Origin of the sequence: Umezawaea endophytica, assembly GCF_025061645.1 — a bacterium.
Classification (GTDB): domain Bacteria; phylum Actinomycetota; class Actinomycetes; order Mycobacteriales; family Pseudonocardiaceae; genus Umezawaea; species Umezawaea endophytica.
The window spans coordinates 1-56,347 of record NZ_JANYMP010000012.1; the positions used below are offsets into that span (position 1 = coordinate 1).

Annotated in this window: 58 protein-coding genes (1 of these 58 cut by a window edge); 37 read left to right on the forward strand and 21 right to left on the reverse strand. The window is 69.9% G+C overall.

Features of this window, described 5'->3' with window-relative positions; genetic code table 11:
• Window positions 1–83: 83 nt before the first annotated feature.
• Window positions 84–803, reverse strand: coding sequence for a DUF305 domain-containing protein (locus NZH93_RS24165; RefSeq protein ID WP_259625467.1), 720 nt, complete (start codon window positions 801–803; stop codon window positions 84–86).
• Window positions 804–811: 8 nt separating this feature from the next.
• A complete protein-coding gene (locus NZH93_RS24170) occupies window positions 812–1,651 on the reverse strand; it encodes a DUF3105 domain-containing protein (RefSeq protein WP_259625468.1) in 840 nt (279 codons plus the stop codon).
• 210 nt (window positions 1,652–1,861) lie between these two features.
• Between NZH93_RS24170 and argS the strand changes: the two genes are divergently transcribed.
• From argS to NZH93_RS24290, 24 genes are all read left to right on the forward strand, one after another.
• The gene (gene argS / locus NZH93_RS24175; protein ID WP_259625469.1) at window positions 1,862–3,511 is read left to right on the forward strand and encodes an arginine--tRNA ligase; all 1,650 of its coding nucleotides are present in this window, start codon (window positions 1,862–1,864) and stop codon (window positions 3,509–3,511) included.
• Entirely contained in the window at window positions 3,511–4,950 is a 1,440-nt protein-coding gene (lysA, locus tag NZH93_RS24180; RefSeq protein ID WP_259625470.1) for a diaminopimelate decarboxylase, read from the forward strand. The genes argS and lysA overlap by 1 nt, the downstream gene beginning before the upstream one ends.
• The gene (locus NZH93_RS24185) at window positions 4,937–6,265 is read left to right on the forward strand and encodes a homoserine dehydrogenase (protein ID WP_259625471.1); all 1,329 of its coding nucleotides are present in this window, start codon (window positions 4,937–4,939) and stop codon (window positions 6,263–6,265) included. The genes lysA and NZH93_RS24185 overlap by 14 nt, the downstream gene beginning before the upstream one ends.
• Complete coding sequence (gene thrC / locus NZH93_RS24190; protein WP_259625472.1) at window positions 6,262–7,338, forward strand: threonine synthase; 1,077 nt, start codon at window positions 6,262–6,264, stop codon at window positions 7,336–7,338. Before NZH93_RS24185 ends, thrC begins: the two co-directional genes overlap by 4 nt.
• Complete coding sequence (gene thrB, locus NZH93_RS24195; protein ID WP_259625473.1) at window positions 7,335–8,213, forward strand: homoserine kinase; 879 nt, start codon at window positions 7,335–7,337, stop codon at window positions 8,211–8,213. Before thrC ends, thrB begins: the two co-directional genes overlap by 4 nt.
• Before the next feature lie 342 nt (window positions 8,214–8,555).
• Window positions 8,556–10,661: a transcription termination factor Rho gene (rho, locus tag NZH93_RS24200; protein ID WP_259625474.1), complete on the forward strand. Its 2,106-nt coding sequence runs from the start codon at window positions 8,556–8,558 to the stop codon at window positions 10,659–10,661.
• A gap of 1,023 nt (window positions 10,662–11,684) precedes the next feature.
• Window positions 11,685–11,897: a 50S ribosomal protein L31 gene (rpmE, locus tag NZH93_RS24205; protein WP_106195088.1), complete on the forward strand. Its 213-nt coding sequence runs from the start codon at window positions 11,685–11,687 to the stop codon at window positions 11,895–11,897.
• A gap of 99 nt (window positions 11,898–11,996) precedes the next feature.
• Window positions 11,997–13,061 carry a peptide chain release factor 1 gene (gene prfA / locus NZH93_RS24210; protein ID WP_259625475.1) on the forward strand — a complete coding sequence of 355 codons (1,065 nt, stop codon included), beginning with the start codon at window positions 11,997–11,999 and terminating at the stop codon, window positions 13,059–13,061.
• A gap of 18 nt (window positions 13,062–13,079) precedes the next feature.
• Entirely contained in the window at window positions 13,080–14,285 is a 1,206-nt protein-coding gene (locus tag NZH93_RS24215) for an acyl-CoA thioesterase/bile acid-CoA:amino acid N-acyltransferase family protein (protein ID WP_259625476.1), read from the forward strand.
• Between the two features lie 9 nt (window positions 14,286–14,294).
• Entirely contained in the window at window positions 14,295–15,680 is a 1,386-nt protein-coding gene (gene lpdA / locus NZH93_RS24220; protein ID WP_259625477.1) for a dihydrolipoyl dehydrogenase, read from the forward strand.
• Window positions 15,681–15,737: 57 nt separating this feature from the next.
• The gene (gene prmC / locus NZH93_RS24225; RefSeq protein WP_259625478.1) at window positions 15,738–16,601 is read left to right on the forward strand and encodes a peptide chain release factor N(5)-glutamine methyltransferase; all 864 of its coding nucleotides are present in this window, start codon (window positions 15,738–15,740) and stop codon (window positions 16,599–16,601) included.
• Window positions 16,602–16,733: 132 nt separating this feature from the next.
• Complete coding sequence (locus NZH93_RS24230) at window positions 16,734–17,339, forward strand: hypothetical protein (RefSeq protein WP_259625479.1); 606 nt, start codon at window positions 16,734–16,736, stop codon at window positions 17,337–17,339.
• 173 nt (window positions 17,340–17,512) lie between these two features.
• A complete protein-coding gene (locus NZH93_RS24235; protein WP_259625726.1) occupies window positions 17,513–18,163 on the forward strand; it encodes an L-threonylcarbamoyladenylate synthase in 651 nt (216 codons plus the stop codon).
• A gap of 116 nt (window positions 18,164–18,279) precedes the next feature.
• On the forward strand, window positions 18,280–19,407 hold the full coding sequence (locus tag NZH93_RS24240) for a glycosyltransferase family 4 protein (RefSeq protein WP_372506772.1): 1,128 nt from the start codon (window positions 18,280–18,282) through the stop codon (window positions 19,405–19,407).
• Entirely contained in the window at window positions 19,404–19,973 is a 570-nt protein-coding gene (locus tag NZH93_RS24245; protein WP_259625480.1) for a Uma2 family endonuclease, read from the forward strand. Before NZH93_RS24240 ends, NZH93_RS24245 begins: the two co-directional genes overlap by 4 nt.
• Before the next feature lie 104 nt (window positions 19,974–20,077).
• Window positions 20,078–20,530, forward strand: coding sequence for a Cg1360 family ATP-synthase-associated protein (locus NZH93_RS24250; protein WP_259625481.1), 453 nt, complete (start codon window positions 20,078–20,080; stop codon window positions 20,528–20,530).
• Between the two features lie 190 nt (window positions 20,531–20,720).
• The gene (atpB, locus tag NZH93_RS24255) at window positions 20,721–21,503 is read left to right on the forward strand and encodes a F0F1 ATP synthase subunit A (RefSeq protein ID WP_259625482.1); all 783 of its coding nucleotides are present in this window, start codon (window positions 20,721–20,723) and stop codon (window positions 21,501–21,503) included.
• Between the two features lie 61 nt (window positions 21,504–21,564).
• Window positions 21,565–21,828, forward strand: coding sequence for an ATP synthase subunit C-like protein (locus NZH93_RS24260; RefSeq protein WP_259625483.1), 264 nt, complete (start codon window positions 21,565–21,567; stop codon window positions 21,826–21,828).
• Between the two features lie 31 nt (window positions 21,829–21,859).
• On the forward strand, window positions 21,860–22,405 hold the full coding sequence (locus NZH93_RS24265) for a F0F1 ATP synthase subunit B (protein ID WP_372506773.1): 546 nt from the start codon (window positions 21,860–21,862) through the stop codon (window positions 22,403–22,405).
• Window positions 22,406–22,415: 10 nt separating this feature from the next.
• Complete coding sequence (locus NZH93_RS24270; protein ID WP_259625484.1) at window positions 22,416–23,243, forward strand: F0F1 ATP synthase subunit delta; 828 nt, start codon at window positions 22,416–22,418, stop codon at window positions 23,241–23,243.
• 65 nt (window positions 23,244–23,308) lie between these two features.
• Window positions 23,309–24,955 (forward strand): F0F1 ATP synthase subunit alpha, encoded by a 1,647-nt coding sequence (atpA, locus tag NZH93_RS24275; protein WP_259625485.1) that lies wholly within the window; start codon window positions 23,309–23,311, stop codon window positions 24,953–24,955.
• 8 nt (window positions 24,956–24,963) lie between these two features.
• On the forward strand, window positions 24,964–25,872 hold the full coding sequence (locus NZH93_RS24280; protein ID WP_259625486.1) for a F0F1 ATP synthase subunit gamma: 909 nt from the start codon (window positions 24,964–24,966) through the stop codon (window positions 25,870–25,872).
• Entirely contained in the window at window positions 25,865–27,301 is a 1,437-nt protein-coding gene (atpD, locus tag NZH93_RS24285) for a F0F1 ATP synthase subunit beta (protein WP_259625487.1), read from the forward strand. The genes NZH93_RS24280 and atpD overlap by 8 nt, the downstream gene beginning before the upstream one ends.
• Window positions 27,302–27,486: 185 nt before the next feature.
• Complete coding sequence (locus NZH93_RS24290; RefSeq protein ID WP_259625488.1) at window positions 27,487–29,136, forward strand: choice-of-anchor P family protein; 1,650 nt, start codon at window positions 27,487–27,489, stop codon at window positions 29,134–29,136.
• Window positions 29,137–29,158: 22 nt separating this feature from the next.
• On the opposite strand, the gene NZH93_RS24295 is transcribed toward NZH93_RS24290, so the two are convergent.
• On the reverse strand, window positions 29,159–29,935 hold the full coding sequence (locus tag NZH93_RS24295) for an IclR family transcriptional regulator (RefSeq protein ID WP_259625489.1): 777 nt from the start codon (window positions 29,933–29,935) through the stop codon (window positions 29,159–29,161).
• Between the two features lie 64 nt (window positions 29,936–29,999).
• Between NZH93_RS24295 and NZH93_RS24300 the strand changes: the two genes are divergently transcribed.
• Window positions 30,000–31,166, forward strand: coding sequence for a 4-hydroxybenzoate 3-monooxygenase (locus NZH93_RS24300; RefSeq protein WP_259625490.1), 1,167 nt, complete (start codon window positions 30,000–30,002; stop codon window positions 31,164–31,166).
• A 14-nt stretch (window positions 31,167–31,180) separates the two neighbouring features.
• Window positions 31,181–32,356 (forward strand): MFS transporter, encoded by a 1,176-nt coding sequence (locus NZH93_RS24305; RefSeq protein WP_259625491.1) that lies wholly within the window; start codon window positions 31,181–31,183, stop codon window positions 32,354–32,356.
• Here NZH93_RS24305 and NZH93_RS24310 read toward each other — a convergent pair.
• Both NZH93_RS24310 and NZH93_RS24315 read right to left on the reverse strand, forming a co-directional pair.
• A complete protein-coding gene (locus tag NZH93_RS24310; RefSeq protein WP_259625492.1) occupies window positions 32,353–33,657 on the reverse strand; it encodes a hypothetical protein in 1,305 nt (434 codons plus the stop codon). The genes NZH93_RS24305 and NZH93_RS24310 overlap by 4 nt on opposite strands.
• Entirely contained in the window at window positions 33,654–34,151 is a 498-nt protein-coding gene (locus tag NZH93_RS24315) for a SigE family RNA polymerase sigma factor (RefSeq protein WP_259625493.1), read from the reverse strand. The genes NZH93_RS24310 and NZH93_RS24315 overlap by 4 nt, the downstream gene beginning before the upstream one ends.
• A 181-nt stretch (window positions 34,152–34,332) precedes the next feature.
• On the opposite strand from NZH93_RS24315, the gene NZH93_RS24320 reads away from it, so the two are divergent.
• The 4 genes from NZH93_RS24320 (at window position 34,333) to NZH93_RS24335 (ending at window position 36,220) form a co-directional block, all read left to right on the forward strand.
• Entirely contained in the window at window positions 34,333–34,698 is a 366-nt protein-coding gene (locus NZH93_RS24320) for a F0F1 ATP synthase subunit epsilon (RefSeq protein ID WP_259625494.1), read from the forward strand.
• 28 nt (window positions 34,699–34,726) lie between these two features.
• A complete protein-coding gene (locus NZH93_RS24325; RefSeq protein WP_259625495.1) occupies window positions 34,727–35,161 on the forward strand; it encodes a DUF2550 domain-containing protein in 435 nt (144 codons plus the stop codon).
• 89 nt (window positions 35,162–35,250) lie between these two features.
• Window positions 35,251–35,694, forward strand: coding sequence for a helix-turn-helix domain-containing protein (locus NZH93_RS24330; RefSeq protein ID WP_259625496.1), 444 nt, complete (start codon window positions 35,251–35,253; stop codon window positions 35,692–35,694).
• Between the two features lie 55 nt (window positions 35,695–35,749).
• Window positions 35,750–36,220 (forward strand): PIN domain-containing protein, encoded by a 471-nt coding sequence (locus NZH93_RS24335; RefSeq protein ID WP_259625497.1) that lies wholly within the window; start codon window positions 35,750–35,752, stop codon window positions 36,218–36,220.
• A gap of 3 nt (window positions 36,221–36,223) precedes the next feature.
• On the opposite strand, the gene NZH93_RS24340 is transcribed toward NZH93_RS24335, so the two are convergent.
• A complete protein-coding gene (locus tag NZH93_RS24340) occupies window positions 36,224–36,796 on the reverse strand; it encodes a cob(I)yrinic acid a,c-diamide adenosyltransferase (RefSeq protein ID WP_259625498.1) in 573 nt (190 codons plus the stop codon).
• A 54-nt stretch (window positions 36,797–36,850) separates the two neighbouring features.
• Here NZH93_RS24340 and NZH93_RS24345 point away from each other — a divergent pair, with 54 nt between their 5' ends.
• Window positions 36,851–37,159, forward strand: a complete 309-nt coding sequence (locus NZH93_RS24345) for a hypothetical protein (RefSeq protein ID WP_259625499.1) — start codon at window positions 36,851–36,853, stop codon at window positions 37,157–37,159.
• Here NZH93_RS24345 and NZH93_RS24350 read toward each other — a convergent pair.
• A complete protein-coding gene (locus NZH93_RS24350; protein ID WP_259625500.1) occupies window positions 37,059–37,412 on the reverse strand; it encodes an HC3 family zinc finger protein in 354 nt (117 codons plus the stop codon). The two genes, NZH93_RS24345 and NZH93_RS24350, sit on opposite strands and share 101 nt — an antisense overlap.
• Window positions 37,355–37,564, reverse strand: coding sequence for a hypothetical protein (locus NZH93_RS50790; protein WP_259625501.1), 210 nt, complete (start codon window positions 37,562–37,564; stop codon window positions 37,355–37,357). Before NZH93_RS50790 ends, NZH93_RS24350 begins: the two co-directional genes overlap by 58 nt.
• A 205-nt stretch (window positions 37,565–37,769) precedes the next feature.
• Between NZH93_RS50790 and NZH93_RS24360 the strand changes: the two genes are divergently transcribed.
• The 4 genes from NZH93_RS24360 to NZH93_RS24375 all read left to right on the forward strand — a co-directional run bounded on the left by NZH93_RS24360 (window position 37,770) and on the right by NZH93_RS24375 (window position 42,429).
• Entirely contained in the window at window positions 37,770–38,645 is an 876-nt protein-coding gene (locus NZH93_RS24360) for a helix-turn-helix domain-containing protein (RefSeq protein WP_259625502.1), read from the forward strand.
• A gap of 11 nt (window positions 38,646–38,656) precedes the next feature.
• On the forward strand, window positions 38,657–38,851 hold the full coding sequence (locus NZH93_RS24365; RefSeq protein WP_259625503.1) for a DUF397 domain-containing protein: 195 nt from the start codon (window positions 38,657–38,659) through the stop codon (window positions 38,849–38,851).
• Window positions 38,852–38,981: 130 nt separating this feature from the next.
• Window positions 38,982–40,250: a UDP-N-acetylglucosamine 1-carboxyvinyltransferase gene (gene murA, locus NZH93_RS24370; RefSeq protein ID WP_259625504.1), complete on the forward strand. Its 1,269-nt coding sequence runs from the start codon at window positions 38,982–38,984 to the stop codon at window positions 40,248–40,250.
• Between the two features lie 178 nt (window positions 40,251–40,428).
• Window positions 40,429–42,429 (forward strand): ethylmalonyl-CoA mutase, encoded by a 2,001-nt coding sequence (locus NZH93_RS24375; RefSeq protein WP_259625505.1) that lies wholly within the window; start codon window positions 40,429–40,431, stop codon window positions 42,427–42,429.
• On the opposite strand, the gene NZH93_RS24380 is transcribed toward NZH93_RS24375, so the two are convergent.
• Entirely contained in the window at window positions 42,415–42,939 is a 525-nt protein-coding gene (locus NZH93_RS24380; RefSeq protein WP_259625506.1) for a cysteine hydrolase family protein, read from the reverse strand. The two genes, NZH93_RS24375 and NZH93_RS24380, sit on opposite strands and share 15 nt — an antisense overlap.
• A 72-nt stretch (window positions 42,940–43,011) precedes the next feature.
• Between NZH93_RS24380 and NZH93_RS24385 the strand changes: the two genes are divergently transcribed.
• The gene (locus tag NZH93_RS24385; protein ID WP_259625507.1) at window positions 43,012–43,956 is read left to right on the forward strand and encodes a GlxA family transcriptional regulator; all 945 of its coding nucleotides are present in this window, start codon (window positions 43,012–43,014) and stop codon (window positions 43,954–43,956) included.
• Between the two features lie 41 nt (window positions 43,957–43,997).
• Complete coding sequence (locus NZH93_RS24390; RefSeq protein ID WP_259625508.1) at window positions 43,998–44,771, forward strand: enoyl-CoA hydratase-related protein; 774 nt, start codon at window positions 43,998–44,000, stop codon at window positions 44,769–44,771.
• A 334-nt stretch (window positions 44,772–45,105) separates the two neighbouring features.
• Here NZH93_RS24390 and NZH93_RS24395 read toward each other — a convergent pair whose 3' ends face one another.
• The 12 genes in view from NZH93_RS24395 to NZH93_RS24450 are tightly spaced (at most 25 nt apart) and all read right to left on the reverse strand, a layout consistent with a single transcriptional unit that may run on beyond the window.
• Window positions 45,106–46,488, reverse strand: a complete 1,383-nt coding sequence (locus tag NZH93_RS24395) for a nitrosuccinate lyase (RefSeq protein ID WP_259625509.1) — start codon at window positions 46,486–46,488, stop codon at window positions 45,106–45,108.
• Window positions 46,485–48,347 (reverse strand): FAD/NAD(P)-binding protein, encoded by a 1,863-nt coding sequence (locus tag NZH93_RS24400; protein ID WP_259625510.1) that lies wholly within the window; start codon window positions 48,345–48,347, stop codon window positions 46,485–46,487. Before NZH93_RS24400 ends, NZH93_RS24395 begins: the two co-directional genes overlap by 4 nt.
• Window positions 48,344–49,267, reverse strand: a complete 924-nt coding sequence (gene avaA7, locus NZH93_RS24405; RefSeq protein ID WP_259625511.1) for a 3-diazoavenalumate denitrifying reductase — start codon at window positions 49,265–49,267, stop codon at window positions 48,344–48,346. The genes NZH93_RS24400 and avaA7 overlap by 4 nt, the downstream gene beginning before the upstream one ends.
• 3 nt (window positions 49,268–49,270) lie before the next feature.
• Complete coding sequence (locus NZH93_RS24410) at window positions 49,271–49,792, reverse strand: hypothetical protein (protein ID WP_259625512.1); 522 nt, start codon at window positions 49,790–49,792, stop codon at window positions 49,271–49,273.
• A complete protein-coding gene (gene avaA6, locus NZH93_RS24415; RefSeq protein WP_259625513.1) occupies window positions 49,789–51,453 on the reverse strand; it encodes a 3-aminoavenalumate diazotase in 1,665 nt (554 codons plus the stop codon). Before avaA6 ends, NZH93_RS24410 begins: the two co-directional genes overlap by 4 nt.
• On the reverse strand, window positions 51,450–51,995 hold the full coding sequence (locus NZH93_RS24420) for a beta-ketoacyl synthase N-terminal-like domain-containing protein (RefSeq protein WP_259625514.1): 546 nt from the start codon (window positions 51,993–51,995) through the stop codon (window positions 51,450–51,452). The genes avaA6 and NZH93_RS24420 overlap by 4 nt, the downstream gene beginning before the upstream one ends.
• Window positions 51,992–53,134: a beta-ketoacyl-[acyl-carrier-protein] synthase family protein gene (locus NZH93_RS24425; RefSeq protein WP_259625515.1), complete on the reverse strand. Its 1,143-nt coding sequence runs from the start codon at window positions 53,132–53,134 to the stop codon at window positions 51,992–51,994. Before NZH93_RS24425 ends, NZH93_RS24420 begins: the two co-directional genes overlap by 4 nt.
• Window positions 53,127–53,393 (reverse strand): hypothetical protein, encoded by a 267-nt coding sequence (locus tag NZH93_RS24430; protein ID WP_259625516.1) that lies wholly within the window; start codon window positions 53,391–53,393, stop codon window positions 53,127–53,129. Before NZH93_RS24430 ends, NZH93_RS24425 begins: the two co-directional genes overlap by 8 nt.
• The gene (locus tag NZH93_RS24435; RefSeq protein ID WP_259625517.1) at window positions 53,390–53,659 is read right to left on the reverse strand and encodes an acyl carrier protein; all 270 of its coding nucleotides are present in this window, start codon (window positions 53,657–53,659) and stop codon (window positions 53,390–53,392) included. Before NZH93_RS24435 ends, NZH93_RS24430 begins: the two co-directional genes overlap by 4 nt.
• Before the next feature lie 25 nt (window positions 53,660–53,684).
• Window positions 53,685–55,070, reverse strand: a complete 1,386-nt coding sequence (locus NZH93_RS24440) for a class I adenylate-forming enzyme family protein (protein ID WP_259625518.1) — start codon at window positions 55,068–55,070, stop codon at window positions 53,685–53,687.
• The gene (locus NZH93_RS24445) at window positions 55,070–56,161 is read right to left on the reverse strand and encodes a 3-dehydroquinate synthase II family protein (RefSeq protein WP_259625519.1); all 1,092 of its coding nucleotides are present in this window, start codon (window positions 56,159–56,161) and stop codon (window positions 55,070–55,072) included. The genes NZH93_RS24440 and NZH93_RS24445 overlap by 1 nt, the downstream gene beginning before the upstream one ends.
• On the reverse strand, window positions 56,158–56,347 hold the 3' end of the coding sequence (locus tag NZH93_RS24450; RefSeq protein ID WP_259625520.1) for a 2-amino-3,7-dideoxy-D-threo-hept-6-ulosonate synthase. 623 nt of this gene lie beyond the right edge of the window; only the last 190 of its 813 coding nucleotides appear in the window; its start codon lies beyond the right edge, outside the window; its stop codon occupies window positions 56,158–56,160. The genes NZH93_RS24445 and NZH93_RS24450 overlap by 4 nt, the downstream gene beginning before the upstream one ends.

Below are 56,347 nucleotides of genomic sequence, written 5' to 3' on the forward strand. Positions count from 1 at the left end.
GACCACGGTTGCGTGCTGCTGGGCGCGGTGGGTGCGTCTTGGTTTTTAGGGCAAAGTGAAGAAATGATGGGTGGTGCTGTGCGTTAGTTTTGTGGTAGTGGTTGGGCGTTGCGTTGGGTTAGTAGTTGGGTCATGTAGTCTACTTCGCTGGTTTGTGACTTCAGCATGTTGTCCGCTAGTACGCGTACTACGCTTTGGCCTGCGTGTTCTGCCGCGTACTTGGCCATGGGGGCGCCGCCTACGTGGTGGCGGAGCATTAGCTGTAGGAAGTAGGTGTCGAACTCGGTTCCTGTTAGGGACCTTAGTTTTGTTAGTTCTTCTGAACTTGCCATGCCTGGCATGGTGGTGGTGCCTGATTCTCCCGTTGTTTGGTGGGAGTGTTCTGGTGCGTTTTCCATCCAGGCCATGTGGGTGCCGTCTGCTGACTGTTCGGGGAATCCCCAGAGGAACAGCCAGCCCTTCATGCGGCCGATTTGTTCCAGTTGTGTGCTGGAGATGTCGAAGGCCAGTTGTTTGATTTCCGTGCTGCTCGTCTTGTCGCGGGCTATGTTCGCCATTTGTACGCCCTGTAGGTGGTGGGCGGACATGTCCGTGGCGAAGCCTACGTCGACCGAATCTCGCAGCGGTACCTCGTTGTTCGAGGAGTTCGGCAGTTTGATCAGCAGGCCGATGGCGGCACCGAGCAGGAGCACGGCGAGCACGGCAGCGGTGATGACCACTGTCCTCGCCAGGGTTGGACCGCTGGTCGGACGGTCGTCCTGGACGTGCTCGGTCGCGCCCGCGTCCTGCTCGGTGTCGGCCATCAAGGGGATCAGCTACTCGGTGCGGTGCTGGGGGTGGACGCCGGGGTCGACGGGGCGGGGGCGCCGGTGGCCGCGGGGTCGCTGCCTTCGCCCTCGGCCGCGGTGCCGCCGGTCATGGGGATGGCGTCCGCGCCGGGTGCCTCCGCGACGAACGGCGGGGGGCTGTCGACCGGGAAGCTGGTCGAGTCGCAGGCCGCGCCGACCTCGGGGTAGGTGTTCGGGTTGCGGCGCAGGGACTGGATGAACTGGTCGATGCGCTCGTCGTCGGCGTTGTCCAGCTTGAGCTGGTGGCCCCACGACTGGAGGGAGATGGGCTTGTCGAGGCCGGGGTACGGCGACATCTGGGTGTAGGGCTGGCCGGTGACGCGGTTCTTCAGCTTGTCCAGGGCGTCGCCGGTGACCTTGTCCGGGTTGTACGCGATCCACACGGCGCCGTGCTCGAGGCCGTGGACCATGTTCTCGGTGCGCACGCCGGTCGGGTAGACGGTGCCCATGCAGTCGGCCCACACGTTGTCGTGCGGTCCGCCGAACGGCGGGCTCTGGTCGTAGGCGACCCGCTGGGTGGCCTGGACGTGCTTGCTGGCCTCGTACTCCTTCTTCACGACGCCCGCGATCTTGTCCGACGGGTCCTTGTTCGTGTCGGAAGGGGTCCACGCCGCGAGCGCTTCCGCCTTGGCGTTCTGCTCGTCGATCTTCGAGTACGCGTACCCGAAGACACCGACGGCGAGTCCGACCACCGCGATGACCGCGACGATGGTGCCCCAGGGCTTCGGCTTGCTCGCCACCACGGACGCGCGTGCCGCTTGCACGCTTCCGCGGTTGGCCTTCGTCTTCTTGCCGCTGACCATGTCCGCCTCAGATCTCGTGTCATCCGTGCACGACGCCGGACGACTGCCGCCGGCCAGTGTAGGGACACCGTGTCTGATCACCGTCAACCGTCGGTGGCACAGGGTGTTCGTCAACAGTTGCCGGCCATCGGCGGGGACCCCGTCCATCCCACCCTCCGAGATGCTCAACCCGGTCGAGACCTGCGTGAACAGTTCCCTAGACTTCTGCGGGTGACTCCCGCTGCGCTCGCTGAACTGGTCCGCGCGACGGCCGTGGACGTGCTGTCCGGCCGTGGCCTGGACGCCGCCGCACTGCCGTCCGCGGTGACCGTCGAGCGACCCCGCAACCCCGACCACGGCGACTACGCGACGAACCTGGCCCTCCAGATCGGCAAGAAGCTCGGTGTCGGCTCCCGCGACCTGGCGGGCTGGCTCGCCGAGGCGTTGACCGGCACGGAGGCCATCGCGTCCGTCGAGGTCGCCGGACCCGGCTTCCTGAACCTCCGCCTGGCGGCCGACGCGCAGGGCGAGATCCTGCGCGAGGTGCTGGCGGGCGGTGACGCGTTCGGCACGGGTGACGAGCTCGCCAAGGTGAAGATCAACCTGGAGTTCGTCTCGGCCAACCCGACCGGTCCGATCCACCTCGGTGGCGCGCGCTGGGCGGCGGTCGGCGACGCGCTCGGCCGGGTGCTGTCCGCGCGGGGCGGTGACGTGACCCGCGAGTACTACTTCAACGACGCGGGGGCGCAGATCGACCGGTTCGTGAACTCGCTGATCGCCGCGGCCAAGGGCGAGCCCGCCCCGGAGGACGGGTACGCGGGCGGCTACATCACCGACATCGCCGCCGAGGTGATCAGGCAGGAGCCCAGCGCGCTGTCCGCCGAGGACGGCGCCGAGGTGTTCCGCCGGATCGGCGTCGGCCTGATGTTCGCCGAGATCAAGCAGGCCCTGCACGACTTCGGCACCGACTTCGACGTGTTCTTCCACGAGGACTCGCTGCACCGCTCCGGCGCCGTGCAGGCGGTCGTCGAGGAGCTGAAGGCGTCCGAGGCGCTCTACTTCGAGGACGGCGCCTGGTGGCTGCGGTCCAGCGAGTTCGGCGACGACAAGGACCGGGTGGTCATCAAGAGCGACGGCGACCCCGCCTACATCGCCGGTGACATCGCCTACCTGCGGGACAAGCGGTCGCGCGGCTTCGACCTGTGCCTGTACATGCTCGGCGCGGACCACCACGGCTACATCGGCCGCCTCAAGGCCGCCGCGGCGGCGCTCGGCGACGACCCGGCCGTGGTCGAGGTGCTGATCGGCCAGATGGTGAACCTCGTCAGCGAGGGCAAGCCGGTGCGGATGAGCAAGCGCGCGGGCACCGTGATCACCATGGAGGACCTGGTGGACGCGGTCGGCGTGGACGCCGCCCGGTACGCGATGGTCCGGTCGTCGGTCGACTCCGTGCTGGACATCGACCTCGACCTGCTGCGCCGCAACAGCAACGACAACCCGGTGCACTACGTCCGGTACGCGTACGCGCGGATCGCGTCGGTGCGCCGCAACGCCGCGGACCTCGGCCTGGAGCCGAACGACCGCTTCGAACTGCTCACGCACGACCGCGAGGGCGACCTGATCCGCACGCTCGGGGAGTTCCCGCGCGTCGTGGCCGCCGCGGCCGACCTGCGCGAGCCGCACCGCGTGGCCCGTTACCTTGAGGAGTTGGCGGGCGTGACCCACCGGTTCTACGACACCCCCGACCTGCGGGTGCTGCCCCGCGGCGACGAGGAGATCACCCCGGCGCACCAGGCGCGGCTCCAGCTCGTGCTGGCCGCCCGCCAGGTCTTCACCAACGGCCTCGCGCTGCTGGGCGTCACGGCGCTGGAGCGCATGTGATGCGCGCGCACCCCGCCGGTCCCCGGCACGCCGACGTCATGACCTCCGGCAGCACCGCCGGTTCCCGTCCGTCCACTTCGGACGACATCGCGCACCTGCACCCCGAGGTGTGGCCGCGCAACGCCGAACGCGGTGAGGACGGCGTCGTCCGCTTCGCCGGTGTCGACGTCCGCGACCTCGCGCAGCAGTACGGCACCCCGCTGTTCGTCATGGACGAGGCGGACTTCCGGGCGCGCTGCGCCGAGCACGCCGCGGCGTTCGGCGACCCGACGCTGGTGCACTACGCGTCGAAGGCGTTCCTCAGCGTCGCTGTGGCCCGCTGGGTCGCCGAGGAGGGGCTGAGCATCGACGTGTGCAGCGGTGGCGAGCTGGCCATCGCGCTGCGCGCGGACTTCCCGGCCGAGCGGATCGCGCTGCACGGCAACAACAAGTCCGTCGCCGAGCTGGTCGCCGCCGTCGAGGCGGGGGTGGGCGCGGTCGTGGTCGACTCGTTCTTCGAGATCGCCAGGCTCGACCAGATCGCGCGGGAGCGCGGGGTCGTGCAGCCGGTGATGATCCGGGTGACGGTGGGCGTCGAGGCGCACACGCACGAGTTCATCGCCACCGCGCACGAGGACCAGAAGTTCGGCTTCTCGCTGTCGTCCGGCGACGCCGCCGAGGCCGCGCGCCGCGTGCTCAAGTCGAGCGGCCTGCGGCTGACCGGCCTGCACAGCCACATCGGCTCGCAGATCTTCGACGCCAGCGGCTTCGAGATCGCCGCGCGCCGGGTGATCGGGCTGTTGGCCGACCTGCACGTCGAGCACGGCGCGGAGAAGCTGGAGAGCCTGACCACCGTCGACCTCGGTGGTGGTCTCGGCATCGCGTACACGCCGGACGACGACCCGCCGCCGCCCGCTGAACTGGCCCGCCAGCTCCACAACATCGTGCAGAAGGAGACCGAGCACGCGGGTCTGCCTATGCCGCTGATCGCGGTCGAGCCCGGCCGTGCGATCGTCGGACCCGGCACGGTCACCGTGTACGAGGTCGGCACGATCAAGGACGTCGAGCTGGACGCGGGCCAGAGCCGCCGGTACGTCAGCGTGGACGGCGGGATGAGCGACAACATCCGCACCGCGCTGTACGACGCGGTCTACGACTGCCGCCTGGTGTCGCGCGCGGTCGACCCGGACACCAGGGCCGTGCTGTGCCGGATCGTCGGCAAGCACTGCGAGGCGGGCGACATCGTCGTGCGCGACTGCTGGCTGCCCGAGGACCTCGCGCCGGGCGACCTGCTCGCGGTCGCCGCCACCGGCGCCTACTGCTACTCCATGGCCAGCGGCTACAACCGGCTGCCGCGGCCCGCGCTCGCCGCGGTGACCGACGGCGAGGCGCGACTGCTCCTGCGCCGGGAGACCGAGGAAGACCTGTTCCGCTTGGAGGTTGAAGGTGCCGGAAGGTAAACCGGGCAGTGCCCGACCGGTTCGGGTGGCTCTGCTGGGCTGCGGCACGGTCGGCACCGAGATCGTTCGGCTGCTGACCGACCAGGCCGCGGACCTGACCGCGCGGATCGGCGCACCGGTCGAGCTGACCGGGATCGCCGTGCGCAAGCCCAACAAGCACCGCGAGGTGCCGGAGCACCTGCTCACGACCGACGCGGCGGCGCTGGTGGCGTCCGACGTCGACCTCGTCGTCGAGGTCATCGGCGGCATCGAGCCCGCCCGCACGCTGCTGCTGGACGCCCTGCGCTCCGGCAAGTCGGTCGTGACGGCGAACAAGGCACTGCTGGCCGAGCACTCCGCCGACCTGTTCGAGGCGGCGGACGCCTCGGGCGCCGACCTGTACTTCGAGGCCGCCGTCGCGGGCGCGATCCCGTTGCTGCGCCCGCTGCGCGAGTCGCTGGCCGGTGACCGGATCACCCGCGTGATGGGCATCGTCAACGGCACCACGAACTTCATCCTCTCCGGCATGGACGCGACCGGCGCCGGCTACTCCGAGACCCTCGAGGAGGCGTCGCGGCTCGGCTACGCCGAGGCGGACCCGACCGCGGACGTCGACGGCTTCGACGCCGCGTCCAAGGCCGCGATCCTCGCCTCGCTCGCGTTCCACACCAGGGTCACGGCCTCCGACGTGCACCGCGAGGGCATCTCGGCGGTCAGCGCGTCCGACATCGCCGCGGCCAAGGGCCTCGGCCGCACGGTGAAGCTGCTCGCGATCTGCGAGCGGGTCACCCAGGTCGCCGCGGACGGCACCACGACCGAGTCGGTCGCGGCGCGCGTCCACCCGGCGATGATCCCGCGCAGCCACCCGCTCGCGAGCGTGAGCGGCGCGTTCAACGCGGTGTTCGTCGAGGCCGACGCGGCGGGCGAGATGATGTTCTACGGCCAGGGCGCGGGCGGCGCCCCGACGGCCAGCGCGGTGCTCGGCGACCTCGTCGCGGTGGCCCGCAACCGGGTCGTCGGCGGTCGTGGCCCCCGCGAGTCCGCCTACGCGGGCCTGCCGGTGCGGCCGATCGGCCAGACGCCGACGCGGTACCACATCAGCCTCGACGTGGAGGACCGCGCGGGCGTGCTCGCCCAGGTGGCGGCCGTGTTCGCCGAGCACGACGTGAGCATCGCCGCCGTGCGGCAGGAAGGCCGGGTCGACGACGCCAGCCTGGTGATCGTCACCCACGCCGCGTCCGACGCGGCACTCAGGTCCACCGTGGACAAGATCGGCGGTCTCCCGGTGGTCCGGGACGTGGTCAGCGTGATGCGCGTGGAAGGCGAAGAACAGTGACGATCCAAGCAGGCGTGCGACCCGGCTGGCCGGGCATCATCAACGCCTACCGCGACCGCATCGAGCTGCCGGACGGCGCACGGGTCGTGACCCTGCACGAGGGCGGCACCCCGCTGGTCGAGGCCGAGCACCTCTCGGAGCTGACCGGCAGCCGCGTCCTCGTGAAGGTCGAGGGCGCGAACCCGACCGGCTCGTTCAAGGACCGCGGCATGACCGTGGCCATGACGTACGCGCTGGCCAGCGGCATCAAGGCGGTCATCTGCGCGTCCACCGGCAACACGTCGGCCTCGGCCGCCGCGTACGCCGCGAAGGCCGGGCTGACCGCCGCCGTGCTCGTGCCCAGCGGCAAGATCGCGCTCGGCAAGATGGCCCAGGCCGTCATGCACGGCGCGAAGATCCTCCAGATCGACGGCAACTTCGACGACTGCCTCGAACTGGCGAGCAAGACGGCGGCCGAGTACCCGGTGACGCTGGTCAACTCGGTCAACCCGGTGCGGCTGATCGGCCAGAAGACCGCCGCGTGGGAGATCTGCGACGTCCTCGGGCGCGCGCCGGACTTCCACTGCCTGCCGGTCGGCAACGCGGGCAACATCACCGCGTACTGGCGCGGCTACCAGGACTACGCCAAGGACGGCGTCACGGCGTCGACGCCGAGGATGTACGGCTTCCAGGCCGCCGGGTCCGCGCCGCTCGTGCTGGGTGAGCCGGTCAAGAACCCGGAGACCATCGCCACGGCGATCCGCGTCGGCAGCCCGGCCTCGTGGACCGGCGCCATCACGGCCCGCGACGAGTCGAACGGTCTGATCGCGGCGGTCACGGACGAGCAGATCCTGGACGCCTACCGGCTGCTGGCCTCCCGCGAGGGGATCTTCGTCGAGCCCGCGTCCGCCGCCAGCATCGCGGGCCTGCTCGCCACGGCCGCCGACGGCGGGATCCCCAAGGGCTCCGTCGTGGTCTGCACGGTCACCGGCCACGGCCTGAAGGACCCGGACACCGCGCTGCTCGGCATGGCCGCCGTCGAGCCCGTCCCGGTCGACCCCGGCGCGGTCGCGTCGGCGCTGGAACTGGCGTGACCACGGCCGTCCGGGTCACCGTGCCCGGCTCGACCGCCAACCTCGGCTCCGGGTTCGACGCGCTCGGCATGGCGCTGGACGTCCACGACGAGGTGGACGTCCGGGTCGTGCCCTCCGGCCTCGTCGTGCGGGTGACCGGCGAGGGCTGCGAGAACGTGCCGACCGACGAGGCCCACCTGGTCGTGCGGGCCTTCCGCGCGGCCTGCGGGCTGATCGGCTTCGCACCGTCCGGTGTGGAGTTCGACTGCCGCAACTCGATCCCCCATTCGCGTGGACTCGGCTCGTCGGCCGCCGCGGTCGTGGCGGGCGTGGCCGCCGCGTACGGCCTCGCAGGCCACGAGTTGGACACGGCCGCGTTGCAACTCGCCTCGGAGTTCGAGGGCCACGCGGACAACGCGGCTGCCAGCATGTTCGGCGGCGTGGTGATCGCCTGGTCGGAGGACGCGAAGTACCGGGCGGTCCGGCTCGACCCGCACGACGATCTCCGGCCGGTGGTGCTGGTGCCGTCGGAGGAGTCGTCGACGAAGACCACCAGGGGCCTGCTGCCCGCCGTGGTCCCGCACGCCGACGCGGCGTTCGCGGCGGGCCGGTCCGCACTGGCGGTCCACGCCCTGACCTGCGATCCTTCGCTGCTGCTCGCCGCGATGGACGACCGGCTCCACCAGTCGTACCGGGAACCGGCGTGGCCGTCGACGATCCGCGTGGTCGGGGAACTTCGGGCTGCCGGAGTCGCGGCGGCCGTTTCGGGCGCCGGACCGACGGTGCTGGCGCTCCCGAAGGACGGCGAACTGCCGGTCGGCGTCGACGTCACCGGCTTCGACGTGCGGCGATCGGCCGTGGACCTGGCCGGGGTGCGCGTTCGTCCACTTGGCTGACGACGCCACGCGGGGGTACCCGGTTGTTGCACCCGCACCGGCCTGCGTCTACCCTCGGAGGCGATCAGTCACCGCGCGCACGGGCGCCGGTGCCGTGCCCGGACATTCGCTCCGGGTCGCATTCCAGCCAGCCAGGTGACCCTGTGCCGCAAGGGCGGGGTCGAGGCTGAAAGGCACCCGATCGCCGTGTGACCGAGAAGTCCCGTGCCGACGGACGTCGTCGCAAGTGCGCAATCGCCGCGTCGAATCCGTCTTCATCGGACGAACTGCTGTTCCGCATTCCGTCGGACGGCAGGTCCGCTGGGCCGCGTAGGAGGCGGGGTCCGGTCAGGAAGGACTTGTGTGAGCAACACCGATTTGTTGAGCAGCGACGCTGCTCCCGAAGCCGCTGCCAGTTCTGGAGCCGAGGAGAACGCCCTGTCCACCCCTTCCAACGGCAGCGCCCCGCGCAAGCGGGCTGGTCTGTCCGGCATGGTGCTCGCGGAGCTTCGTGAGCTCGCGGGCCAACTCGGCATCAACGGCACCGCGGGTCTGCGCAAGGGCGACCTCATCGCGGCGATCAAGGAGAAGCAGGGCGGTACCTCCGGTCGGGGCAGCGCCTCGACCCCGCCCGCGAAGGCTGAGAAGCCCGCCGCGAAGGTCGCCGAGGTTCCCGCGCCCGCGGCGGCGCCGGTCGTCGAGAAGCCCGTGGTGCAGGCTCCGGCGCCGGTCGAGAAGCCGGTCCAGCAGCAGCTCGAGGTCACCGAGGCGCCCGCCACCACCGGTGAGGAGGAGGGCGGCCGTCGCAACAACCGGCGTCGCCGGTCCTCCGGCCGGGCAGCGGGCAGCCCGGAGAGCGCCGTGGCGGCTTCCGTCGAGGCGCCCGCCGTCGAGCGTCCGGCGCAGGAGCGGCCGCAGCAGGACCGCGCCCAGCAGGATCGGACGCAGCAGGATCGCACCCAGCAGGACCAGTCGCAGCGCGACCGCAACCAGGGTGAGCAGCGGGAACGTCCGGAGCGCGGTGAGCGCCCGGACCGCGGTGAGCGTCCCGAGCGCGGCAACCGCCAGGACCGCTCCGAGCGCGGCGACCGTTCCGAGCGGGGTGACCGGAACGACCGCGGTGACCGCGGTCAGGGCCGCAACCGCCAGAACGACCGGCAGAACGACAACCGGGGTGACAACCGCGGCGACAACCGGCCGGGCAACGTGGTGGAGGACGACGACGAGGAGGGCGGCCGTCGTGGCCGTCGCTTCCGCGACCGCCGCCGCCGTGGTGGCCGCGTCGAGGGCGGCGCTCCCGGCGCGCCCGACACCGAGGTCCGCGACGACGACGTGCTGCTGCCCGTGGCGGGCATCCTGGACGTGCTGGAGAACTACGCGTTCGTCCGCACGTCCGGGTACTTGGCGGGCCCGAACGACGTGTACGTGTCGTTGTCGCTGGTCCGGAAGTACGGGCTGCGTCGTGGTGACGCGCTGATCGGTGCCGTGCGGCAGCCGCGTGACGGTGAGCAGCAGCGGCAGAAGTTCAACCCGCTGGTGCGGGTGGACAAGATCAACGGCTTGGACCCGGACCAGCTCAAGAACCGGGACGACTTCACCAAGCTCACCCCGCTGTACCCGAACGAGCGACTGCGGTTGGAGACCGAGCCGCACATCCTGACGACGCGCGTCATCGACCTGGTGATGCCGATCGGCAAGGGGCAGCGGGCGCTGATCGTGTCGCCGCCGAAGGCCGGTAAGACGTCGGTGTTGCAGGCCATCGCCAACGCGATCACGACGAACAACCCCGAGTGCCACCTGATGGTCGTCCTGGTGGACGAGCGTCCGGAAGAGGTCACGGACATGCAGCGCTCGGTGAAGGGCGAGGTCATCGCCTCGACCTTCGACCGGCCGCCGTCGGATCACACGACGATCTCGGAGTTGGCGATCGAGCGGGCCAAGCGGTTGGTTGAGATGGGTCACGACGTTGTCGTGCTGTTGGACTCGATCACTCGGTTGGGGCGTGCTTACAACCTGGCCGCGCCTGCTTCTGGGCGGATTCTGTCTGGTGGTGTGGACTCGACTGCTCTGTACCCGCCTAAGAGGTTCCTCGGGGCGGCGCGGAACATCGAGGGTGGCGGGTCGTTGACCGTCATCGCTACGGCGTTGGTGGAGACCGGGTCCGCTGGTGACAGTGTGATCTTCGAGGAGTTCAAGGGTACGGGTAACGCCGAGCTGAAGCTGGATCGGAAGATCGCTGACAAGAGGATCTTCCCGGCTGTGGATGTGGACCCGTCCGGTACTCGTAAGGAAGATTTGTTGCTGTCGCCGGATGAGTTGGCGGTCATGCACAAGTTGCGTCGGGTGCTGCACGCTTTGGACAGTCAGCAGGCCATCGAGCTGCTGATGGACCGGTTGCGGAAGAGTCGGACGAATATTGAGTTCTTGATGCAGGTTGCCAAGACCACGCCTGGGAATGAAGGCGTTTGATTTGGTGAGCGCCGGGTGACGGCGTTTGGAGGCCAGGGTCGTTCCCGTTGGGGGCGGCCCTGGTTTTTTGTTTGGGGTGGGTCGGTCGAACCCCGAATCTTGTTAGGGTCTCGTGGCTCGTTTGGCTTGTCAAGGCGGGAAAGATGCCTTGACAAGCCAAACGAGCCACGATGTGGTCAAGAGTCGGGGTTCGGCCTGGGTGGGGTTTGAAAGGGGGGAAGTTGCGGTTGGGTGGGGGGTCCGGTTGGGGCCGGGGGCCCGGAGGTGGGTGCGGTTGGGTAGGGGGGCTGGTTGGGGCCGGGGGCCCGGAAGGTGCGGCTGGTCAGGGGGCTGGTCAAGGGGGGCTGGTCAGGGTGGTCAGCAGCTTTGGTGGGTGCTTGATGCTGCTTGGGTGGCTGTGTGGCGGCGTTCTTGTGCGTACCAGTGGAGTAGTAGGGCGATTGTTGGTATGCCCAGGCCGATTGTCAGTGGTGGGGGTAGGTGGGTGCCGTCTGTTGCGATTCCTACCGCTAGTACTGATGTTGGGTAGGGCCATTTCAGCCACCGTCGTTGTTGATTGCTTCGCCAGTTGACCGAGGTGCTTGCCGCTGCGGTTACGGCTGTTGCTGCTCCGAAGACTGGTGCTGAGAGGGTGGAGAAGTCGTTGTTGGTGTAGCCGAGTAGTAGGGCTGCTGTTGCTGTTAGGCCTGTTACTGCCGTGCTGAACAGGTAGGGGATTGCTAGCCACGTCGTGAGGTTCAGTGGGCGTCCGGCGGCGCAGAGCACGGGTGTGATTGTGCGGGTGCGCTGTCCTGCTTGTTGGGTCGTGTAGTTCAGCGGTGGGGGCTTGCGGTGAACGGGTGTTGGGCGTCGGCGAGCGGGCGGTGGCTGGTGGGCTGGGTCACTTGGGGGGTGGGGGAACAAACTGGGGGGTGGTGGCGTTTTCGTCTTCGTCTGGCTGTCTGGCAGACTCTCTAGTCGAGTCCGGCTCCGGTTCACCCCAAGCCTGGGGACCCGGCGGCCACACGTGAAAGGGACAAGACGTTGAAGACTGGTATCCACCCGCAGTACATCTCCACCGATGTGACCTGTAGCTGTGGGAACGCGTTCACCACGCACAGCACGAAGACCTCCGGGTCCATCCACGTCGAGGTCTGCTCGAACTGCCACCCGTTCTACACCGGCAAGCAGAAGATCCTCGACACCGGTGGTCGGGTCGCGCGCTTCGAGGCTCGTTACGGCAAGCGCGCCAAGTAGCTTCGTCCACGGCGTCCTTCCCGAGCCCAACGGCTCGGGTCGGGCGCCGTTTTCGTGTGTTCGTCAGTCGGTAGCAGTGCACGAAGCACGGGAGTCGTCGTGAACCAGCCCCAGCCGCTTGAGGACCTGCTCGCCGAGCACGCCGACCTGGAGCGGCAGTTGGCCGATCCGGCCGTGCACGCGGACCAGGCTGGTGCGCGCAGGCTCGGGAAGCGGTATGCGGAGCTGGGGCCGATCGTGCGGGCCGTTCGGGATCTGGAGCAGGCTCGGGAGGATCTCGAGGCGGCGTCCGAGCTGGCCGAGGACGAGTCGTTCGCGGCTGAGGCCGAGGAGTTGAAGGTTCGGATCCCGCAGTTGGAGGCGCGGCTCACCGAGTTGCTGCTGCCGCGTGATCCGCACGACTCGTCGGACGTGGTCATGGAGATCAAGTCCGGTGAGGGGGGCGAGGAGTCCGCGCTGTTCGCGGGTGACCTGCTCCGGATGTACCTGCGGTACGCCGAGCGCCACGGCTGGAAGGCCGAGGTGCTGGACGGGACGGACTCGGACCTGGGTGGGTTCAAGGACGTCACGGTGGCGATCAAGAGCAAGGTCGACACGCCTGACGGGGTCTGGGCGCGGTTGAAGTTCGAAGGCGGTGTGCACCGCGTGCAGCGCGTGCCCGTGACGGAGTCGCAGGGGCGCATCCACACGTCCGCCGCCGGTGTCCTGGTGTTCCCGGAGACCGAGGACGTCGAGGTCGAGATCGACGAGAAGGACCTGCGCGTCGACGTGTTCCGCTCGTCCGGCAAGGGCGGGCAGTCGGTCAACACGACGGACTCCGCGGTCCGCATCACGCACCTGCCGACCGGCATCGTCGTGTCGTGCCAGAACGAGCGCAGCCAGTTGCAGAACAAGGCGCGCGCGATGGTCGTCCTCCAGTCCCGCCTGGTGGCGCTGGCGGAGGAGCAGGCGCAGCAGGACGCGTCGAACGCGCGCAAGACCCAGATCCGCACGGTCGACAGGTCCGAACGGGTGAGGACGTACAACTTCCCGGAAAGCCGCATCTCCGACCACCGGGTTGGGTACAAAGCACATAACCTGGACCAGGTGCTCGACGGTGATCTCGACGCGGTGCTCGACGCGCTCGCGGCGGCCGACCGGGCGGAGCGACTCGCTGGTACATGACTGTCGAGGAGGCGCGCTGTGGCCGAGATCCTGGTCAATCCGCAAGAAGCGCCCCTGGACAGCCCGGTCGACGTGCTCGTGGTCGGCCTCCCACCTGATTCCCGCGCGACCATCACCCTGACCACGGGCGACCGCTCCGCGACGGCGGTGTTCGCCGCCGACGAGCGCGGTGTGGTCGACCTGACCCGGCACGCCCCGCTGGAGGGCGACTACTCCGGTGTCGACCCGATGGGGTTGTTCTGGTCGCTCCGCCGCGTCGACGGCAAGCCCGGTCCGACGCTGCTGGAGGTCGACGGCGTCGGCAAGGTCGAACTGCACCGCCTGGCCGTCCCGGAGGGCGTTCGCCGGACGGTCGTGGCCGAGGACGGGCTGGCGGGCGTGCTGTTCGAGCCGGACGACGAGGACACCTACCCCGGTGTGCTGGTGCTCGGCGGGTCCGAGGGCGGGCTGCACGAAGTCGACGCGGCGCTGCTCGCCGGGCACGGGTTCACCACGCTGGCGCTGTCCTACTTCGGGGCGCCCGGCGTGCCGAAGCACCTGGTCGACATCCCGCTGGAGTACTTCGGCAAGGCCATCGCGTTCCTGTCGGCCCGCGCGTGGGAGGTCGGTGTCCTCGGCGGCTCCCGCGGTGGCGAGGCCGCCCTGCTGCTGGGCGCCACGTTCCCCGAGGTGCGGGCCGTCGTCAGCGTGGTCGGCAGCGGTGTCGTGACGCAGGGCATCGGGCCCGGCCGCAACCTGCTCCAGGTCCTCCAGCACGAAGCGGCGTCGTGGACGCTGAAGGGCGAGCCCCTCCCGTACCTGCCGTACTCGGTTCCGGACCGGCTGCGCGCCGACGTGGTGGACGACGTGCCGACGTCGCTCGCGCAGGCGTTCGACCTGACCGACGGCGTCCCCGAGGACGTGGTCATCCCGGTCGAGCGCACCCTCGGCGGGGTGCTGCTGCTGTCGGCGGGCGACGACCGGAGTTGGCCGTCGGCCGCGCTGAGCGAGATCGCGAAGCGGCGGCTGGACGAGCACGACCACCCGTTCCCGTACGAGCACGTGGTGTACCCGGACGCGGGGCACCTGATCGCCGGACCGCCCCACCGGCCGTCGACGGACGTGCGGGTACCGGGCCCGGAGGTGACGTTCGAGATGGGTGGTACGCCGTCCGCGACGGCCGCCGCCCGAGCGGACGCGTGGCGTCGGTCGCTCCGGTTCTTCTCGGAGCAGTTGGGCACCTAGTGTGGAGGTATGAGCGCACACTTTGACGTCGTGGTCCTCGGTGCGGGCCCCGGCGGGTACGTCGCCGCGATCCGGTCGGCCCAGCTCGGGCTGAAGACCGCGATCATCGAGGAGAAGTACTGGGGCGGTGTGTGCCTCAACGTCGGCTGCATCCCCTCGAAGGCGCTGCTGCGCAACGCCGAGCTGGCGCACATCTTCACCCACGAGGCGAAGGCGTTCGGCATCAAGGTCGACGGCACGGTCAGCTTCGACTACGGCGTGGCGTTCCAGCGCAGCCGCAAGGTCGCGGACGGGCGCGTCAAGGGCGTGCACTTCCTGATGAAGAAGAACGGCATCACGGAGTACGAGGGCCGCGGCGAGTTCACCGACGACCACACGATCGTCGTCAACGGCGAGACGGTGACGTTCGACCACGCGATCATCGCGGCGGGCGCGTCGACCCGGATGCTGCCCGGCACGGCCAAGAGCGACCGCGTGGTGACGTACGAGGAGCAGATCCTCAGCGAGGAACTGCCCGAGAGCATCATCATCGCGGGCGCGGGTGCCATCGGCGTCGAGTTCGCCTACGTGATGCACAACTACGGCGTGAAGGTCACCATCGTCGAGTTCCTCGACCGGATGGTGCCCCTGGAGGACGTCGAGGTCTCCACCGAGCTGGCCAAGCGGTACCGCAAGCTCGGTGTCGAGGTCCGCACCGGCACCCGCGTCGAGTCGATCGACGAGTCCGGCCCGAAGGTGCGCGTCACCGTCACCAAGGACGGCAAGGAAGAGGTCCTGGAGGCCGACAAGGTCATGCAGGCCATCGGGTTCCAGCCGCGCGTCGAGGGCTACGGCCTGGAGAAGACCGGTGTGGAGCTGACCGAGCGCGGTGCGATCGCGATCGACGGCCGCTGCCGCACCAACGTTCCGCACATCTTCGCCATCGGCGACGTGACGGCGAAGCTGATGCTCGCGCACGCGGCCGAGTCCATGGGCATCGTCGCCGCCGAGACCATCGGTGACGCCGAGACGATGGAGCTCGACTACGTGATGATCCCGCGCGCCACGTTCTGCCAGCCGCAGATCGCCAGCTTCGGCTACACCGAGGCGCAGGCGCGGGAGAAGGGCTACGACGTCCAGGTGGCGAAGTTCCCCTTCACCGCCAACGGCAAGGCGCACGGCCTGAACGAGCCCGGCGGGTTCGTGAAGCTGATCAGCGACGGCACGCACGGTGAGCTGCTGGGCGCGCACATCATCGGCCCGGAGGCGACGGAGCTGCTGCCCGAGCTGACGTTGGCGCAGCAGTGGGACCTGACCGTCCACGAGGTCGCCCGCAACGTCCACGCGCACCCCACGCTGGGCGAGGCCGTGAAGGAAGCGGTGCACGGCCTGGCCGGGCACATGATCAACTTCTGAGTCCACGGACGTGTGGTGCCGGGCGCTCGGACCCGGCACCACGACTACCATCCGCGCATGAACCGACAGCCCATCCGCCTCGCCCTCGTCGAGGCGGAGCGCATGTTGACTGCGGCGGGCGTGGACAGTCCCCGCGTCGACGCCGAGTACCTCGCCGCCCACGTGCTCGGGGTGGAGCGGTCCCGGCTGCCGCTCATCCCCATGGTCGACCAGCATGTGCTGGAAACCCTGCACAAGCTGGTGCGCAAGCGCGCCGAACGGGTGCCGCTCCAGCACATCCTCGGCTGGTCGTCGATGGGCGCGATCACCGTCGACGTCGGCCCCGGCGTGTTCATCCCGCGGCCCGAGACCGAGTTCCTGCTGGACTGGGCGCTCAAGCGGATCAAGGACGTGGAACGGCCGCTCGTCGTCGACCTGTGCACCGGGTCCGGCGTGCTCGCGCTGGCCGCGGCCAACGCCCGTCCGGACGCGACCGTGCACGCCGTGGAGAAGGACGTCGACGCGCTCGCGTGGGCCCGGCACAACTCCGACGCCCGCGTCCTGGCGGGGGACACCCCGATCCGCCTGCACTCCGGCGACGTGACCGGTCCCGGCGTCCTGGTGGACCTCGAGGGGACCGTCGACCTCGTGCTGTGCAACCCGCCGTACGTGCCGGAGGGCACGCCGGTGCAGCCCGAGGTGGCCGACCACGACCCGCACGCCGCCGTGTTCAGCGGCGCCGACGGGCTGGACGTGATCCGTTCCGTGGTCGCCCTGTCCGCGCGCCTGCTCCGCTCGGGCGGTGTCGTGGCGATCGAGCACGACGACGGCCACGGCGATTCCGTGCCCGCCCTGCTGAGCGCTCGACGCGTGCTCACCGAGGTCGCCGACCACCTCGACCTCGCGGGCCGACCGCGTTTCGCGACCGCCCGAAAGGTCTAGTTCGCGCTGGTGGGAGGTCTGCGCTGAAATGGGCCGGGCAGTCGGTCGCATTCACCCGTTCGACGGTCGTGGGAGTGCGTATTTCCCATTCTTCTGGCAGAATTGCTCGCCGTCTATTCGGTGAGGAGCTAGATGTCTGTCAATAATCCGGACGAGTGGTCTCAATTCCGATTATGGCTCAACGCGCAGCTCGAATGGTTGCGCTGCGTAGAACCCCAGAAGGATTGTCGCCTCCTGGAGGAAGCCCGCGGCCTCTTCCCGGCGATCGGTGAGGAGGACGGCGCGACCCGCGCGGTCGCCGAGCTGGAGCGCCTCGCCGACAAGGCGTGGTCCGCCGAGGGCACCACCATGCTGCGGCACTACCTGGGGTACGCGCTCGTCAGCAGGGCGGTCGAGGTCCGCCGCATGCTCGGCCCCGGCGGGGTCGTCATCGTCGAGGGCATCGCCGACCGCGTCCTCGCCCTGGACACGTGCGACTCGGAGCTGGACGAGTTCGCGGCGGCGTTGAAGAAGCCGAAGCAGGCGAGGGAAACCCGCGCCACGCCGGTGTTCGCGCTGCTGCTCGTGGTGCTGGGCGTCGTGCCGGTGGTGGTCGGCGGCCTGCTGCGCAACGGCCCGCTGCTCAGCGTCGGCGCGCTGCTGACGCTCGTGCTGCTGTGCGCCTTCGCGTGGCTGCTCCGCGCGACGGGCGCGCACCGCGGCGCGCGGAGACCGGCGCACCTGGGCACGGGGCGCTGACGGCGTTCCGTGCCCGACGTGCCCCGGCACGTCCCGGAGGCGCTCGCCCCGCCGTGACGGCATTCCGGCGGTGGGTGCGCCCCTTCTCCGTCCCCGCTTCGAGCTGCCCGTGGACCGACCTGCCCGTCGACCGCGCCGACCTGCTCGGCACGACCACCGCTACGCTGGTCCGGGTGAGCACGGTCTACGACACCAGTGAGCTGAACAACCGCGCGGCTGGGCTTGCCGCGGCCGCGGGCGCGGTGCGCTCCGGTCGTCTGGTGGTCCTGCCGACGGACACCGTGTACGGCCTGGGCTGCGACGCGTTCGACGCGGCCGCCGTGCGGTCGCTGCTCGAGGCCAAGGGGCGCGGGCCGGACATGCCCGTGCCGGTCCTCGTCGGGTCGTGGACGACGATCGACGGGCTGGTGCTGAGCGTGCCGCGCCAGGCCCGCGCGCTGATCGAGGCGTTCTGGCCGGGCGGGTTGTCGCTCGTGCTGCCGCACGCGCCGTCGCTGTCGTGGGACCTCGGCCGGACCAGGGGCACGGTGATGTTGCGCATGCCGCTGCACCCGGTCGCGCTGGAACTGCTGCGCGAGGTCGGGCCGATGGCCGTGTCCAGTGCCAACAAGACCGGCTTCGCGCCCGCGGCGACCGCGCTCGAAGCGCGCGACCAGCTCGGCGAGTCGGTGCCGGTGTACCTGGACGGCGGCGAGTCCGGGGAGAACGTGCCCTCGACGATCATCGACCTGACCGGCCCCGACGCGGTGGTGCTGCGCGAAGGCGCCGTGCCCGTCAGCGCGGTGTCCGAGGTGCTGGGCCTGGAAGTCGAGGTCGCCCACTAGTGGATCTTGGTCTACCGAGTACGGTGGCGTCAGCACTCATCGCCGCTCACCCGGCCTCACCGAGGGGTTAGCCTCCAGCCGTGGGCCTGCCTGCCTCCGCGTCAACCGTCCTCCCCGTGCGGGAATACCTCCTCGTCTGCCTGACAGCCGCGGTGGTCACCTTCCTGCTCGTCGGGCTGGTTCGCGTGTTCGCCTTCAAGATCGGCGCCGTGGCCTACCCACGGCAGCGCGACGTGCACGTCAAGCCGATGCCCAGGATGGGCGGCCTCGCCATCTACGGGGGCGTCCTCGGCGGCATGCTGCTGGCGCACCAGCTCCCGGTGCTGCGCTCCGCGTTCGACTTCTCCAACGACCCGTACGCCGTGATCGTCGGCGGCGGGGTGATCGTGCTCGTCGGCGTCCTCGACGACCGGTTCGAGCTCGACTCCCTCACGAAGCTCGCGGGCCAGGTCACCGCCGCGGGCCTGCTGGTGCTGTTCGGCTTGCAGTGGCTGGTGTTCTGGGTGCCGTGGGGCGACAACGGCGCGGGCACGGGGTCGCTGCTGTCGCTGGACCAGAACCAGGGCGCGCTGCTGAGCGTGCTGCTCGCCGTGACGATGGTGAACGCGATGAACTTCGTCGACGGCCTCGACGGCCTCGCCGCGGGCATCGGCCTCATCGCCGCCGTGGCCACGTGCGCGTTCTCCATCGGCCTGCTCGCGAAGAACCAGGGCGACGTCGGCGCGTACCCGCCCGCCCTGATCGCGGCCACGCTCGCGGGCGCCTGCCTCGGCTTCCTGCCGCACAACTTCAACCCGGCGCGCATCTTCATGGGCGACTCGGGCTCGATGCTGATCGGCCTCATGCTCGCCGCCGCCACGACCTCGGCGTCCGGCAAGCTGAACTACGCCAGCCTCGGCGCCCCGGACCTGCTCGCGCTGCTGTCGCCGCTGCTGGTCGTCGCCGCCGTGCTGTTCGTGCCGCTGCTCGACCTGATGATGGCGGTCGTCCGCCGCACCCGCCGCGGCGAGAGCCCGTTCTCCGCGGACAAGATGCACCTGCACCACCGGCTGCTGGAGATCGGCCACTCGCAGCGCCGCGCCGTGCTGCTCATCTACCTGTGGGCGGGCGTGCTGGCGTTCGGCGCGGTGGCGCTGACGCTGTTCGACGTGCGCGTCGTGGCGTGGTGCTTCGGCCTCGGCCTGCTGGTGGCGCTGTTCGTCAGCGCGATCCCCAGACTGCGCGAGGTCCGGCGCGGCCAGTGAACGGCGCGGCGAACCACCTGCTCACCATCGCCGAGTACGCGGAACTCGGCGAGGTCGAGTCGGGGTACGCCGAACTGGTCGAGGGGCGGCTGCTGCTCTCGCCCGGTCCGACGCCCGACCACAACCTCGCGTCGGCCGAGCTGTACTACCAGCTCCGGCCGCAGCTCCCCGATCCGCTGGTCGTGCTCCAGGACGTCGACGTCGACCTGGAACTCGCCCCGGTCGACCAGCCGGGCTTCTCCCGCCGCCCGGACCTGGTCGTCGCGCTGCGCTCGGCCAAGGCGCGGGTGCGCGCCGAGGGCGGGTTGCTCCGCGCGTCGGAGGTCGTGGTGGCGGTGGAGATCGTGGTGCCGGACTCGCGGCACACCGACACCGTGGCGAAGTGGGCCGAGTACGCCGACGCCGGTGTCCCGCACTACTGGATGGTCGACATCGCCGGGCCGGTCTCGCTCGTGGCGGGACGGCTGGGCGAGGACGGCGGCTACCGGGCGTCGTCCGCTTTCACCGGCGGGTTCACCAGCGTGGACCCGTGCCCGTTGCTGCTGCACCTCGACCGGGTCGCTTGAACCGGGCGACGAATGCTCGCCGAACGTTCACGTCCGGTTCACCGCCGGGCTCGAACCACCACCTGCGCGAAAGCGTGGAAATCCAACCTCTTACACTCGGTGCCATGAGCGAGACCAGCGAAGGCCTGACTCATGCCGGAGTGGTGCGCGGTTTGGCGGGCGCGATGTTCCGCGGCGCGCTCATCCCCACCGTGGCCACCGTGGTCCTCGGCGTCGTGGTGTTCGGGGTGCTCAACGGGGTGCCCGGCGCGCTGGGCGCCCTGGTGGGCGGACTGGTGATCATCGCGTCTTCTCTGGCGACGTTGTGGCTGATGCACCGGACCGCCGTGCTGGAAGTGCACTTCGTGATGGCCGCGGCACTCGGCGGATTCATGCTCAAGATGCTGGTGTTGCTCGGAGTAATGATTCTGCTGCGCGACGTGGAGTTCCTGCACACCAACTCGGTGGCAATCACGATGGTGGCAACGATTCTGGTCACCGCGGCGGCCGAGGCGCGTGCGTCCAAACGGACCAGAACGCCCAGTGTGATCCCCGCGGCGCCGGGCGACCCCGCTTAAGCCGTACGCCCGTCCGGGACGTCTCTACCGGCTGATATGGTTCGCCCGCAGACCTGGACGCCCCCTCCTCCGGCTTGGCCGAGGGGGGTGCCGCTGGCAGGTGTCTGCGGTCCGTAAGGTACGTTAAGTCCTGATCGTGACGATTCCCCCGGCGGAGTGAACGCCGGCCGGGAGAACCGGAAGGAGCCCAGTGGGCGAGCTGGTGCTGGCCGAGGGTGGAGTGTTCGTTCCCCCCGGTGCGAAGGATTTCTTCTTGCCACCGATCTTCGGTGGTGTCACCAAGCCGATGGTGCTGGTCGTTCTGTCGGTCATCATCATCGGGGTGTTCTTCCTGCTCGCCACGCGCAGCTTCAAGCTGGTGCCGAGCAAGTTCCAGTTCATCGCCGAGTCGGTTTACGACATGGGCCGCAACTCGATCGCGCGTGAGCAGATCGGCGGCAAGGACTTCAAGCCGTTCGTGCCACTGATCGTCACGTTGTTCACGTTCATTCTGGTGAACAACCTCTTCGGGATCATTCCGATCATCCAGTTCCCGACGATGTCGCACATCGGCTTCCCGCTCGCGGTCGCCGTGCTCGTGGTGTACCCCGTTTACCACTTCGTCGGGTTCAAGCGCCACGGTTTCGTCGGCTACCTGCGGAACCAGTTGTTCCCGCCGGGCGTGCCGAAGCCGGTGTACATCCTCCTGGCGCCGATCGAGTTCTTCTCGAAGTTCATCATGAACCCGATCACGCTGGCGATCCGAGTGTTCGCCGCGATGTTCGCGGGTCACCTCATCCTGTTGGTGTTCACCCTCGCCGGTGAGTACCTGCTCCTCGAAGCCGGCGGCCTTTTGAAGCCTGTTTCGTTGCTGTCTTTCGCCTTCGCCATCGCGATGACGTTCCTCGAGGCGTTGATCCAGGTCATCCAGGCCTACATCTTCGCCCTGCTGTCCGCCAGCTACATCGGTATGGCGCTGGCCTCAGACCACTGAGCGACAACAACAAGCCCCCGCTCCGCGCTGACAGCGGAGCGAGTTCGAAAGGGATACGCACGTGAGCAGCATGGTTCTTGCACAGGCCGCCGCAGAGGTCAACCTCAACCAGGGCCTCGCACTCATCGGCTACGGCCTCGGCGCGATCGGCCCCGGCATCGGCGTGGGTCTGATCTGGGCCGCCGTCATCAACGGCACCGCCCGTCAGCCGGAGGCCCGTGGCCCGCTGATGAACATCGCGTGGACGACCTTCGTGCTCGTCGAGGTCCTCGCGCTGATCGGCCTCGTGCTCTTCTTCATCGCCTCGGCCCCCCCCACCGCTTAATCACCGCCTCATCGCGTAGGGAGACGTCGTGGTGAACACCTTGATCCTGGCCGCAGAGGGCACTCCGAGCCCCGTGCTTCCGCACACCTCGGAGATCATCCTCGGCCTGATCGCCTTCCTGCTCCTGCTCTGGGTCATGCAGAAGTTCGTGGCCCCTCGCTTCGAAGCGCTCTACTCCGAGCGCGCCGCGAAGATCGAAGGCGGCATCGAGCGCGCCGAGCAGGCGCAGGCGCAGGCGCAGAAGATGCTCGACGAGTACAAGGAGCAGTTGGCCGAGGCTCGCGCCGAGGCTGCCCGCATCCGCGACGACGCGCGCGCCGAAGGCACGCAGATCGTCGAGGAGCTGCGCGAGCAGGCCCAGGCCGAGTCCGCGCGGATCGTCGCGCAGGGCCAGCACCAGTTGGACGCGCAGCGCGCCCAGATCGTCGCGGAACTCCGCGCCGACCTCGGCAAGGTTGCCGTGCAGTTGGCGGGCAAGGTGGTGGGTGAGGCCCTGGAGGACGAGGCCCGTCGCCGCGGCACTGTCGACCGCTTCCTCAACGAGCTGGACGCCGTAGCGGCGCCGGCGACCAAGTAAGAGGACGCCGATGACGTTCCACGCAGCGAGTCGAGAGGCTCTGGCCGCCGCTGAACTGCGGTTGCTCGAACTCGTCGACGCCACCACCGACGCCGACGAGCTGTCGACCCTCGGGGCCGAACTGTTCTCCGTGGTGAGCCTGCTCACCGCGCAGCCGCAGTTGCGGCGCGCGCTCGGCGACTCCTCGTCCGACCGCGCGGGCCGCGAGCAGCTCGTGAAGGGCTTGCTGTCGGGCCAGGTCTCCGCCGGGACCCTCCAGGTCCTCGTCGCGGTGGTCACCTCGAAGTGGTCCAGCCCGCGTGAACTGGTCGACGGCGTCGAGTCGCTCGCCCAGACCGCGCTGCTGGTCCGCGCCGAGCGCGACGGCCGCCTCGACTCGGTGGAGGACGAGCTGTTCCGGCTCGGCCGCATCATCGCCGGGTCGCAGAACTTCGAACTGGTGCTGTCCGACCACTCGGTCGAGCCCGCCCGCAAGGTCGAGCTCGTCGACAGCCTGCTCGCGGGCAAGGTCGAACCGGTCACGAAGACGCTCGTCGACCAGTTGGTGCGCGAGCCCCGCGGTGCGCACGTCGTCGACGGGCTCATGCGGCTCGCCGAGCTGGCGGCCAAGCGCCGTGAACGCTCGGTGGCGCACGTCCGTTCCGCGGTCGAGCTGACCGCGGAGCAGCAGGAGCGCCTCTCGGCGACCCTGACCAGGATCTACTCACGACCGATCGCACTGCACGTCGAGGTTGACGCCTCGCTCGCCGGTGGCCTGCTGATCAAGATCGGCGACGAGGTCATCGACGGAAGCGTGGCTGGTCGGTTGGCGGCACTCCGCCGCGACCTCGCCGGCTGACCAAAAACCGGAACCGCGGCTTCACCAAGCCCCTTTCCCTTGAACGAAGTGAGAGCAGGAACGACATGGCGGAGCTGACGATCTCGTCGGACGAGATCCGCAGTGCGATCGAGAAGTACGTCTCGAGCTACTCCCCGGAGGTCAACCGGGAAGAGGTCGGTGTCGTTGCCGAGACCTACGACGGCATCGCCATCGTCGAAGGCCTGCCCGGCACGATGACGAACGAGATCCTGGAATTCCCCGGCGGGGTTCTCGGAGTAGCGCTGAGCCTCGAGGTCCGCACCATCGGCGCGGTCATCCTCGGTGACTTCGACAAGATCGAAGAAGGCCAGGAGGTCAAGCGGACCGGCACGGTGCTCTCCGTGCCCGTCGGCGACGGCTTCCTCGGCCGCGTGGTGAACCCGCTCGGCGCCCCCATCGACGGTCTCGGCGACATCGTCGCCGACGACAACCGCGCCCTGGAGCTCCAGGCCGCGTCGGTGTTGCAGCGCCAGCCGGTCGCCGAGCCGATGCAGACGGGCATCAAGGCGATCGACGCCATGACCCCCATCGGCCGCGGCCAGCGCCAGTTGATCATCGGTGACCGCAAGACCGGCAAGACCGCGGTCTGCATCGACACGATCATCAACCAGAAGAAGGCCTGGGACTCCGGCGACCCGAAGCAGCAGGTCCGCTGCGTCTACGTCGCCATCGGTCAGAAGGGCTCCACCATCGCGGGCGTCAAGGCCGCGCTGGAGGAGGCGGGCGCCCTGGAGTACACGACGATCGTCGCGGCTCCGGCTTCCGACTCCGCGGGCTTCAAGTGGCTGGCCCCGTACGTCGGCTCGGCCATCGGCCAGCACTGGATGTACCAGGGTAAGCACGTCCTGATCGTGTTCGACGACCTGACCAAGCAGGCCGAGGCGTACCGCGCCATCTCCCTGCTGCTGCGCCGCCCGCCGGGCCGCGAGGCCTACCCCGGCGACGTCTTCTACTTGCACTCGCGCCTTCTCGAGCGTTGCGCGAAGCTGTCGGACGAGATGGGCGCGGGTTCGATGACGGGTCTCCCGATCATCGAGACCAAGGCGAACGACGTGTCGGCGTACATCCCGACCAACGTCATCTCGATCACCGACGGCCAGTGCTTCCTGGAGTCGGACCTCTTCAACGCCGGTGTGCGCCCGGCCGTCAACGTGGGTATCTCGGTCTCCCGCGTCGGTGGTTCCGCGCAGATCAAGGCCATGAAGGACGTGTCCGGCTCGCTGCGCCTCGACCTGTCGCAGTTCCGCGAGCTGGAGGCGTTCTCCGCCTTCGCCTCGGACCTCGACCCGGCGTCGCGCGCCCAGCTCGACCGCGGTGGTCGTCTGGTGGAGCTGCTCAAGCAGGGCCAGTACTCCCCGGTGCCCGTCGAGGAGCAGGTCGTCTCGATCTTCCTCGGCACCAAGGGCTACCTGGACTCGGTCCCGGTCGGCGACATCCGCCGCTTCGAGGCCGAGTACCTGGAGTACGTGCGGCGCAACAACGGCGACATCCTCGCGGGCATCCGCGAGACCAAGAAGTTGCCCGACGACGCCAAGCAGGCCATCGTTGACTCCGTCAACGCGTTCAAGCAGCAGTTCAGCGCCACGGACGGTTCCTCGGTCGTTCCCGAGTCGCACGCCAAGGCGATGGACGCCGACAAGGTCGGACACGAGTCGGTGAAGGTCAACCGACCCGCTCCGGCGGAGAAGTGACGTAGGCCATGGCCGCACAGATTCGCGAGCTGCGCCAACGGATCCGCACGGTCAACTCGACCAAGAAGATCACGAAGGCGTACGAGCTCATCGCCACGTCGCGTCTCGCCAAGGCGCAGGCCAGGGTCGCCGCCTCGCGTCCCTACGCGGACGAGATCACTAACGTGCTCTCCGCGTTGGCCGAGGCCTCAGCGAACCTGGACCACCCGCTGCTGGTGGAACGCGAGAACCCGAAGCGCGCCGCAATCCTGGTCGTCACCAGCGACAAGGGCATGTGCGGCGGCTACAACTCCAACGTGCTCAAGGCCGCGGAGGAGCTGATCGCCCTCCTGCGTTCGCAGGGCAAGGAGCCGGTGCTGTACGCCCTCGGGCGCAAGGCCGTCGGCTACTTCAAGTTCCGCCAGCGCGACGTGGTGGAGGCGTGGACCGGCTTCTCGCAGACGCCGCTCTACGTCAACGCCGCCGAAGCGGGCGACGCGGTCGTGAACGCGTTCCTGGCGGGCATCGAGGGTGACGGCGGTGTGGACGAGATCCACGTCGTCTACACCGAGTTCAAGTCGATGCTGAGCCAGAGCCCGGTCGCCAAGCGGATCGCGCCGATGGACGTCGAGTACGACGCCCGCCCGACCGGTCCCGTGGCGATCTACGACTTCGAGCCGGACGCGAAGACGCTCCTCGGCGCGTTGCTGCCGAAGTACGTCAAGACGCGGCTGTTCTCCGCCCTGCTGGAGTCGGCGGCTTCCGAGTCGGCCGCCCGGCGGACGGCGATGAAGGCCGCGACGGACAACGCTGAAGAGCTGGTCAAGACGCTCAGCAGGCAGGCGAACGCGGCCCGTCAGGCCCAGATCACCCAGGAGATCAGCGAGATCGTCGGTGGCGCCTCCGCGCTTACCGGTGGCGCAGGAAGTGATGAGTGACATGAGTGCTACTGCCACCACCACCCGCACCGGCCGTGTGGTCCGGGTGATTGGTGCCGTGGTCGACGTGGAGTTCCCGCGCGGCGCGGTTCCCGAGTTGTTCAACGCCCTCAACGCGGACATCACGTTCGAGGCCGTTGCCAAGACGCTGACCCTGGAAGTCGCCCAGCACCTCGGCGACAACCTGGTCCGCACGATTTCGATGCAGCCGACCGACGGTCTGGTCCGCGGCGCGCCGGTGCGCGACACGGGCAAGGCCATCTCGGTGCCGGTGGGCGACGTGGTCAAGGGCCACGTGTTCAACGCCCTCGGCGACTGCCTCGACGAGCCCGGCCTCGGCCGGGACGGCGAGCAGTGGGGCATCCACCGCAAGGCGCCCGCCTTCGACCAGCTCGAGGGCAAGACCGAGATCCTGGAAACGGGCATCAAGGTCATCGACCTGCTGACCCCGTACGTCAAGGGCGGCAAGATCGGCCTGTTCGGCGGCGCGGGCGTGGGCAAGACGGTGCTCATCCAGGAGATGATCACCCGTATCGCCCGCGAGTTCTCCGGTACGTCCGTGTTCGCGGGCGTCGGCGAGCGCACCCGTGAGGGCACCGACCTCCTCCTGGAGATGGAGGAGATGGGCGTCCTCTCCGACACCGCCCTGGTGTTCGGCCAGATGGACGAGCCGCCGGGCACGCGCATGCGCGTCGCCCTGTCCGCGCTGACGATGGCGGAGTACTTCCGCGACGTCCAGGGCCAGGACGTGCTGCTGTTCATCGACAACATCTTCCGCTTCACCCAGGCGGGTTCCGAGGTCTCGACCCTCCTCGGCCGCATGCCGTCGGCCGTGGGCTACCAGCCCACCCTGGCCGACGAGATGGGTGAGTTGCAGGAGCGGATCACGTCGACCCGAGGCAAGTCGATCACCTCGCTGCAGGCGATCTACGTGCCCGCGGACGACTACACCGACCCCGCCCCCGCGACGACCTTCGCCCACCTGGACGCGACGACGGAGCTCTCCCGTCCGATCTCCCAGAAGGGCATCTACCCCGCGGTGGACCCGCTGAGCTCGTCGTCTCGAATCCTCGAGCCGTCGATCGTCGGCGAGGAGCACTACCGCGTGGCCCAGGAGGTCAAGCGGATCCTCCAGAAGTACAAGGAACTCCAGGACATCATCGCCATCCTGGGCATGGACGAGCTGTCCGAAGAGGACAAGGTCCTCGTCGGTCGCGCCCGTCGCCTCGAGCGCTTCCTCGGCCAGAACTTCATCGTCGCCGAGAAGTTCACCGGTCAGCCCGGCTCCTTCGTGTCCATCAAGGACACGATCGAAGCCTTCGACCGCGTCTGCAAGGGCGAGTTCGACCACTTCCCCGAGCAGGCCTTCTTCAGTTGCGGCGGTCTCGACGACGTCGAGGCCAACGCGAAGAAGCTCGCTGGCGAGTAGTTCTTCCGCTTTACCCGAAAAGGCCATTCCCGTTCGCGGGGGTGGCCTTTTCGGTGTGCCCGGATCGGCAGTCGGGTGGTCACGTGCGGCCGAGAGGGTGGGAAAGTCCCGTACCGGGAAACGAAGTGGTCGCGCCGCCGATCCCCAGGGTGTCCACATCGGCCATCCTGAGGGGAACTTGCACCATGGGCAGAAATCTCATCCGAACGGCGGTTGCCGCGCTGCTCGTGGCGGCCGGGTTGACCACGGTGCCGAGTACTGCGCAGGCGGTGCCGGGCACTCCGCAGGCCCCGGTGGTCGTGTTCACCGAGGACTTCGAGAACGGCCAGGGCGCGGTGCCGGTCCTCTTACCCCAGTACGTCAACGCGCTGGGCCAGGGCTACACGGCCGACCCGGCCTGGCTCGCCAACTGCAACGGCGTGGTCGTCTCCTTGCAGCAGCCCACGTCCACCCCGCCGGACCACCTCTGCGATACCGCTTGGGGCCGCGTGCGCCCCATGGCGGGCGACCTGGCCCAGTGGGCGGGCACCGACCCGGCCACCAACCACGCGATCGGCGCCTACACCCAGGGCGACCCCGGCCCGAACAAGGTCCAGTTCGAGACCACCCAACCCATCCCGCTCCAGGCGACCAACCGCTTCCTCGCGTTCTCGGTCGACGCGGGCGAGCAGAACTGCTTCGCCGAGCACGCCCTCCTGGCCTTCTCCCTCCTGGACGGCACCACCGAGGTCCCCGCGTTCACCACGCCGATCGAGGCGTGCGTGGACTACGCCCAGTACGTCAACGGCACGGCCGTGGGCACGTTCACCAGCGACAAGCCGATCCTCTTCAGCGGTGACGACGTCGGCATCCGGCTGAGGAACCTCCAGGGCAGCGGCAACGGCAACGACGCCGTCTTCGACAACATCCGCGTCCTCGACGTGACCCCGCAGCTCGACCAGACCTTCAGCCCGGCCCAGGCGGAGATCAACACCCCCGCCTCCCTCACGTACACGATCACGAACACCACCGAGCTGGCGGTGAAGGAGGGCTGGTCGTTCTTCGGCACCTTCCCCGGTGGCGTCACCGCCACGGCCGCCCCGACCACCACCTGTGCCGACGCCATCGCCACCGCCGCCCCCGGAGCGACCGCCGTCTCGGTGGAGGGCACGCTCGCCGCGGGCCAGACCTCCTGCACGGTCACCGTTCCCGTCACGGCGACCCGCGCGGGCACCTACACGGCGTGCGCCGCCAACGTCACCCAGCACGCGGGCCTGAACCTCCCCGGCTGCACGTCGATCACCTTCACCCCGCCCCCGTACCGGTTCGACGCCCACGCCCACGGCGGCGCGGTCAGCGGACCGCTCGTCACGGTGCCCCCGCTGGCCCCCTCAGACCTCACCTGCACCGCGACACCGGGTTCCGACGGTGAGGTCCTGGCCACCGCCAACCTGGGCGCCCTGGGGTCCCTGGGCGTGATCACCACGGACGCGAGCGGCACCGTCGACGGCGACGGCCTGCGGACGTCCTCCGCGCGCGCCAAGACGGCCGGGATCAGCCTCCTGGGCGGCCTCGTCACGGCCGACGCCGTCGAGGCCAAGGCGTCGGCCACCGACGACCTGGCGGGCGTGGTGACCGCGACCGGCTCGACGACCGTCGCGAACCTCCGCGTGGCGGGCGTGACGATCGCCAACCCGACGGTCAACCAGACCGTCACCATCCCGTTCGTGGCCACGGTCGTCGTCAACGAGCGCGTCCCGCACCCCGGCGGCATCACCGTCAACGCGCTGCACGTGACGCTGCTGACGGGTACGGACGTCGTGATCAGCCACGCCAGGGTCACCCTGGGCTGCTGACGCGGGCGGGCGCGGGGTCTCCCTAGTCGGAGGCCCCGCGCTCGGGTGAGCGCACCGCGCTGGGCGCACCCAGCGCGCGGGAGATGCCCCTGGCCGCCGTCCGCACGGCGGGCACCAGCCCGGCCACGTCGACGTCCTGCGGCACCACGATCGACACCGCGGCCACGACGGAGTCGTCCTCCCCGCGGATCGGCGCGGCCACCGACAACGTGATCAACTCGATCTGGCCGTCGCTGATCGCGTACCCGTCGCGCCGGACGCGCGCCAGCACCTCCCGCAGCGCGGCGGGTGTGGTGATCGTCTTGGGGGTGAACCGCCGCATCGGGCTCCGCACAGCCAACTCCTGCACCTCCGGCGCGGCGAACGCGAGCATCGCGAGGCCAACGCCGGACGCGTGCACGGGCAGCCTGCTGCCGATGCGGGTCACCACGTTGACCGCGTTGTGCGCCGAGATGCGCTCGACGTACACCGCTTCCAGGCCGTCCCGAACGGCGAGCTGCACGTTCTGGTGCGTGACCTCGTAGAGGTCCTCCAGGAACGGCAGGGCGCGTTCCCGCAGCCCGAGGCTGCCGGGTGACAGGGCCGCGAGTTCGAACAGCCGCAGGCCGACGTGGTAGCGGCCGTCGTCGTCGCGGTCCAGCGCACCCCATTCCACCAGCTCGTTCACCAACCGGTGGGTGGTGCTCAGCGCCAGCCCGGCGCTTCGGCTCAACTCGGACAGGTTCGCCGACGGTCGTTGCTCGGAGAAGACGCTCAGCAGCGTGAACAGCCTCCCCGCGACGGACTTCGGTGTCGTCACGCCCCCAGGATGGCCTTCCGATGAGTGGAAAGTCCACTCGCTGCGGGCACCGGACCCCACCACGATGTCCCGAGTGCGCACCCAGGTCGGAATCATTGGAGCCGGACCCGCGGGACTTCTGCTGTCCCACCTGCTGCACCTCGAAGGCATCGACTCGGTCGTGCTGGAGGCCCGCAGCCGCGTCTACGTCGAGAGGCGGGTGCGCGCGGGCGTCGTCGAACAGCCCAGCGCGGACCTGCTGAGGGAGGTCGGCCTCGCCGACCGGATGGACAAGGAAGGACTGCCGCACCACGGGTTCTCGCTGCGGTTCGACCGCGAGGACCACCGCATCCCGCTCACCGAGCTGACCGGGAGCGCGATCACCGTGTACGGCCAGCAGGAGATCGTGAAGGACCTCATCCAGGCCAGGCTCGCGGCGGGCGGGGACATCCGGTTCGAGGTGTCCGACGTCGCCGTGCACGACGTCGAGACGGACCGCCCGCGGATCACGTTCGACGGCGGCGAGCTGGAGTGCGACGTGATCGCGGGCTGCGACGGGTTCCACGGCGTCTCCCGTGGCACCATCCCGGTCGCCGTGCTCAAGACTTTCCAGCAGGACTACCCGTTCGCCTGGCTCGGGCTGCTCGCGAAGGCCGAGCCGTCGCACGAGGAGCTGATCTACACCAGCCACGAGCGTGGGTTCGCGCTGCACAGCATGCGCTCGCCGGAGGTGACCCGCCTCTACCTCCAGGTCGACCCGGACGAGCGGATCGAGGACTGGTCGGACGACCGCGTGTGGGACGAGCTGCACCTGCGGCTGGAGACCGACGACGGCTTCGAGCTGAACGAAGGACCCGTGATCGAGAAGGGCATCACGCCGATGCGGGGCTTCGTCGCCGAGCCGATGCGGTACGGGCGGCTGTTCCTCGCGGGCGACGCCGCCCACATCGTGCCGCCCACCGGTGCGAAGGGCATGAACCTCGCCATCGCCGACGTCCTGGTGCTCTCCCGAGCGCTGGCCGCGTTGCTGCACAAGGGCGAGACCGAACTGGTCGAGTCCTATTCGGACACCTGCCTGCGCAGGGTGTGGCGGGCGCAGGGCTTCTCCAACCACATGACCACGATGCTGCACCGCGCGCCGGGCGCGGAGGACTACCAGCACCGGCTCCAGCTCTCACAACTGCGTTACACGGCAACGTCTTCCGCCGCTGCCACGAGCTTGGCGGAGAACTACGTCGGCCTGCCCTTCTGACAACGGAGGTCGCCATGTCCACCAACCGCTGGGTTCTGCCGCTGAGCTGGTCGGCGGTGTTGCTGGACGGGTTCGACCTCGTGGTCCTCGGCACCGTGCTCCCGGTGCTGCTCCAGGAGAAGGTGTGGGGCCTCAACCCCGCGAGCGCGTCGATCGTCTCCACCGTCGGACTGGTGGGCATGATGCTCGGCGCGCTCACCATGGGCACGGTCACCGACGTCATCGGCAGGCGCAAGGCGTTGATGCTCGCCGTGGCGGGCTTCTCCTTCTTCACGCTGCTGTGCGCGTTCGCGCCGTCGGTGTTCGTCTTCGGGCTGCTGCGCTTCCTCGCCGGGCTCGGCCTCGGTGGCTGCCTGCCGACCGCCATCGCGTTGGTGAACGAGTTCTCCCACGCGGACCGCCGGGGCCGTTCGACCACGTTCATCATGACCGGCTACCACGTTGGCGCGGTCATCACGGCGCTGCTCGGCATCGTGGTGATCCCGTCGTTCGGCTGGCGGGCCCTGTTCGTCATCGGCGCCGCGCCCGCGCTCGTCCTCGTCCCGCTCATGTGGCGCCACCTGCCCGAGTCGCGCGTCTTCGAACCCGCGCCCGTCAAGGACGTCATCGGTTCCCTCTTCAAGCCCGGACTGGTCCGCGCCACCCTGGCGTTCTGGGTCGCGTCCTTCATGGGCCTGCTGCTCGTCTACGGCCTCAACACCTGGCTGCCGCAGATCATGCGCGCCGCGGGCTACCCGCTCGGTGCCGCGCTGAGCCTCCTGCTGACGTTGAACGTCGGCGCCGTGATCGGCCTGCTGGTCGCGGGCTACGTGGCCGACCGCTTCGGCATCCGCCGCTCCACCATCGCCTGGTTCGCCATCGCGGCGGTGGCGCTGGCCCTGCTGAGCGTCAAGCTGCCCGGTGTCGGCGTGTACGTGGCGGTGCTCGTCGCGGGCTGCTTCGTGTTCAGCGCCCAGGTCCTGGTGTACGCCTACGTCGGCCGCGTCTACGCCGACGCCAACCGTGCCACCGGCCTCGGCTGGACCGCGGGCGTCGGCCGCGTCGGCGCCATCTGCGGCCCGCTCCTCGGCGGCGCCCTGCTCACCGCGGGCGTCGCGTACCCGTGGGGCTTCTACGCCTTCGCCCTCGTCGCCGCGCTGGGCGCGGGAGCCGTGTTCGCCATCGGCTCCCGCACCCGTGTGGACGCCTAGGGGACCAGGTCGACGACCTGCCCGTCGGCCTCGACCTGGACGGCGTCGTCGGGGATGACGGCGGCGTACGTGTAGGAGCCCTGCCAGTCGCCGGTGGTGGAGGTCCGGTACCTCAGCACCGTCCGGTCGCTCGCGACCACCCACCCGTGCCCGTCCGGCAGTCGCAGGCGGACGGGCACGGGCGACTGGACGTCGACCGCGGGCCCCAGGAGCACGCGGTCCGGTGTCCCGTTCGCGCGGAAGAGCACCGCGTACAGCGCGCTCGGCCGGGGGTCCTCGACGAATTCGCCCACCAGCAGGCTCGTGCCGTCAGGAGTGCTGCCGCGCACGGTCCACTCGCTGAAGCGGATCGTGGCGCCGACGTCGACCAGACCTGCGGCACGCAGGAGTGAGTACACGTCGGTCTTCTCCGGCGGGCCGGAGCCCGCCGGTCCGACGGGCATGTCGGGGCGGGGAGTGGAGTCCCACATCTTGGTGTCGGCGTACGCGGTGATGTCGCACTGCCCGTAGCGAAGGTAGCCGCTGGCTGGGCAGGTGGGGAGTTGCCGTTCCCGCGGGATGTTCGTGGTGGTCGGCGGTCCGTCGCCGCTCACCAGCCGCGCGGTCGACGGGTCCGTCCCCTCGGGCGCGGTCCACAGGGCGACGCCGTCGACGATCGGCACCTCCTGCCAGGTCCGCCGCACGACGCCGTCGGCGTCTCTCGTCGAGGAGGCCGAGGCGTAGACGGGGGTCATCGGGTCCACCACGAGGAAGGTGCGGTCGCCGGGACCGAACTGGAAGCTCTCCTTGTCGCCGCCGAGGTCGCCGGGGCTGGTGCTGCCCAGCAGTTTCTGCTCGTCGTCGGCGGGGTCCCGCCCGACCAGACCGACCAGCGTGCGCACCTGGTCGCGGACCCGTGCCTCCTGCATCACCACGGCCGCCTCACCCGCGGTCGTGGTGGCCGCCCAGTAGACGTACGGTTGCCCGTGGACCTCGGTGACCCCGCGGTCGTACCGCCAGGACATGGTGAGCGCGCGCTGCCACACCCCGGCCGCGGCGGCGAGACGGGCCGGGTCGTCCGCCAGGTCGCCCTTCGTCGCCTCCAGCAGTCGCTGGTCCTGCGGCTTCGGCCCCTGCCAGGCCTGCACCAGCACGCCCGCGCCGAAGCCGACGACCCCGACCACCGCCGCGATGGTGATCGCGAGGCCCGTCCGCCGCCGCGCTTGCCTGCGCCGTCCGCCGCGGAGCACGTCGCCCGTGAACCCCGCGCGGACGTCGACGTCCTCGGAGGCCCGGCGCATCGCCGTGCCGAGTTCGTTCACCGCGCCACCTCCACCATGAGTTCCCGCATCCGCGCCAGCCCCCGCGAGGTCTGGCTCTTGACCGTGCCGGTGGCGCAGCCGAGCGCCGCGGCGGTCTGCGCCTCGCTGAGGTCGTCGAAGTACCGCAGCACGAGCACCGCGCGCATCCTCGGCGGTAACTCGGCCAGCGCGCGCAGCACGGCGTCCTGGTCGACCACCGCGTCCTCGTGACCGCCGACCGACGGCGTCCCCGCCTGCTCCCAGGCCGCTTCCGGCTTGCGCGAACGGCGGCGCCACCGGTTGGCCGACGCGTTGGCCAGCGCGGCCCGCGTGTACCGCTCGGGCGGGCCCTTGATCCGCCGCCAGCGCACGAACACCTTCTCCAGCACCTCTTGCAGGAGGTCCTCGGCCGCCGCCCGGTCCCCGCCGCACAGCAGGTACGCGGTGCGGAGGAGGGACTGCGACCGCAGCACCACGAACTCCTCGAAGTCCTGATCCGCCGCGTGCACAGCCACCCCTCTGCCTCCTCCGCGTTCCCCCCGCGAAAGCCAGGACACCGGCCGGTGCGAAGAGGTTGCCGGGAATTCCGGGTGGTCTTCGGGACCCGGTCGGGTCGGTGTGACCAGGCCGGGGCGGCGAGGTCGTCACCCGACCGTTTAGACTGCGGTTCGACTCCAGTCGACGAGGGAGATACGCGTGGCCGAGATGACCGTCCAGTTGGTCGCCGTTGAACGCCGTCTGTGGTCGGGCACGGCCACGTCGGTGGTCGCCCAGACGACCGAGGGCGAGATCGGCGTACTTCCGGGCCACGAGCCCATGCTCGGCCAGTTGGTCGAGGGTGGCGTGGTCCGCATCCGCACGACCGACGGCGAGCTGGTGACCGCTGCCGTCTACGGCGGGTTCCTGTCCGTGACCGGGTCCGCGGTGAGCGTGCTCGCCGAGGACGCCGAACTGTCCGACGAGATCGACGTCGAGCAGGCGCGGTCCGCCGCGAAGGACTCGGACGACCTCCAGCGAGGGCGGGCGCTCGCCGCCTTGCGCGCCGCCGGACACTCGGCCTGAGGCCGGAAGCGGACGAGCGGGTATCGCCGTGGGGATCGCCGAGATCGTCGGGGTGGTCCTGTTCGTCGCGGTTTTGAGCCTGGCGTACTTCGCCTGGCGCCGCCTCAGACTGCTCCGCGCGGGCGGCGTGCACGTCGCACTCCGCCTGCGGCAAGACGACAGCGGCCGGGGCTGGCACCTCGGCGTCGGCCGCTACCAGGGTGACGAGTTCGTCTGGTTCCGCGTGCTGAGCCTCGGCTCCGGCCCGAACCAGATCATCACCCGCGAAGGCCTGGAGATCGACGACCGTCGCGAGCCTGCCGCCTCGGAGACCTACGCGATGCCCACGGGCTCCACGGTCCTCCGCTGCCGCAGCTCCACGGGCAACGAGATCGAGATCGCCATGGGCCCGGACGCGCTGACAGGATTCTTGTCCTGGCTCGAATCAGCGCCTCCGGGCCGTTCCATTCCCTGGGCCAGTTAGGCGTTGTGCCGGAACGGCCATTCCGCAGGTTGCACATGTACGTGAACGTACGTACAGTTGTATGTGTAACCTGAGTTGGAGGGGAAGTGGTGGCGGTGTCGACGCTGGTGACCACGAGCGAGCGCGATGTCCTGCTCGCGGATGAACGTGATCAGCAGCAGGCCAAGGCGTTGATGAGCCTGCTCCCCTCGAATGGTGCGAGGTTCAGCGCCGAAGCGGGCGAAGACGGTTCCGCCGTCCCGGTGCCGGTCGAGTTGTCCGAGATCATCGCGCAGGTCGTCCAAGCCGTTGCACTGGGGCATGCCGTGACGGTCAACGCGATGCCCGCGGAACTGACGACCACCGCGGCCGCCCAATTGCTGGGCGTGTCACGTCCAACGCTGATGCGCAAGATCAACGCAGGCGAGATCCCGTCCCACAAGGTCGGTTCGCACACCCGCTTGCGAACGGCGGACGTGCTCAAGGAAAAGCACGACCGCAGGCAGCGGCAACTGGCGGCGTTCGAAGAACTGCGCGCATTGGAAGACGACTGATTCGGCTTCCCGTGCGTCGGCCCTGCTGTCAAGGTCGGTCTACTGGACCGAGGACGTGCTCGCGGAGACGATCTACCGCTTGCGTCGGAACAACCCCGGCTGGGACGGCGTGAAGACCACCTCGGTGCGGGATCTGATCGTGGGGACCTTCGAGGGTGGCCGGGTCGACGACTTTAAGGTCGACGACTCCTTCCCCGGCAGCGACGTCAACGACCGCCACGTGCACGCCGCGGCGATTGCCTGCCAGGCGGACTTCGTCCTGACCGATGACGAGGGCTTCGTCGTCAACGGTCAGGACGCGGACGCGATGCCCTACGAGGTCTACCGGTCGGACGACTTCTTCCTGCTGGTCGACGACAGCGTTCCGGACCTCGTGCGGCGGGTCACCCGTGAGCAGACCCTGTACTGGGCCAGGCGAACCGGCCGCGCCGACCTGGCGGGCAAGCTGATCGCGGCCGGTTGTCCCGAGTTCGCCGAACGGGTGCGGAACCACCAGGGGGAGTTGTCGCTCTCCGGTGTCGAGTAGGGCCTAGGCGTTCTCGCCGGGCTTCCACAGGACGTCGCCGTCCGGGTTCGCCACGCGCGCCAGGATGAACAGCAGGTCGGACAGGCGGTTCAGGTACTTCGCGGTCAGTGGGTTCGTGCGGTCCGCGTCCGTCTCCAGCAGTGCCCACGTGCTGCGCTCGGCTCGGCGTGAGATCGTGCGCGCTTGGTGCAGCAGGGCGGCGCCGGGGGTGCCGCCGTTGAGGATGAACGAGTCCAGCTTGCCGGTGCGGGCGTTGTACTCGTCGCACCAGGCTTCCAGCCGGTCGACGTACGCCTGCGTGACGCGCAGCGGCGGGTACTCCGGCTCGGGGACGATCGGCGTGCACAGGTCGGCGCCGACGTCGAACAGGTCGTTCTGCACCTTCTGCACGACGCCGTACACGTCCTCGGCCAGCGCGCCGAGCGCCAGCGCCACCCCGAGGGACGCGTTGGTCTCGTCCACGTCCGCGTACGCGACGATGCGCGGATCCGTCTTGGGCACGCGCGAGAAGTCGCCGAGTCCGGTCGTGCCGTCGTCGCCGACCCGCGTGTAGATCTTGGTGAGGTGAACCGCCATGTCCCGCACTCTAGTTCGGTTCGGCGGCTGTGCCGACGGGCGCGGAGGCGGAGGATGGCTGGTGTGAACGCGTGGATCCAGACCCTGGTGCTGATCGTCGTCTTCGGATTGCTCGCCGGGGTGCTGCGGTGGGCGTTCGGCAACGACCGACGGGCCGTGCCCGACTACACCGGTGACGACTTCGGACTGTTGAACGAGGTCGCGATCGTGCCGACCGAGGAGGCCGCGCGGGTGTTGGCCAAGCGCTTGCGCACAGCGGGCATCAAGGCGACGTCGGTGCGGGGCGCGGAACCGGGCGCCTACCGGGTGATGGTGTTCCCGGTGGACGTCCCGGAGGCGAAGCTGCTGCTGAGGGACGTCTAACCAGGCCTTCGCGCTCCCGCCACGCCGCGTCGCACAGCCCGCACGTCGGCCAACACCACGCCGTCTTCGACGCGCGTTCGCGCGGCACGGTGACCTCCTTGCCGCACAACGTGGACCCGACGTCGTTGGCCACGAGGTCGACGGGCACCGCGTGCCTGCCGCCCTCGGCGGGGAACCAGCGGAACGGGCGGTCCACTACCGGTGGAAGTTTTCCGCGTGAACGGTCCGAACACGCCTCGCCCGCACCTCGCACAGCTCGCCGACCTCGTGCGCGATGCCGGCCAACTCGACCAGTCCCATTGCGACGGTTTCCGGGTCGAGCCGATTGCCGAGCAGCCCGACGAACGCGAAGGAAAGCCTGCTCAGGCACTCCCGCACGTCGTCGAGATCGTCGATCGCGGCCACCGCGCACCCCCAGGAGTTGACCCATGGCCCCGCTTCGCCTCCGGGAGCAACCGCGACGAAGCGGAGCGGGCCGCCGGATGAACTCCGACTGGCGAAAATGTAGCGTCACGAATACCCGTCGCGCGACTGCTCGATCGGGTGAACGTGTTCGACCACGATCGTGCGGACCGGCAGACTGCGGAGGTCACAACCCGTGAGGAGACCGATGTTCGACGACGTCAAGCCCGCACCGCCGATCCGCCGCCGCCAACTCGCCTTCCGACTGGCCGAGCTGCGCAAGGCCACGGGCATGAAGCAGGACGAGGTGGTCGAGCACACCGGCCTGTCGCGTTCGACCATCAGCAAGATGGAGAACGCCGAGCAGGAGCTGATGGAGAAGAACGTCCGGCTGCTCGCGGCGGCGTACGGCGTGGTCGCGCCGGAGCTGGACATGCTCGTGCGGATGGCGCGGGAGTCCAAGAAGATCGGCGTGATGGTCGCGCACGCCGACGTGGCGCCGAACTTCGCCAAGGACTTCCTGGAACTGGAGGCGTACGCGTCGGAGGTGTGGAGCTACCAGGCCGTCGTGGTGGACGGGATGCTCCAGATCCCCGGCTACATCCGCGCGCTGCGACTCGCGTGGAAACCCGACGCGACCCCAGAGGACCTGGAGCAGGCGGTCGATCTGCGCGCAGGCCGTCAGAAGCGCTTGCTCGACAAGGACGCTCCGACCCTGCGGGTGCTGCTGGACGAGGCGGCCTTCATCCGCCCGGTCGGCGGCCCGGACGTCATGGTCGAGCAGATCAAGCACCTGGTGGAGATGTCCAAGCTGCCGAACGTCACGCTCCAGGTGATCCCGAGGGCCGTCGGCGCCTATCCCGGCATGGGCCGGTCGTTCGCGATCCTGAAGTTCGACGACACGCCCGGCATGGACGTGGCCTACGCGGAGTCGTTGCGGTCGGCGACCTACCACGAGAAGCGGCACGAGGTGGTGCAGCACGTCGAGGTGTTCGACCGCATCGCGGACCTCGCGCTTTCACCCACGGCGACGCGGAAGTCCCTGGCTACGCTGGCAACCACATTCGGGAGCAACCAGCGATGAAAGGGGGTGGCATGACCGATCTCAGCCATGCCACGTGGCGCAAGAGCAGTCGATCCGGTGGGGACAACGGACAGTGCGTGGAGCTGGCCCACAGCGGCCAGGCCATCCGCGACTCCAAGAACCCCTCCGGCCACGCCCTCCGCTTCGACCAGCGCACCGCCGTCCGGTTCCTGGCGGCCGTCAAGAACGGCCGCTTCGACCACTGACGCGGCGCCCGGCCCCCGAACCCGCGTTCGGGGGCCGGACCTTTTCCGCACTCCGAGGGGCTCAGGCACGGGCTCGATCCAGAACGTCCGTAGGATCGCCGCTCAGGGGCAAGCGTTGAGGAGTTCTTTGGTGAGTGAGCATTTCCGGGTTCACGGCGGTGCGCGCCTGGTCGGCGAGGTCGATGTCGTCGGGGCGAAGAACAGCGTGTTGAAGCTGATGGCGGCGGCTCTGCTCGCCGAGGGCACGTCGACCATCACGAACTGCCCGGAGATCCTGGACGTGCCGCTCATGGCGGACGTCCTGCGGAGCCTCGGGTGCGTCGTCGTCATCGAGGGCGATGTGGTCACCATCACCACGCCGGGTGAGCTGAACCACCGCGCGGACTCCGAGGCGATGGGCAAGCTCCGCGCGTCGGTGTGCGTGCTCGGGCCGCTCGTGGGTCGGTGCAAGCGCGCGGTCGTGGCGCTGCCCGGCGGGGACGCGATCGGTTCGCGGCCGTTGGACATGCACCAGGCGGGGCTGCGGAAGCTCGGCGCCACGACGGAGATCGAGCACGGCTGCGTCGTCGCGAACGCCGCGGGCCTGCACGGCGCCCAGATCTGGCTGGACTTCCCCAGCGTGGGCGCGACCGAGAACATCCTGATGGCCGCGGTGCTGGCCAAGGGCACGACGGTGATCGACAACGCGGCCCGCGAGCCGGAGATCATCGACATCTGCCTGATGCTCCAGCAGATGGGCGCGAAGATCGAGGGCGCGGGCACGTCCACGCTCACCGTGCACGGCGTCGACAGCCTGAACCCGACGCAGCACCGCGTCGTCGGCGACCGGATCGTCGGCGCGACGTGGGCGTTCGCCGCCGCCATGACCCGCGGCGACATCCGCGTCCGCGGCGTCAACCCGCACCACATCGACCTCGTGCTGGAGAAGCTCCGCATGGCGGGCGCCGAGGTCACCACCTACGAGGGCGGCCCGGACGAGGGTTTCCGCGTGGTGCAGGAGGGGCGGCCCAAGTCGGTCGACTTCGTCACCCTGCCGTACCCCGGTTTCGCGACGGACAACCAGCCGTTCGCCATCGCGCTGTCCACGGTCTCCGAGGGCACGTCGATGATCACCGAGAACCTGTTCGAGGCCCGGTTCCGGTTCATCGAGGAGATGATCCGCCTGGGCGCCGACGCCCGCACCGACGGCCACCACGCCGTCGTCCGCGGCGTCGAACGCCTCTCCAGCGCCCCGGTGTGGGCGTCGGACATCCGCGCGGGCGCGGGCCTCGTGCTGGCGGGCCTGTGCGCGGACGGCGCGACCGAGGTGTACGAGATCTTCCACATCGAACGCGGCTACCCCGGCTTCGTGGAGAACCTCCGCAAGCTCGGCGCGAGCGTCGAACGCGTCACGGCGTAGGAACGGACCGACGAGGGGCGCCCACCGGGACCACCGGCGGGCGCCCCTGCGTGCGTTGGTGACCCCGCCCACGATCGGGTGCCCAATACCGATTCAGTGAGCAACGGCACGTGGACGCGGTGTTACTGATCAGTACGCTACGGGCAACAACGTCGTCACCGGCCTCCGGGAGGTTGTCTTGCCGTACCCGGCCGACCGCGAGCGCGACCGCCCGTGGGTCATGAGGACCTACGCGGGGCACTCGTCCGCTTCCGCGTCCAACGAGCTGTACCGGCGGAACCTCGCCAAGGGCCAGACGGGGCTGTCGGTGGCGTTCGACCTGCCGACGCAGACCGGCTACGACCCCGACGACGAACTCGCCAAGGGCGAGGTGGGCAAGGTCGGCGTGCCGATCAGCCACATCGGTGACATGCGCAGGCTGTTCGACGGGATCCCGTTCGACGGCGCGAACACGTCCATGACGATCAACGCGACGGCGATGTGGCTGCTGGCGCTGTACGTGAGCGTGGCCGAGGAGCACGGCGCCGACCCGAACCAGCTCGCCGGGACGACCCAGAACGACATCATCAAGGAGTACCTGTCGCGCGGGACGTACGTGTTCCCGCCCGGCCCGAGCCTGCGGCTGATCACGGACATGGTCGCGTGGACCGTGTCGAACGTGCCGAAGTGGAACCCGATCAACATTTGCAGCTACCACCTCCAGGAAGTGGGCGCGACGCCCGCGCAGGAGGTCGCGTACGCGATGTCGACGGCCATCGCGGTGCTGGACTCCGTCCGCGACTCCGGGCAGGTGCCGCCGGAGCGGTTCGGCGACGTCGTCGCGCGCATGTCGTTCTTCGTGAACGCGGGCGTGCGGTTCGTCGAGGAGATGTGCAAGATGCGGGCGTTCACCCAGCTCTGGGACGACATCACCCGCGAGCGGTACGGGATCGAGGACCCGAAGCAGCGGCGGTTCCGGTACGGCGTGCAGGTCAACTCGCTCGGGTTGACGGAGGCGCAGCCGGAGAACAACGTGCAGCGCATCGTGCTGGAGATGCTGGCCGTGTCGCTGTCGCGCGACGCCCGCGCCCGCGCGATCCAGTTGCCCGCGTGGAACGAGGCGCTCGGCCTGCCGCGGCCGTGGGACCAGCAGTGGGCGCTGCGGATGCAGCAGGTGCTCGCGTACGAGACGGACCTGTTGGAGTACCAGGACATCTTCGAGGGCTCGAAGGTGGTCGAGGCCAAGGTCGCGGAGATCATCGCCGGGGCGCGCGAGGAGATCGACCGCGTGCAGGCGATGGGCGGCGCGGTCGCGGCCGTCGAGAGCGGCTACATGAAGTCGGCGCTCGTCAGCTCGCTGGCCGACCGGCGTCGCCGGGTCGAGTCCGGTGAGGACGTCGTGGTGGGCGTGAACAAGTTCGCCACGAGCGAGCCGTCGCCGTTGCAGGCCGAGGGCGCCAAGGCGATCGAGACGATCGACCCGATCGTCGAACTCCAAGCGGTGGAAGCGATCCGCGAGTGGCGGGCCGGGCGGGACGAGTCGCTGGTGGACTCGACGCTGACGGCGCTGCGCGCGGCGGCGAAGACGGACGCGAACCTGGTCGAGGTGACCATCGCGTGCGCCAAGGCCGGCGTCACGACCGGCGAGTGGTCGCAGGCGCTGCGCGAGACGTTCGGTGAATACCGGGCTCCCACAGGGGTTTCCGCCGCGTCGGCGTCCGGCGAGGCGGGCACGGAGATCGCACGGGTGCGCGACCGGGTGCGGGCCACGGGCGAGGAGATCGGCGAACGGCTGCGCATCCTGGTCGGCAAGCCCGGTCTGGACGGCCACTCGAACGGTGCCGAGCAGGTCGCCGTCCGGGCCCGCGACGTCGGGTTCGAGGTGGTGTACCAGGGGATCCGGCTCACGCCCGCGCAGATCACGTCCGCCGCCGTGCAGGAGGACGTGCACGTCGTCGGGCTGTCGATCCTGTCCGGGTCGCACCTGGAGGTCGTGCCCGCCGTGGTCGACGGCCTCCGGGAGGCCGGTGCCGGTGACATCCCGGTCATCGTCGGGGGGATCATCCCGCCCGACGACGCCGAGAAGCTCAGGGAACGCGGTGTGGCCAGGGTGTTCACGCCGAAGGACTACGAACTCACGCAGATCATGGACGAGATCGTCACGGTGATCCGCGAGTTCCACGGGCTAGAGGCGGTCTAGCACCTCCTTGGTGCTGCTGATCTCCGCGAAGCCGCCGCCGCGCAGGTTCGCCACCGTGGCGGCGGTGAGCTGGTCCGCGGTGAGGTCTTCCAGGTCGAACGTGAAGGTGGCGTCGATCGCGACGACCACGCGGTAGCCGAGGTTGCCGCCGACGCGCGCCGTCGTCTCCACGCACATGTTGGTCTGGATGCCCGCCAGCGTGATGTCGGTGATGCCCCGGTTCGTCAGCCACGCGTGGAGGTCGACCTCGCCGTGGAAGGCGGAGTTGACGGTCTTCGCGAACACCAGGTCCGGCCGCACGTCGTCGAGTTCGGGCTTGAAGGTGTTGCCGGTCGTGCCCGCCGCCAGTGGCGAGCCGGGTTTCGCGGAGTCGTGCCGGACCAGCACGACCGGGCCCCGCCAGGCCTTGGCGAGGGCGGCGATGTTGGCCTCGGCGTCGGGGTTGTTGCGCGGGCCCCAGAAGGCGTCGTCGAAGCCGCGCTGCACGTCGATCAGGATCAGGGCTGTCATGCGTCCTACTGTCGGCGGTCGGGGCGGGGTCGGGGGAGTGGCAAGAGGTGCGCGTTGCGGTACTTTCCTGCCATGCGCACCGTGGGCGTTCTGCTGCTGCCGGACAGCCGGATCTTCGACGTGTCGGTGGTGTGCGAGGTCTGGGGGATCGACCGGGGCGATTCGGGCGTGCCGCCGTTCGAGCTGCGGATCTGCGCCGAGGACGGGGCGGTGACGCCGCTCTCGCCGCTCGGCTCGATGGCGGCGACCCACGGGCTGGCCGGGCTGGTCGACTGCGACCTCGTGGTCGTGCCGGGGCGCGGTGAACCGTTCGCCGACGTCTCCGCCGCCGCGGTGGAGGCGTTGCGGGCCGCGACCGGTGTCGTCGCGGGGTTGTGCTCGGGGTCGTTCGTGCTGGCGGCGGCCGGGCTGCTGGACGGCCGTTCGGCCACCACGCACTGGCGGATGCTCGACGAGTTGACGGCGGCGGCGCCGAAGGCGCTGGTGCGGCGGGACGTGCTGTTCACCTCGGACGACCCCGTGTACACGTCGGCCGGGGTGCTCGGCGGGGTCGATCTGTGCCTGCACCTGGTTCGCCGCGACCACGGTGCTGAGGTCGCGGCGACCGTGGCCCGGCGGATGGTCATGCCGCCTGTGCGGGAGGGTGACCAGCGGCAGTACGCGGAAGCTCCGATCCCTTCGCGCACGGCCAAGTCCGACATGGCGTCCACTGTGGATTGGGCGGTGGAGCGGTTGGCCGATCCGATCGGTGTGGGCGACCTGGCCCGGCATGCCGGGTTGAGCGGGCGGACGTTCCACCGGGCGTTCGTCGACGCGACCGGTAGTACGCCTGGGCGGTGGCTTCAGGTGCAGCGGGTGAGGTTGGCGCAGCGGCTGCTGGAGACGACCGACCTGCCGGTGCATCGGGTGGCTGAGAGGGCGGGGTTGGGGACGCCTGCGAATCTGCGGCGTCGGTTGCACGCTGAGCTTGGGGTTGGGCCGGATGCTTACCGTCGTACGTTCCGGGTCGCGGGGTAGGTGGGCGTTGCGGGGTGGGTGGTCGCGCTACCGTCGGGGGCATGGCCGACTACCAGCACCTGATCGTCGAGCACTCCGCCGACGTCGTGCGTATCACGATGAACCGACCGGCTCGGCGGAATTCGTTGACGTTCGAGCATTTGACCGAGTTGTTGGGGGCGTTCCACGAGGCTGCTGGGAGTGGGGCTTCGGGGATCGTGCTCGGTGGGGCTGGGCCGGTGTTCTCGGCTGGGCATGATTTCGGGGATGTCGCTGCTCGGGATCTGGATGGGGTTCGGGAGTTGTTGACGTTGTGCACGGATTTGATGCGGACTATTGAGTCTGTGCCGCAGGTTGTTGTTGCTCGGGTGCATGGGTTGGCTACTGCTGCTGGGTGTCAGTTGGTGGCTTCTTGTGATTTGGCTGTGGCTGCGGAGGGGGCTGGGTTTGCTTTGCCTGGGGGGAAGGGTGGGTGGTTCTGCCATACGCCTGCTGTGCCGGTGGCTCGGGCGATTGGGCGTAAGCGGGTGATGGAGATGGCGTTGACCGGGGATGTGGTTGACGCTGTTACCGCTGAGAGGTGGGGGTTGGTCAATCGGGTGGTGCCTGGTGAGGGTTTGGACGCTGCTGTGGATGAGTTGTTGGGGAGGGCTACTCGGGGGTCTCGGGCTAGTAAGGCCGTGGGGAAGCAGACGTTGTACGCGCAGTTGGATCGGCCTGAGGCGGATGCTTACGCGATTGCGGTGGAGGTTATGGCTGCTGCTGCGCAGACGCCTGCGGCTGTGGAGGGGCGGGAGGCGTTTTTGGGGAAGAGGGCGCCTGTTTGGACGGATTGAGGTGGGGGTTGGTGAGCTTTGTGGGGGAGGGTTTGGTGGGGGAGGGTTTGGTGGGGGTTGAGTTGGTGGGGGTCGTGGGGTTGGGTTTCGCCCCGATCTTTTGATTGTTTCGATGCCCGTTCGTGTTTGTCAAGGCGGGAAAGATGCCTTGACAAACACGAACGGGCACGAACTGCGCTGGGGATCGGGGGGCTGGGTGGGGTGTGGGCTCGGCCCAGGTGGGTGGGGGGTTGGGTTGCTTTGGCGGCTGGCTGTGGGGGTGGTGGTGGGCCTCGGTTTGGTGGGGGTTGGGTGGCTTAGGGCCGCTGGCTGTGGCGTTGGTGGTGGGTCCGGGTTAGGAGCCGGTGTAGTTGCGGTAGCGGAGTAGTACGCGGTCTACCAATTGGGCTGCTGCGCCGGTGTAGTGGGCTGGGTCCAGTAGGTCGTCCAGGTCTACCCCGGCCAGGTCTGGGAGGGGGCGTAGGACGTCGGCCAAGGACGTGCCTGTGGTGGATGCTTCTGTGGAGGCGCTGGTTAGTAGGGACTTTGCTTTTGCCTTGCCCAGTACTGGGGTTAGGGCTACTGCTAGGCGTTCTGCGACTATGGCGCCGCGGGTGAGGTCTACGTTGGCGCGCATCCTGTCGGTGTCCACCTCTAGGCCTTCGGCCAGTTCGGCTGCGGTGAAGGTGGCGCCGCCGGTTAGGCGTAGGGCTTCTCTTAGTGCTTGCCATTCGGCGTGCCAGGCGCCTGCTGGGCGTTCGTCCTCGGCGATCATGCTTTGGGCCAGTACCAGTGATAGTGCGGGTACCTGGCGGGCTGCGGAGACGATCAGGGTGGCCAGTACTGGGTTTCGCTTCTGCGGCATGGCGGAGGAGGTGCCTCTGCCTTCGGCTGCTGGTTCGGCTACCTCGGCGATTTCGGTGCGGGACAGGGTTTGTACGTCTACTGCGAACTTGCCCAGCGCGCCGGTGACGAAGCTGAGGACCGCGCCCAGGTCGGCTATCGGGGTGCGGACGGTGTGCCACGGTAGGACTGGTTCGGCCAATCCCAACTCCTCGGCGAATGGGGCGATCAGTTCTACGCCGTGCAGTGGTAGGCCGCCTTCCAGTTCGGCGAACTCGCCGTAGGCGGCCAGGGTGCCTGCTGCGCCGCCCAATGAGGCGGGTAGGCCTGCGGAGGCGACTGAGCGGACTCGGGCCAGGGCGTCCAGTACCAGTTGTAGCCAGCTCGCTACCTTGAGGCCGAAGGTGGTGGGTACTGCGTGCTGGGCCAGGGTTCTGCCTGCTACCAGGGTGTCGCGGTGTTCCTCGGCCAGGGTTGCCAAGGCGGCGGCTACTCGGCTCAGGTCGCCGTCGATCTGGGCTAGTACGCGGCGGGCGATGAGCATCGCGGCGGAGTCGAGTACGTCCTGGCTGGTGGAGCCGCGGTGCACGTGTTCTGCCGCTTCGGGGTCTACCGCGGCCACCAGGGCGGTGAACGCGGGGACCAGTGCCACCACGGGGTTTGCCGCGGCGCGTGAAGCTCGTGCCAGTGCGACGACGTCCAGGCCGCCCGCCTCGGCCGTCTTGGTGATCACCTCGGCGTGCGCGGCGGGGACCAGGCCCAGCTTGGCCTGTGATCTGGCCAGTGCCGCCTCCACCTCCAGCATCGCCCTCAGCCACGCCTCGTCGCAGGTGGTCGCCTCGACCGGGGTGCCCGACCACGTCGGGGCCAGCAGTCCGGAATCGGTGCGGCTCAAGCGCTCACGCTCCTGTACTGGGGGTGGACGGTCAGCACGGCTCGGGCGATGGCGTCGGCGTCCTCCAGCGTCACGGAGCCGACGCCGGGGCGGATGCCCGCCGCCGTCACCCAGTGCACGCCCTCGGTGGGCACGCCGAACGCGAACCTGGCCGGGTGTGCCGCTCCGGTGCGGTCGACCAGGCGGTACGGCCGCTCGGTCACGGCCAGGCCGCCGGTCTCGTAGCCGCCGACCTGGTACGGCCGGGAACGGCCGGTGGTGAGCAGGTAGCGCAGCAGTGGGTTGGCGCTGCGCCGCAGGTCGATGTCGGGCAACCGGGCGTCGATGAGGCCCCGGCAGCGGACGGGCGGGCCGGGCACGGTCTCGGAGTCGACCAGGAACACGCCCTCGGAGGTGGACCGGCGGATGCGGACGCGCGGGCCGACGACGTGCAGCACGCCCGCTTCGACCAGGGCGATCATCTCCTCGATCCGGCGCACGGGCGGGCCGATCGACGTGAACGCGTTGAGCGGGTTGTACCAACCCTCCAACTCGTCGCGGTAGGAGTCGCCGCTGATGCCGCTGTGGTCCACCACGAGCCGGATCTCGTTGCGCAGGTCCCTGAGCACGTCCAGCGCCGACTTGAGCGGGCTGGACAGGTTGCCGAGCCGGGCCTCGCGCACGTCGTGGCGCAGGTGGTCCAGCAGCCAGCCGCGGAAGTCGTCGCGACCGGTGAACACCCGGTCGCCCTGCGGGCGTTCGACCAGGCCCCAGTCCCAGCGCTCGGTGATCCCGTACCGGGCCAGCAGGCGTTCGTCGTCGGCCGGGTTGCCCTCCACAAAGGACTGGAGGAAGTCCTGTGCCCGCTGTGGCTCCACGAGCAGGCCGTAGTAGACCGCGCGGACCTCGCGGTCCACCAACGGCCACACGGCGTCGCGGAAGCCGACCGGCTCGCCGGACTCGGCCCGCTTGCGCAGGCCCGCGATGACCGTCTCGGTGAGGAAGTACGGCCGGTGCCTGCCGTGCGGGCCCTTCTGGTTCTCGCCGCGCGCGTGGTACGGCACGCCGCGCCGGGAACCCACGTGCAGCACCGGTTCCAGTCCGGACGGTCGGTACCGCAGGCCGTCGTCGACGCGGTCGAACGCACCGCCGCGGCCGACGGTCAGCAGCGCCAGGTAGTCGAAGAAGTTCAGCCCGATCCCGCGCACCGCGACCGGCATGCCGGGCGTGATGCCGCTCAGGTCGACGTCCGCCGGGTTGGCCGGTTCGACGTGGCCGAGCTTGTGCCGCGACGCGAACCTGCGGTTCTCGTCCTGGTCGCGGCTGCGCGCGAGCGGACCGTGCCCGAGCGCCAGCACGACCGCGTCGAGCCCGCCGAGCCTGGTGCCGTCGAGCAGCGTCACGGTTTGGCGCCCGTCGGCGGTGTCGTCGACGGCGACCGCCGTGCCCTCGTGCACCGCGACGGTCACCGACGCGGGCGCGCCGGCCACCAGCCCGCGGAACACCCAGGCCAGGTACCGGCCGTAGAACGCCCTGGTCGGGTAGTCGTCCGGCCCGAGCGCGCGGGCCTGTTCGGGTTCCCCGCAGTCGACCAGGCCGTCCACGGCCATCCGCGCCCACTCGTACAGGCTCGGACCGGGCACCACGGGCCCCTCGCACGGCACGCTGTCGTCGGTGAACAGGCTGATCTGCGAGGCGACCGTGTTCATCAGCAGGTGCCCGGACTGGTGGGTGCGCCACACCCCGCCGGGGCCGGGCGGGAACGGGTCCACGACGTGCACCTCGACCTCGCGGCCGTCGGTGGCGTTGGCGCAGATCCGCTCCAGCACGGAGGTCCCGCGCGGTCCGGCCCCGACCAGGCAGATCCGCAGGACGCTCATCCGGACGCCAGTCCTCGCCGCCACGACACCGTCGGCTTCCAGCCCAGCTCGGTGCGCGCCCGGTCGGTGCGGGCGCCGCGCATGGCCGTGAGCTGGTGGTGCGCCACCCACCCCAGGACCCTCTCGGCGATGTCCGACGGCAGCACGCGCGGTGGAGGCGCCCCGAGCATGCGCGCGTACTCCGGCAGCCACGTCGACCCCTCGGCCGGGTCGTCGTCGGCGATGTTGAACACCCCGGTCGCCTCGCTGTCCACAGCGGACAGAGCGGCCAGAGCGGCGTCCTGGACGTGCAGGAACGACGTCACGCCCGTGGCGACGTCGGGGATCGGCAGCTTGCCCCGGCCGACCTTCGCGCCGAACGGGCCTTCGGGGTCGTACTGGGTCTGCGCGCCGAACAGCGTGCCGTAGCGCAGGATCGTGCCCGCGACGTCGGGTGTGCCGAGCACCAGCCGTTCCATCTCGGCCACGGCCTGCACGGTCCTGGCCCACGTCGGGTCGGGCGCGTCCAGGTAGAGCGGCGCGTCCTCGTCCAGCACCGGGTCGCCGAGCGGGGCCGTGGCGAACGAGATGCCCTGCACCACCAGCTTCGCCGCGCCCGCCTCCCTGGCCGACATGATCAGGTTCGCGGTGCCCTCGGTGCGCAGCCGGGCCGTGGTCTCCATCGCGTCGGCGTTCATCCGCCGCAACGCGGTGAGCTGGTGCACCACGACGTCCGGCCGGGCCGTGCGCAAGGCGGCGCGCACGGCCACCGGGTCTAGCGCGTCCGCGACGACGACCTCGTCCGCGGTGTCGGCCTGCCCCGTGGTGACGGGCCTCGACCCGTCGCGCACCAGCGCGACGACGTGGTGCCCCCTGCCCCGCAACAGCGGGACCAGCGCGCTCCCGATGAGCCCGGTGGCCCCGGCGACGACGACCCGCATCCCTCAGCTCCCTTCCGGCGCGACGCGCATCAGCAGCCTGCACGCCGCGTCCCCGTGCCGCAGGCAGCCGGTCGAGCAGTTCTCCACCAGCGACACCCCGAGCCCGTCGGACCACCCGGCGTGCACCTCGGTGCACGGGCACTCGTAGCCCTCCAGCGAGCCCGCCATCCGAACCATGGTGACCGCGAAGTTCTGCCGCATGACGACCTCGATCGTGTCGTCGTCGACCACGGCGCACCGGAGGTCGCGCAGCTCGTACGGGAAGGTCCGGTCCGCGCACGCGTCGTAGCGCAGCCGCAGCTCCTCCGCGTCCCGCGCGGGTTTGCCGCCGAACTGGCGCAGGACCTTCCGGCCGATGCTCATGGCGACGTACCGCAGCGCCTCGGCGTTGACCTCGTTGGCGGCGGCGTGCCCGAACCGCTTCGCCACGCCCTGGTACCAGCGGGCGTCGTGCAGCCACCACGCGCGGTAGACGTCGAGCAAGTCCGCGCGGGTGGTCGTGCCCGCCTCTTCGATCGCCGTCATCCCCGCCCTCCGGCGAGCTGCTCCTGGAACCGCTCGCGCATGAGCCGCTTGAGGACCTTGCCGGTCGCGCCCTTGATCACGTCGGTCGCGTCCATCCGCAGTGCCCGCGTCAACGGCGGGAAACCCTTGGAGCGCAACGTCTCATTCACCAGCTCCGTCCACTTGGCATCGTCCGCGCCCCCCTCCTCGGCGGCGAGTTGCAGCAGCACGTACGCGTCCGCCACGCCGTCGCCGTCCCAGTCGGCGCGCACGCCCTCCGGAGCCACGCCGACGACCGTGCAGTCGGCCAGCGCGGGGATCTCGGCCAGCAGCAGTTCCTCGGTGCGGGTGCTGAAGACGATGCCCTCCGCCGTGCGGATCGCGTCCGGCGCGCGGTCGAGGTGGTAGAAGTTGCCCTCCTCGTCCTGTGTGGACAGGTCGCCGGTCAGCCAGTAGCCGCCGAGCCGCAACCGGTGGAACGTCAGCGAGTCGTTCCAGTAACCCGGCGTCAGCGTTGGGGAGCGTACCCCGAGCCTGCCCACCTCGCCTGGGGGAAGTGGCTGCCCGTCCTCGGACAGCACCGCCGCCTCGGCGAAGCTGATCGGCTTGCCGATGCAGCGGCCGTAGGCGGAACTGCCGGGCTTGTGCCCGTTGTGGAAGATCGAGTAACCGGTCTCCGACGAGCCGAGGCCGTCGGTGAACACCGAGCCGGGGACCCTGATCCGCTGGAAGTCCGCGCCCACCTCGAGGTGGCTGCCCTGCGCGATGAGCGCGCGCACGTGCGCCTCGTGGGCCGCGTCCCCGGTGTTGTACCAGGCTTCCACGCTCTCCAGGTCGCGCGCGGCCAGGTCCTCCGCGGCGATCTCGCCGTACGTCCCGGCGAACGCGAAGATGGTGGTGGGGTGGAACTCCTCGGCCGCGTCCAGCACGTCGACGCCGCGCTGGCTGGACAGCAGCATCACCGGCGAGCGCAGCAGGAAGCCGAACATCATCACCGACACCGCGGCGTTGTGCGAGCCCGGCAGCGCCACCAGCAGCCTGCCCATGGCCCCGCCGACCGACAGCCGCAACCGGTGCAACTGGGCGTACAGCAGGGTTTCGTGGGTGTGCGGCACCGCCTTCGGCATCCCCGTCGTGCCGGACGAGTGCGAGATGATGATCGGGTCGGTCGGGTGGTGCCGGTACGGGTAGCCCTCCGGCAGCGGCCCCGTCGCGCTGATGTCGGCCGCGGTGACCAGGAACCCGAGTTCGAGGTCGCCGTCGGCCAGCGTCGCGCGGTGCTCGTCGTCGGCCACCGCGCCGACCGCGCCCTGGCGGCGGACGTACTCGCGGGCGATCTCCGGCCGCAGGTTGCCGTTGACGAACGACGGGATGGCGCCCAGCGACGTCAGCGCCAGGTAGTTCACCGCGAACTCGGTGCTGGAGCGGGTCTGCACGGCGACCGGGTCGCGCGGCTTGACGCCCTGCGCGTGGAACCACGACGCGTAGACCTCGACGGCGGCGTGCAGCTCGCCGAGCGTCAGCACCGACGGGTGGCTGCCGTCGGGCGCGCGCCAGGTGCCGTCGGTCCACAGGACCGGCTCGTCCAGCGGGCGGCCGTGGGCCTTGAGCCGGTGGATCACGTTGCCCGCGCCCAGGGTGGCGTCGGACAGGACCTGCGCGCGTTCCGCCTTGCTGATCATGGTGTCGGCCTTTCAGCCAGTCGTCGGAGGTCGTGCCCGCCGGGCTGGCGGGGCGGGGTGTCGCGGTCGACCAGCAGCGCGACCGCGAAGTCTTCGCCAGGGCGCTCCAGACCCAGTTCCAGGCAGGCTGCTGCGGTGCGGTCGTTCCCGGTCAGCTCGACGCCGACGACGAGCACCCGGTCCAGCTCCTCGTCGTCCAGGAGCAGGTCCGCGGTGTCGAGCAGCGCCGAGCCGAGGTCGGTCATCGCCGACAGCGAGACCAGCGGCCCGGTGATCCCGAACTCCTTGCTCAGGAAGCCGAGGATCGCGTTCGAGGTGGCCTGCATGAACAGCAGCGGGTTGCTCACCTGGCCGCCGATCAGCAGGGTGCTGGCCAGGTCCGTCGTGGTCGAGTCGCCGATCGTGCTGCCCAGCACCAGCGCCGTCCGCGCGCCGTCGCCGGGGTGCTCCAGCAGGCAGCGGTGGGCGACCTCGTGCACGAGCGGGTTGAACTCGGACTCGATGAACCCCGACACCGGGGGGCCGCTGGTGGCGGTCGTCACGGGCGCTCCAGTACGAGTGCGGTGTTGAACCCGCCGAACGCCGCGTTGACGTTCAGCGCGCGCCGGACGTCGGCGTCGCGGGCGGTGTTGGGCACGTAGTCGAGGTCGCAGGACGGGTCGGCCTCGGTGAAGTTCGCGGTCGGCGGCAGGACGCCGTCGGTGAGCGCCAGCAGCGTGATCACGAACTCCACGATCCCGGCGGCCTCCAGCAGGTGCCCGGTCGTGCTCTTGGTCGAGCTGACGGGAACCTGGTCGGCCCGCGTGCCGAACACCTCGTGCAGGCCCTGGGTTTCGGCCGGGTCGTTGAACTTGGTGGCCGTGCCGTGCGCGTTCACGTAGTCGACCAGCAGCCCGTCCGGGTCGCCCGCGCGGCGCAGCGCCCGCTGTGCGGCCGCCGCGAGCCCCGCGCCCTGCGGGTGCGGCCTGGACACGTGGAAGGCGTCCGACGCGGCACCCCACCCGGCGACGGTGGCCAGCGGTCGCGCGCCCCGGCGACGAGCCGCCGACGCCGACTCCAGCACCACGACCGCCGCGCCGTCGCCCAGCAGCATCCCGCTGCGGTCGACGCTGAACGGCCGGACCACGCCGTCGCGCGACAGCGCCCGCCCCGAGTCGAACTTGGCGAAGACCTCCTCCTCGACGAGGTACGCCCCGCCGCAGACGGCCGACTCCAGCCGACCGGACGCGATCAGCCCGCACGCGTGGATGATCGCCGACGCCGAGGCGACGCAGGCGTTGGTGAACGCCAGCCGCTGCCCCGCCGCCCCGATCCGCGCCGCCAGGAGGTCCACGAGGTGCGCGGGCACGGTGTCGGCCACGTCGACGCCCGCCTCACCGCGCCAGAACCGGGTCAGCGTGGCGAAGTCGCCCGACGTGCCGACCAGCACGGCCGTGTCGTCGCGGGCGGTGAACCCGGCCATCTCCACGGCTTCGTCCGCGCAGTCGCCGAGCACGTCCCGCTGCGAGTCGGGCTTGTCGCTCCCGGTGGTGGCGGCGTTCGGCGTCCGGTACGGGCCGGTGTCGAACCGGGTCGTGGGCGCGAACGACGGCACGCCGCCGAAGACGCCGCGCCGGATCGCGTCGGCGCCCCGGCCGAACGCCGTCCGCACGCCGAAGCCGGTCACCACCACCTCAGCCATCGTGCGACTCGCCCGGCCGGACGCGGTTGAGGTAGTCGGTGATGCCGCGCAGGGAGCCGAACTCGGTGAGGTGCTCGTCCTCCGGTTCGACCACCAGGTCGTACCTCGTGCCGAGCTGGTGCAGGAACCACACCAGCCCGAGCGAGTCCAGTGCCAGCTCGGCGTCCTCGTCGAGGTCGGCGGGCAGCTCCGGGAAGATCTTGGGATCGGACAGCAGTTCCCGCACCACCGCCGTCGTGATCTCCACCCGTGTGGTCATGCCGTGGCGCCCCGCTCCACGATGTCGGCCGCCAGCTCGCCAAGGGTCATCGCGCCGAGCGGCTCGATGTCGGTTTCCGGGAACTGCACGTTGAACCGGCGTTCCAGCCGCATGGTCAGCTCGATCAGGCTCAGCGAGTCCAGGTCGATGCCGCCGCTGCCGAGCGGGCTCTGGACGTCGACCTCGTCGGGGGCGATCGGGTGGTTCATGTCCTTGACGACCGTGGTGACGATGAAGTCGCGGATCTCGTTCTCCAGCGTTGGCATGGGCCAACCCCTTCCGTGTGGGGGATCAGGACGTTCCGGGCACGGCGCCGCGCAGGGTCTGCGTGCGCCTGATCAACTTCCCGTTCGACGTGCGGGGCAGTGCGGGCAGCACCCGGATCAGCCGGGGCACCTTGTAGGCGGCCAGCCGGTCGCGGCACCAGCCCGTGAGCTCACCGGCGCCGGGGCCGCCCTCCTCGGCGGACACGTAGGCCTCGATGGACTCGGCGTGGACGACGACCACGTCGGTGATGCGGGGGTGTTGGCGCAGCACGGATTCGACCTCGACCAGGTCGACCTTGAGCCCGCCGATCACCACGAGGGAGTCGCTGCGGCCCAGCAGCCGGACGGCCCCGTGCTCGTCCTGCGCGGCCCGGTCGTGGGTCCGCAGCCAGCCGTCGACGTACCTGTCGGACACCGGGCCCTCGGACTCGAAGAGGTACGGGCTGCCGTCCGGCAGTTCGACCTCCAGCTCACCCGCTTCGACCCGCAGCACGATGCCCGGCGCGGCCTTCCCTACGGCGGGCCACAGGTCGCCGCTCACGTCCATCGCGATCACGCCGGTCTCGGTCGTGCCGTAGGACTCGCCGAGACCGACGCCGAACCGCTCCCGGAACGCCTCCGCGACGCCGGTCGGCATCAGCTCGCCGCCGGACACCGCCGCCCGCAGGGACGGCAGCACCGGCACGGACTTCGCCGTCGTCAGCAGCTCGTAGTGGAACGGCGTGCCGAAGATCGCGTGCACGTCGTGGCGCTCGGCCGTGGCCAGCACGTCCTTGGCCGACAGCCGGGGCGTGAACACCGCCGCGACGCCCGCCGCGAGCGAGTGCAGCAGGCCGGCGACCAGGCCGAAGCTGTGCGCGGTGGAGCTGAGCAGCAGCACCCGCTCCCCGGCCTTGGGCATGCGGTCGATCCGGGTGAACCGCTCGACCTCCGCCGCCAGCGACGCGGGCGTCCTGCCGATCACCTTGGGCTGTCCCGTCGACCCCGAGCTGAACTGGACCAGCCGGTGGTCGGTCGCGGCCCTCGCGCCGTCGCGGTGGTGCTTGGTGACGACCTCGTAGGTCGACTGGAACGCCATCGCGAACCGGCCGCCCGCCGTCGCCCGGACGGTGAACTCGGGGCGGCACAACGTGCGCAGCGCCTCGACCTCGGCAGGCGCGAGCCGGTGGTCGGCCAGCATCACCTGCGCGCCCAACGACCACAGCGCGAACACCACCTCGACCTGGGTGCGGCTCGACGGCACCTGCACGAGGACCGTCGAGCCGTCACCGATGCCGAAACCGCTGAACACCCTGGCCTCCGCGGCCACGGACGCGCGGACCTCGGCCCGGTCCACGACGCGCTCGTCGTGCACCAGGTACGGCAGGTGGCCGGGATGGGCGTCGAACAGGCCTTCCAGGAGCGCCTTCATCAGCTCTCCTTGCAGAATTCGCCGATCGGGATGCCCACGTGCCGCTGGTCCGTCGCCAGGTAGCCGAGCAGCTCGTCGCCCTGCTGGAGCTCCGTGACGTTGCGGACCTTGCCGCCGGGGCCGAGCAGCCGGACGTGCCAGTCGTCCTGCACGGTCAGGCTGACCACGACGCCGTCCACGGAGTGCGCCGTGATGCTCAGCAGCGGGCGGGACTCCAGTTTGGACCGTCCTACCACGACCCGGCGCGTGCGGCCCTCGGAGTTGACCGCGAGGACCGTGCTGCCGGAGTGCAGCTCGCTGAGGTAGTTCGTCCGGTTCTCCGGGCCGAGCACGTAGGAGTGCAGCGCGCCCGCGTTGACCCGGAACGGCCGCGTCGGCATGTACGGCAGCGGGTGGGTTTCGCTACAGGACAACAGGAAACCGGTCGAGAACGAACCGACGAGGATGCCCTCGTCCTCCTCGAAGTGCGTGCACGTGTCGACGCACACCCGGTCGCCGAGGCCGTGGTGCTCGATGCGGTCGACGATCAGCGTGGCCAGCTCCAGCTTCGGGCTGGTCGCCTCCAGCATCCGGCTCAGCGCGAACACCTCGGTGGCGTCCTTCGGCGCGAGCATCACGCCTTCCGAGCCGCGCTCCAGCACGTCGACCACGATCGACGCCTCTTCGATGTCGCCGCAGACCGTGAACAGCTTGCCGGGCGCGCGGTCGGCCGCGGCCAGCACGATCTCCAGCGGGATCTTGGTCGGGTCGGCGAACCACACGATGCTGTAGGGCAGCGCGACCGCCGCGGCGCAGGCCAACTGGAGCGTGCGGTCGTCGCGCACGTCGACCCACGCGGCCACGTTGTCCCGGTCACCCGCGGCGAGCACGAGCGCGTCCAGTTCGGCCTGGTCGGCGACGACGGTCGCGGTGATGCCGGTGAACCCCTCCTCCTCGCCCACCAGCACGCTGACGATGGTCGGGGGCAGGGTGGCGAGCACGGCGGGGTCATCGGAGACGACACCGTGCAGGCGGGAGTGGATGGCGGCGTCCACGACGCCCTCCACGTGCTGCTGGGCCACGGTCCGGAGGTCGATCCAAGCGAGCGTCACAGGGCACCTGTCGTCATCGTCGTCGGGAATCTGGAGAGGTCTTCTCGCACGCCGGGCGCGTGCACCACGGCGGCGAGCCTGGCCACGAGCGACGCCGGGTTGGCGGAGGTGAAGACCTTGCGGCCCACCGCCAAACCCGCGCAGCCCGCGTCCATCAGCTCGGTCGCGTAGGCGATGAGGTCGGAG

Bases quoted from the DNA above. Each gene is read 5' to 3' on its own strand.
- NZH93_RS24430 (WP_259625516.1), bottom strand. From the start codon at position 53,393: ATGACCACACGGGTGGAGATCACGACGGCGGTGGTGCGGGAACTGCTG.
- NZH93_RS24425 (WP_259625515.1), bottom strand. From the start codon at position 53,134: ATGGCTGAGGTGGTGGTGACCGGCTTCGGCGTGCGGACGGCGTTCGGC.
- prmC (WP_259625478.1), top strand. From the start codon at position 15,738: ATGAACCGACAGCCCATCCGCCTCGCCCTCGTCGAGGCGGAGCGCATG.
- NZH93_RS24410 (WP_259625512.1), bottom strand. From the start codon at position 49,792: ATGACGGCGATCGAAGAGGCGGGCACGACCACCCGCGCGGACTTGCTC.
- NZH93_RS24280 (WP_259625486.1), top strand. From the start codon at position 24,964: ATGGCCGCACAGATTCGCGAGCTGCGCCAACGGATCCGCACGGTCAAC.
- NZH93_RS24400 (WP_259625510.1), bottom strand. From the start codon at position 48,347: ATGAGCGTCCTGCGGATCTGCCTGGTCGGGGCCGGACCGCGCGGGACC.
- NZH93_RS24360 (WP_259625502.1), top strand. From the start codon at position 37,770: ATGTTCGACGACGTCAAGCCCGCACCGCCGATCCGCCGCCGCCAACTC.
- NZH93_RS24290 (WP_259625488.1), top strand. From the start codon at position 27,487: ATGGGCAGAAATCTCATCCGAACGGCGGTTGCCGCGCTGCTCGTGGCG.
- NZH93_RS24385 (WP_259625507.1), top strand. From the start codon at position 43,012: ATGCGCACCGTGGGCGTTCTGCTGCTGCCGGACAGCCGGATCTTCGAC.
- NZH93_RS24345 (WP_259625499.1), top strand. From the start codon at position 36,851: ATGGCTGGTGTGAACGCGTGGATCCAGACCCTGGTGCTGATCGTCGTC.
- NZH93_RS24340 (WP_259625498.1), bottom strand. From the start codon at position 36,796: ATGGCGGTTCACCTCACCAAGATCTACACGCGGGTCGGCGACGACGGC.
- NZH93_RS24165 (WP_259625467.1), bottom strand. From the start codon at position 803: ATGGCCGACACCGAGCAGGACGCGGGCGCGACCGAGCACGTCCAGGAC.
- avaA6 (WP_259625513.1), bottom strand. From the start codon at position 51,453: ATGATCAGCAAGGCGGAACGCGCGCAGGTCCTGTCCGACGCCACCCTG.
- NZH93_RS24365 (WP_259625503.1), top strand. From the start codon at position 38,657: ATGACCGATCTCAGCCATGCCACGTGGCGCAAGAGCAGTCGATCCGGT.
- NZH93_RS24170 (WP_259625468.1), bottom strand. From the start codon at position 1,651: ATGGTCAGCGGCAAGAAGACGAAGGCCAACCGCGGAAGCGTGCAAGCG.
- NZH93_RS24440 (WP_259625518.1), bottom strand. From the start codon at position 55,070: ATGAAGGCGCTCCTGGAAGGCCTGTTCGACGCCCATCCCGGCCACCTG.
- NZH93_RS24305 (WP_259625491.1), top strand. From the start codon at position 31,181: ATGTCCACCAACCGCTGGGTTCTGCCGCTGAGCTGGTCGGCGGTGTTG.
- atpD (WP_259625487.1), top strand. From the start codon at position 25,865: ATGAGTGACATGAGTGCTACTGCCACCACCACCCGCACCGGCCGTGTG.
- atpA (WP_259625485.1), top strand. From the start codon at position 23,309: ATGGCGGAGCTGACGATCTCGTCGGACGAGATCCGCAGTGCGATCGAG.
- NZH93_RS24380 (WP_259625506.1), bottom strand. From the start codon at position 42,939: ATGACAGCCCTGATCCTGATCGACGTGCAGCGCGGCTTCGACGACGCC.
- avaA7 (WP_259625511.1), bottom strand. From the start codon at position 49,267: ATGCGGGTCGTCGTCGCCGGGGCCACCGGGCTCATCGGGAGCGCGCTG.
- NZH93_RS24435 (WP_259625517.1), bottom strand. From the start codon at position 53,659: ATGCCAACGCTGGAGAACGAGATCCGCGACTTCATCGTCACCACGGTC.
- NZH93_RS24270 (WP_259625484.1), top strand. From the start codon at position 22,416: ATGACGTTCCACGCAGCGAGTCGAGAGGCTCTGGCCGCCGCTGAACTG.
- NZH93_RS24230 (WP_259625479.1), top strand. From the start codon at position 16,734: ATGTCTGTCAATAATCCGGACGAGTGGTCTCAATTCCGATTATGGCTC.
- NZH93_RS24390 (WP_259625508.1), top strand. From the start codon at position 43,998: ATGGCCGACTACCAGCACCTGATCGTCGAGCACTCCGCCGACGTCGTG.
- lpdA (WP_259625477.1), top strand. From the start codon at position 14,295: ATGAGCGCACACTTTGACGTCGTGGTCCTCGGTGCGGGCCCCGGCGGG.
- lysA (WP_259625470.1), top strand. From the start codon at position 3,511: ATGCGCGCGCACCCCGCCGGTCCCCGGCACGCCGACGTCATGACCTCC.
- NZH93_RS24300 (WP_259625490.1), top strand. From the start codon at position 30,000: ATGTCCCGAGTGCGCACCCAGGTCGGAATCATTGGAGCCGGACCCGCG.
- NZH93_RS24250 (WP_259625481.1), top strand. From the start codon at position 20,078: ATGAGCGAGACCAGCGAAGGCCTGACTCATGCCGGAGTGGTGCGCGGT.